This window comes from Xanthomonas sp. CFBP 8445 (genome assembly GCF_025666235.1).
Lineage (GTDB): Bacteria > Pseudomonadota > Gammaproteobacteria > Xanthomonadales > Xanthomonadaceae > Xanthomonas_A > Xanthomonas_A indica.
In genome coordinates this window covers 110,249-167,235 of record NZ_CP102594.1, presented here as the reverse complement: position 1 = coordinate 167,235, position 56,987 = coordinate 110,249, and the positions used below count along the sequence as shown (strand labels likewise).

The window sequence follows — 56,987 nt, the reverse complement described above, 5'->3', positions numbered from 1 at the left end:
GTCGGCGGCGACGTCGCGCAGCAGTTCGCGGTCGTCGGTGAGCAGTTGCGGTGCGGCGAAGGCCTGGCCGCTTTCCAGCGCATGCTCGCGCAGCACGCGCGCGCAGAAGCCGTGGATGGTGAAGATGGCGGCGAGGTCGATGTCCTCGGCGGCCTGCTGCAGGCGGCGGCGCAGGGCGGTGGGGGTTTCGGTGTTGGCGGCCAGGTGCGCGGTCAGGATGGCGCGGGTGAGGGCGACGTCGGGGGCATCGAGTTGTGGCTGCGACGTGGTGTCCGCGTTCTCGGTCGCGGCTGAAGCCGCTCCTACGAGGTCCGGGGCAGAGTCCGGTACCAGGCTGGCCGCCAGCGCCAGGCGCTCGCGGATGCGGCGGCGCAGTTCCTGGGTGGCGGCCTCGGTGAAGGTGACGGCGAGGAGTTGGCCCAGGCGCAGGCCGCGTTCGACCACCAGGCGGGTGAACAGGGTGGCCAGGGTGAAGGTCTTGCCGGTGCCGGCGCTGGCCTCGATCAGGCGCACGCCGTGCAGCGGCAACTGCAGGTAGGGGTCGCGGTCGGGTGCGGCGCTCATTCGGCGTCCTCCTGGGTGCCGCGCCAGCGCTGCCAGCTGTCGCTCAGCCGGTCGGGATCGAGCGCGGGGCCGGCGTCGCCCTGTTCGAGCAGGCCGAACACGCGCTGGCTGGTGGCGGCGAAGTCGGCGAAGCGCTGCGCATCGGCGAACGGGTCGCGGCCGCGGCCGACCAGGCGCAGTTCCGGGCTGTCCGCCTCGCTCCAGCCGAAGCTGGCCTGCCATTGCGCGGCGGCGTCCTTGATCGCCTTGTCGAGATCGCCGGCGCGCGCGGCCTGGTAGTACTTCCAGCTGCTGTACGGCGCGAACGCCAGCGGCGCCTGCCGGCCATGCCGGTACAGCTGCAGCAGCGCGCCCAGCGCCTGCTGCGCCTGGATGGCGGGCAGCGGTTCGCGGTCCATCGGATGCGGGCCGAGGCTGTCGTCGTGGTCGAAGAACCGCACGTAGGGGGCGCGTTCGCCGGAGGCGCGCAGCAGCAGCCACTCCAGGCCGTGGCGGATCGCGCTGCGCCCGCTCAAGGCGCCCACCTGCACACGCGCCACGCCGGGCGCATACCAACCCGGCAGGCGGCCGTGCAGTGCGGTGCCGTCGAGGTCCACCTGCAGCCGCGGCGCCAGCGGCGGGTCGTCGTTGCCGCGCCATTGCCGGAACGCCTCGGCGTACGGGCGCAGTTGGCGCACGCGCTCGTCGAGCTGGCGCCGGCCCAATGGCCCGGACGGCAGCAGCGCGCGGGCGCGCAGGCGTTCGTACAGCGCCTCGGTGTCCTCGCGCAGCACCGCTTCGAACACCTGCTGCTGCAGGCCGTACTGATCGAGTCCGCGGCTGGGCGCCAGCAGCGGCTCCAGGTCGCTGTCGGCCTGCGCCGGATCGGGCAGGCGCAGGCCCAGGCGCTGGCGCAGGAACTGCCCGGCCGGATCGACCAGCAGCCGCCGCAGGTCGTCGATGGACAACTGCGCCGGCAGCGCATCGTCGGCGGCGGCCGGCAGCGCGTCGATCCAGGCCGCCAGCGGCTGGCGCTGGCCGACCAGGCTGTCCACCGCCGGCCGCCACTGCCGGCGGTAGCTGAAACGGCGCGGGTCGGCATCCTCGGCACCGGTGGCGCCGAACGCGGCGGCGGCGAACGGCTGCAACGGATGCCGCACCACCAGGGCCGCGGCCGCGGCCGGGTCGGCATGGTACTGGGCAGCGCAGGCCAGCAGTTCGCCGACCAGCGGCGAGGGCTCGCGCACGCTGCCGTCGCGCGCGTCGGCGCCCAGGTAGCTCAGGTAGAACACTTCCTGCGCCGAGGCGAACAGCTGCAGGAACAGGAAGCGGTCGTCCTCGCGCGTCGAGCGGTCGCCGTGGCGGCGGCGCGTGGTGCCCAGTTCGGCGGTGAGGCGGTTGAGCCCGGCGGCCGGATCGCGGCGCGGGAAATCGCCATCGTTCATGCCCAGCAGGCAGATCACCCGGAACGGCAGCAGCCGCATCGGCACCATGCGGCCGAAGCTGATGCCACCGGTGAGCAGCGGCGCGCGCGTGTCCGATTCGCCCAGCACCGCGGCGAAGTGCGCGCGCACCACCTCGGCCGGTACCGCCTCGGCATAGTCGGCGCGGGCGGCGTCGCGCGCGAACTGGTCGATCAGCGCGCGCAGGCGCTCCAGCGCGCGCTGCTGGCGCGGTGCCGACGGACTCTGCGGCAGCAGCGCCTCGAGCAGGCCCAGCAGCACTTCGCGCCACTGCGCCGGCGGCATCGGCTCGGCCAGCGCGGCCTGGTGGCGATCGAGCACGCGCAGCAGGCGCAGCAACGTGTCCAGCGCCGCCAGCGCGCTGCCTTCCAGCTGCGGCCACGGCGCCACGCCGTCGATGTCGTCCTCGGCGCCGCTGGCGTGGCCGAGCAGCAGCCGGTCCAGGGCGAAGCGCCAAGTGTAGGCGTCGTCGGCCGGCGCCTGGTGGCGTTGCCGGTGCGCCGCGTCCAGGCCCCAGCGCGCGCCGGCGGCATGCAGCCAACTGCGCAGGCGTTCCAGCCCGGCCTCGTCGAGACCGGCGGCCTCGGCGATCGGCGCGCTGGCGAGCAGGTCCAGGATCTCGTGCAGGCCGAAGCGCGCGATCGGCAAGCCGAGCAGCGCCAGGAACACCTCGGCCAGCGGTTCGCTGGCCAGCGGGCTGGCGTCGGCCAGCGCGTACGGCAAGGCGTCGTCGCCGCCGTGGCCGCCGAACACCGCGTCCAGGTACGGCACGTACGGGTCGATGTCCGGCGACAGCACCGCGATCTCGCGCGGCTGCAGCGGCGGCTCGAAGCGCGGGTCGTCCAGCAGCGCGCGCAGTTGGTCGTGCAGCACCTGCAGCTCGCGCAGGCGGGTGTGGCAGGCGTGCACCTGCAGGCTGGGATCGTGCGGATCCACCGCGGCCAGCGGCGCAGGCTGCGCCGGCGCGCGGCGATGGAACAGGTCGCTCTGCATGCGCCGCAGCAGGGTGTCGCCGAGGCCGCCATCGGCCAGCGCGCGCCGGCCCGACTCGAGCGGATCGGCGTAGACCGCGATCTCGGCCAGCGGATGCACCACCTCGTAGTCGCCGATCAGTGCCATGAAGTCGCGCCCGGCCGCGCCCCAGGCCTGCAGCAGCGGGTTCTCCTGCACGTGCTCGGCGAACAGGTCCACCGCCCCGCCCTCGCGGCGGCGTTGCCACAGCGTCTGCAGATCGCCCCAGTAACCCTGCGCCGGAGTCGGCAGGTAGAAGTGCAGCGTGCCGGCGCGCGCCTGCGTGGCCAGCACGCGCAGCACATCCGGAGAGATGTTGAGCACGGCGAAGGCGAACAGGCGCCGCGGCAGGCCTTGCGGCAATGGGCCATCCGGGCGCGCGTAGCGGTCCAGGTACTGGCCGATGCGGCGTGCGCGGTAGGCGCGGCCGCTGGCGATGCGCCGCCAAAGCCGCGCCTGCGGATCGTCCGGGTCGGCGCCGCCTTCCCAGCGCAGCAGCCAGTCGCGGCGCCAGGCCTGGTACTTCTCGAACACGTTGCTCAGTTCGCCGGCCAAGCTCCACGGCTTGAGCGCATCGCCATCGGCCAGATAGCCGGCCAGCGACGCCAGCGCCGCGTCGCTGCCCAGGTCGCCCTGCAGCGCCGCGTACAGGCGCCAGTGCATGGTCGCCATGTCCAGGTCGTCGGCCGCCGCGCCGAGATTGCGCTCCAGCGCGCGCGCGACGAACTCGCCGGGGGTGAGGAATTCCAGGTTCGCCGCCACCCCGTGCACCGCGGCCAAGGTCGACTGCAGCCAGCGCCGCATCGCCACCTGCGGGATCAGCACCACCTCCGGCGCCAGCAAGGGCTGCTCCGGCGGCGGCCGGCGCAGTTCTTCGGCAAGCAGGGCGGCCAGGGTATCCAGCGCGTTGGACGGATACAGCCGGAAATCGGGCGCGGATGGGGCAGGCATGTGCCGGGCATTGTGCCGGATGCGGGCATGCGGCGCTTTCGGGCACAGCCTCGTGTGCCCAACCATCGCGAGTCGCTTCGCGCCGCACCCTCACCCCAACCCCTCTCCCGGGGGGAGAGGGGCTAGCTGCTCCCTTCTCCCGCCGGGAGAAGGTGGCCAGCAGGGCCGGATGAGGGGACGGGCGCAGCCTCGCGTGCCCAACCATCGCGAGACGCTTCGCGCCGGACCCTCACCCCAACCCCTCTCCCGGAGAGGGGCTAGCTGCTCCCTTCTCCCGCCGGGAGAAGGTGGCCCGCAGGGCCGGATGAGGGTACGGGCGCAGCCTGGTGCACCCAACCATCGCGAGACGCCTCGCGCCGTACCCTCACCCCAACCCCTCTCCCGGCGGAAGAGGGGCGACAGCATCAGTACTTCTTCTCGACGTTGAACATCCAGGTCTGGTCGCTGCCGCTGTCGCCGTCGGTCACGCCGCGGTATTCCACGCGCGTGGACAGGCCCTGGTCGGTGCTGAACACCACGCCCACGCCCAGCATCAGCCGGTTGCGGTCGTACACGCTCTGCCCGGTGCGGTACAGGGTGCCGCCGACGATGTCGGCATAGCCCAGCGTGGCGTCGCCACGGCCCTGGAAGTCGTGCTGGTACTCGAGCCGGAACTGCGGGGTCAACCGCCCCCAGGTCATCTGCCGGCGCCATTCCAGGCGCAGGCCGAGGTTGCCGGTGGTGGTGGCCACGTCCATGTCCTCGTAGCGCAGCGCGTACGGCGCCATCGTCGCTTCGCTGTAGGCATCGAGCGTGGCGCGCGCGGCATCCACCCGCGCATACGGGGTGATCTGCCAATCGCCGCGCTGCAGGTCGGCACCGGCCGACAGCGACGCGATCCACTGGTGGCCGCTGCGGTCGCCTTCGGCCAGTGCACCGTTGTCGGTGACGTAGCGACGCAGGTCGTAGGACAGCAGCTGGTAGCCGACCAGGGTGTCGAAGAACAGGGTCTGGCCCGGGTGATAGCTGGCATACAGCGCCAGCGTGTACGCGGTGGACGTGCTGCGGCTGCCGTCATGGCCGACATCGCTGTCGTCGCGGCCCCAGCCCACGCCCGCACCCAGCGCGAAGGACGGGGACACGCGGTAGTCGGCGCCTACGCTCAGGCCATCGGTCTGGAAATCCACGCCGGCACGCTGCGACTGCTGGTCCAGGCTGCCGGAGCGGATCGCGCCGCCCACCCACAGGCCGAGGTCGCCCGCCGCCGTGGCGGTGTCGCGCGGCGCGGCCGACGCGGTGTCGGCGCCGCCGTCCATGGCGTTGTCGCGCAGGTCGCGGTTGGCCGGGTCGCACGCTTGCGCGTCGAGGTTGCGGTCGCTCTGCAGCGTGCGATCGCGCTGGCGGCAGTGCGAGGTGGCCTGGAAGCTCACGCCGTTGTCGAAGCCGCGCGCACCACGGTGGGTCGCCTCCAGGCGGCGCTGGAAGTTGTCGATCTGCGCCTTGGCGAAGCGCCGGGTCGACTCGGCCTGCGCGTCGATCAGGCCACGCACCTGCGCATCCTGGGTCGGATCCGGGCGCGGCGCGATCATGAACACGATGTCCGCCTCGGCCGAGGTCGCGTACGCGTTGGACAGGGTGAAACGCACCGTGGCGTTGCCGGAGAAGGCCGGGTTCGGCACGAAGGTGAGCATGAAGCCCGGGCCCTCGTCCGCTGCCGCGGTCGGCACGCCGGCGGCCTTGGCGGCGGCCCGGGTGATCGTCGCGGTACCGGCATTGGCCGGCAGCACCGCGACCACGGCAGCGGCCACGAACGGGCCGCCGGTGGCGTTGCGGGTGACGTCCAGGGTCTGCGCCTGCCCGGTCACCGCCGGCACCATCGCCGACGCCGCGATGGGGCGGGCGTTGACGGTGATGGTGACGATGGCCGGCGCCGAACTGCCGCCCGCACCGACGGCGATGTAGTGCACGCTGTCCACGCCCACGTAGCCGGGCGCCGGCGTGTACACCAGGCGCATGCCATCCACCGTGGCGGTGCCGTGGCTGGGAGCGGTGGCCACGGCGATGCTGTCGATGCTGCCGGTGTCGTTGCCGGTCACTTCCAGGGTCAGCGCGGTCTCCACCAGGGTGGCGCCGGTGTCGTTCGCCGCCACCGGCGCCGGCATCGCCGAGGCGATGGTGAGGGTGTAGGCCTGCGTGGCCGAGAAGCCGTTGGCGTCGCTCACCTTGATGCTGAAGGCGAAACTGCCGGCGGCGCTCGGCGTGCCGGACAGCACGCCCGCCGTGGTCAGGCTCAAGCCGGTCGGCAACGCGCCAGTGACCACGCTGTAGCTGTACGGCGCGGTGCCGCCGCTGGTGGTGAGGGTCTGGTTGTACGCCGTGCCCGCGGTGCCGGCAGGCAGGGTCGGCTGACCCGGGGCCAGGGTCGGCGCGGCGATGCTCAGCGTGTAGCTGCGGCTGGCCTGGCCGGGGACGCCGGCGGTGCTGTCGGTGACGGTCGCGGTGAAGACGAAGCTGCCCGCCTGGGTCGGGGTGCCGGAGAGCACGCCGGCGGGGCTCAGGCTCAGGCCGGCCGGCAGGGCGCCGGTGGCGATGCTGTAGCTGTACGGCGCGGTGCCGCCCGTGGCGCTGAGCGCCTGGCTGTAGGCCGTGCCCGCGGTGCCGGCCGACAGCGACGGGGGCACCAGGGTCAACGTCGGCGACGCGACCGTCAGCGTGAACGCCTGCGCCGCAGTGAAGGCGTTGGCGTCGGTGACGCGCACGGTGAACGCGAAATTGCCGGCCGTGGTCGGCGTGCCGGACAGCACACCGCCGGCGCTCAGGCTCATCCCGCTCGGCAGGGCACCGGCAGTGAGCGCATAGCTGTACGGCGCCGTGCCGCCGCTGGTGCTCAACGCCTGGCTGTAGCTGGCAGCGATCGCCGCCGCCGGCAAGGTCGGCGGGGTGATGACCAGGGTCGGCGAGGCGATGGCCAGGGTATAGGCATGCGAGCCGCCGAAGCCGCCGGCGTCGGTGACGCCGATGACGAAGGTGAAGCTGCCGGCCACGGTCGGCGTGCCGGAGAGGACGCCGGCGCCGCTCAGGCTCAGGCCCGCAGGCAGGGCGCCGGAGCTGAGCGCATAGCTGTAGGGCGCCGTGCCGCCGCTGGTGCTCAGCGTCTGGCTGTAGGCAGTGCCCGCAGTCCCGGACGGCAGCGTGGACGGCGCGACGGTCAGGGTCGGCGAGACGATGGCCAGCGTGTAGCTGCGCGCGGCCTGTCCCGCGGTGCCGGAGGTGCTGTCGGTCGCGGTCAGGGTGAAGCTGAAGTTGCCGGCCACGGTCGGCGTACCGCTCAGCGCGCCGCTGGCACCGTTGACGGTGACGCCCGCCGGCAACGCGCCGGCGCTCACCGTGTAGGCATACGGCGCGATGCCGCCGCTGGCCGGGGTGACCGCCGCGCTGTAGGCCTGGCCGGCGGTGCCGTTGGGCAGGGTCGTCGCCGGCAGGGTCAGTGTCGGCGCCGCCACGGTCAGCGTGTAGGCACGGCTGCCGCTGGTGGGCGTGCCGCTATCGGTCGCGGACAGGGTGAAATTGAAGCTGCCACTCGCGGTGGGCGTGCCGGACAGTACGCCGGCGCTGCTCAGGGTCAAGCCAGCCGGTAGTGCGCCGGCGGTGAGCGAGAAGGTGTACGGCGCGGTGCCGCCGCTGGCGAGCACGGTCTGGCTGTAGGCACTACCGGCGGTCGCCGCCGGCAGCGAGGCCGGCGCGATGGTCACCGTCGCATCGTCGTTGAGGATCGTGCCGGTCGCGGTGGCACGCGCGATGGAGGCGTTGCTGGCGCCGGACAGGTTCAGGGTGAAGGTTTCGTCCGGCTCGACGGTGGTGTCGCCGTTGATGGTCACCGCCACGTTCTGCACGGTGGTACCGGGCGAGAAGGTCAGCGTGCCGGAGCGGGCGACATAGTCGCTGCCCGCGTTGGCGCTGCCGTCGGCGGTCGCGTAATTGACCGTGACGGTCTGGCCGCTGGCGGCGCTGAGGCTGACGGGGAACGTGGCCGTGGTGGTGCCGCTGTTGCCTTCGGTGACGCTGACGTCGCCGACCGACAACGCCGGCGCCGCGTCGTCGTTGACGATCGTCCCCTGGCCCTGCCCGTCGGCCACCGTGGCGCCGCTGACATTTGTGACGTTGACGAAGAAGGTCTCGTCGGGTTCGTTGAGCGTGTCGCCGACCACCTGCACGGTGAAGGTGGCGCTGCTGCTGCCGGCCGCAATGGTCAGCCCGTTCACGCTGGAGGCGATGTAGTCGGTACCCGCGGTCGCGGTGCCGTTGGCGGTGGCGATGTCGAAGCTGACCCCGCCGCTGCCGGCCGGCTGGCTGAGCGAGACGGTGAAGGTGAACGCGGTATTGCCGGCATTGCCCTCGTTCTGCGACACGTCGTTGATCGATAGCGCCGGCTGGTCGTCGTTGAGGATGGTGCCGGTGGCACTGGACGGCGAGCCCACGGTGTAGCCGCTGCCCGCGTTGAGGCTGATCACCACGGTCTCGTCCGGCTCCACCGTGGTATCGGGAGTGGGATCGATGGTGATGGTGCCGCTGGTCTGGCCGGCCGCAATCACCAGCGGCGAGTTGACCGCGGCGTAGTCGGTGCCCGAGGTCGCGGTGCCGCCCACGTTGAAACCGATCGACAGCGCCGACGGCGACGCCTGGCTCAGGGTGACGGTGTAGACGAGATTGGCGCTGCCATCCTCGGCCACGCTGGCCGGCGACACCGCAATGCTCGCAGAGGGATAGTCGTCGTTGACGATGGTGGCGGTGGCGCTGGACGGGTTGCCGATCGAGTAGCCGCTACCGCTGGCCACCTGGAAGATCACCGTCTCGTCGGCTTCCACCGTGCTATCGGCGACCGGGGTGACGCTGAAACTGGCGGAGCTGGCGTTGGCCGGCACCACCACGCTGGTGACCGCGCCGGTGTAGTCGGTCCCGCTGGTGGCCGTGCCGCTGCGGGTCAGGTTCACCGTGGTCGCCGAACTATTGGTCGAGCTCAGCGTCACCGTGTAGACGAAGGCCGTGCCGCTGTCCTCGTTGGCGCTGGATGGCGAGACCGCGATGCTGGCGGTGCGCGAGGGGTTGACGGTGATGTTGAAGACAACCTGGTTGTTGTCCTCGTCCAGCAGGTAGAACGAGTCCGAGGTCGCGCCGTCGCCGTTGTTGGTGTAGGTCACTCGCTCGGTGCCGGCCGCGTCGAGCTGGCCGGTGAGGACGTAGTTACCGTGCGACGGCTGCGCGCCGTCGCTCATGCCGGTATTGGAGGGCCCGTCGCAACTGCTGACGTCGAAAGTCACCGAGCCACCCGAGTTCACGGTCGCGGTCTGAGGCGTCGTGCAGTAGGGTCCGGCCGCCAGGCAGACCTGCGACATCGCCAGCAACAGCAGCGCCATCAGCCAACGCAACGTCAGCCGCATACCGCTCGACGCGGTGCAATTCGTAGACATATTCGATTCCCCTAAAACGCGCCACCCCAATGGGCGCTGGCAGCCATCCTGGTGCCTCGGACTCCGCAGAACATTGGCCCCCCAAGCATCGGCCATGCGCGTCGCGCGGCCATTGGAACAGCAAGTCGGCGGCGACGTAAAGCAACAAATGCGTCATGTCTGTCTGGTTCAGCGAAATCGTCGCTTGCATGTCGCCGAAGTCGTGATTAAGTAGATGCGCACCAGACACGAGGTCTGTGCCATCAACTCCGGGGGGAGATCCGCATGAGCGAGTTCTTCATCGGTCAGATCATGCTGACCGGTTTCGCGTTTGCGCCGAAGTATTTTGCGCAGTGCAACGGGCAATTGCTGCCGATCAATCAGAACCAGGCGCTGTTCAGCCTGCTCAGCACCCGCTTCGGCGGCGATGGCAAGACCACGTTCGGCTTGCCCGACATGCGCGGGCGCACGCCGATGGGCTATGGGCCGTCGGCCGATCCGGCATGGCAACCGCCTGCCCTGCCGATGGGCCAGGCCGCCGGCGCGGAGACGGTGACCCTGGTGGGCGACAACCTGCCCGCGCATACCCACCTGCTGGATTGCAGCAGCGTCAACGGCGACAACCGCACGCCGACCGGCCGCCTGTTCGCGAACAACAACATGTCCACCGGGACCCCGCATGCGTTGTATGCGGCGCCCGGCGCGACGATACCGCTATCGCAGTCCACCATCGCCAACAGCGGCGGCAGCCAGCCGCATCCGAACGTACAACCGTACACCACGATCAATTTCTGCATCGCGCTGTCCGGCATCTTCCCCTCGCGCAGCTAGGCGCATCCGCATTCGGGCGCGCAGCGCGCATCCGTGCGCGTGGCGCCTCATCGACCAGGAAGCATCTCATGGGCACCCCTTTCATCGGCGAAATCCGCATGTTCGGCTTCGGCCGCACACCCCAGGGCTGGCAGGCGTGCGACGGCTCGCTGCTGCAGATCTCCGAGTACGAACCGTTGTACGTCCTGCTTGGCACCGTCTACGGCGGCAATGGCACCACCACCTTCGCGGTGCCGGATCTGCGCGGTCGCCTGCCCATCCATCAGGGCCAGGGGCCGGGGCTCAGCAACTACGTGCTTGCCCAAAAGGCCGGCACCGAGACGGTGACGTTGACCGACCTACAGATGCCGGCACATACGCACACCGCGCAGGCCACGACCGAGGCGGCGACCGCCACCGCGCCCGCCGGTCTGCTCCCAGCCGCCGTGAGTGGCGCCTTGTTCTATGCCAGCGACACCAGCGGTACCACCACGCTGGCAATGTCCACGCAAAGCACCTCGTTCGCCGGCGGCAACCAGCCGCACGACAACACCATGCCGACACTGACGGTGCAGTACTGCATCGCCACCACCGGCATCTTCCCGCAACAGGCCTGATCCCTGCGCCGCGCCGGCATGGCTGCGGCACGCATCCGCTGCATCGGAGGAATCCGCTCATGACCGAACCCTATCTCGGCGAAATCCAGCTGTTCGGCTTCGACTACAACCCGTATGGCTGGGCGCTGTGCAACGGCGCCGTCCTGCCGATCACGCAGAACAGCGCGCTGTATTCGCTGCTCGGCGTGGCCTACGGTGGCAATGGCAGCAGCACGTTCCAGTTGCCGAACTTCACCGCGCGCGCCGGCTGCCAGCAAGGCCCGGGACCTGGGCTGACTGCGCACACGCTGGGCAGCAACTTCGGATCGGCGGGCGTCAGCCTGCAAAGCACGCAGATCCCGATGCACCAGCACGGCGTCAATGCGTTCTCGCAACCGGATCCGGCCAAGAAGACCGGCACCCCTGCCAGCGGTGCCGCCCTGTCGTCACTGAACAGCACCAGCGAACGTCCGTTCCTGGCCGTCGCGCCGAACACGCAGTTCTCCCCGACCATGGTGATGCCCACCGGCAAGGGGCTGGCGCACGAGAACCGGCAGCCGTATCTGGCGGTGAACTTCTGTATCGCGCTCAGCGGGGACTACCCCGTCTTCAGTTGAGCGGCCACACGGCCAGTGCTGCGCCTGTGCCGGCGTTTCCCGCCAGGCACGAGGCCATCGAGGCGCCAGCCGCGCTGCGGACGCGTGGCGTGGTGCTGCGCGCCGCGCACGCGGGCGACCTGCCCTGGCTGCGCGACCTGTACGCCAGCACGCGCCACGACGAGCTGGCCGCGGTGCCGTGGCCGGAACCGGCCAAGCGCGCTTTTCTCGACCAGCAGTTCGCCTTGCAGCACGCGCACTATCTGCAGCATTTCCCTTCCGCCGACTTCCTGATCGTGGAAGACCCGCGCGGGCGGCTGGGTCGGCTGTACCTGGACCGCAGCGCGGATCCGCACGTGCTGGTCGATATCAGCCTGCTGCCGGACTGCCGCGGACAAGGCATCGGCAGCGCGCTGATCGCACATGCACAAGCACTCGCGAAGGCGGACGGGCGAGCACTCACACTGCACGTGCTGCATGCCAACCCCCAGGCGCAGCGGCTTTACGCGCGCCTCGGCTTCGTCGCCGGCGAAGCCGGCCAGACCCATCTGGCCATGCGCTGGGACGGCTCCGGCGCGGGGCCGGAGACGCGCCTCAGTTGAACACCGCCTGATACAGGAAGCCGTCGCGTTCGCGCGCGACCGGCACCAGGAAGATGCCGATCTCGCCCAGGCGCGGATGACGCATCTGGTAGGTCTGCTGCGGAAACAGGAACGCCGAGCCGTTGCGGAACAGCAGCGAGAACGGGGCGCGCCGCGCCGCGGGGGACGTCGGCAGCGGCCGTGCCTCCACCAGCACGAACGCGACCTCGCCCTCGTTCAACTGCGCCGCGAACGTCTCGTTCACGCTTCCGGCGAAGTGTTCCAAGCTCAACAGCTCCATCCTTGACTCCAGGTGTGGTTCGGCACGGGCGCCTGCCGGCATCGTCGCGTGGCGTCGCCAAGCGCACAAGCACGTGCCGGCATTTGTCCACACGGCATGCGGCGACGACGCGCCCGACGCGATCGCGGGCCGGGCAGAGACGCTGCGGCATGACACGCTGTTGCATGAACAGGGCGAAGCCGGCGCGCACACCGGCCCTTGCGGTGCCACAATACTGCACGGGCCAGTTCGGTTAAGTTCAGCCGAACGGATCGATCCTATGTTGTATTTTCGTTAAAGGTCGCGATGGCGTCTTCCGAACCCAATCTGGTGCAGTTGTCGGGCGTGCGCATCGACCGCGGCGGCCGCGCGATCCTGCGCGACGTCTCGCTGCGCGTGCCGCGCGGCAGCATCACCGCCGTGCTCGGGCCGTCCGGCAGCGGCAAGTCCACGCTGCTGGCGGCGCTGACCGGCGAACTGGTGCCGGCCGCGGGCACGCTCGAGGTGTTCGGCCAGCCGCTGCCGCGCGGCAGCCGCGCGCTGCGCGAGACGCGCAAGAGCATCGGCGTGCTGCTGCAGGGCAATGGCCTGCTCACCGACCTGAGCGTGGCCGAGAACGTGGCGCTGCCGTTGCGCGCCCACACCCGCCTGCCCGAGCCGGTGCTGCAGCGGCTGGTGGCGCTGAAGCTGCACGCGGTGGGCCTGCTGGCCGCCGCCGATGCCTGGCCGCGCGAGCTGTCCGGCGGCATGGCGCGGCGCGTGGCGCTGGCACGCGCGCTGGCCCTGGATCCGCCGCTGATGATCTACGACGAACCCCTGACCGGCCTGGACCCGATCGCCTCCGGCGTGATCATGAGCCTGATCCAGCGCCTCAACCACACCCTGGGCCTGACCAGCATCATCGTCAGCCACCACGTCCACGAGACCCTGCCGATCTGCGACCAGGCCGTGGCCATCGCCAACGGCGGCGTGGTCTTCGCCGGCACCCCGCAGGAATTGCAGGCCAGCAGCGATCCGCTGCTGCAGCAGTTCCTGCACGGCCGCCCCGACGGCCCGATCCCGTTCGATGCGCCGCAGCGCGCGCGGAGCGCCGCCTGATGGCCATCGTTGCCCCGATCCGTTCCCTGGGCCGCGCCGGGCTGTTCTTCCTGACCGTGCTGCGCGGCTCGCTGCCGACCCGCGACCTGCTGGCCGAGCTGATCCGCGAGATCTACAAGGTCGGCGCGCGCTCGCTGCCGATCATCGCCGTGGGCGGCGCCTTCGTCGGGCTGGTGCTGACCCTGCAGGGCTACCGCACGCTGCAGACCTACGGCGCCTCCGATGCGCTGTCGACCCTGCTCGGCCTGTCGCTGTACCGCGAACTGGCGCCGGTGCTGACCGCGCTGCTGTTCATCGGCCGCGCCGGCAGTTCCATCGCCGCCGAACTGGGCCTGATGCGCGCCACCGACCAGATCAAGGCGCTGGAGCTGATGGCGATCGACCCGGTGGCCAAGGCGGTGGCGCCGCGCTTCTGGGCGGCGGTGCTGACCGTGCCGCTGCTGACCGGCATCTTCTGCTCGCTGGCGATCAGCGCCAGCTATTTCGAGGCGGTGGGCGCTCTCGGCCTGGACCGCGGCACGTTCTGGTCGGCGCTGTCGAGCAGCGTGGATTTCTGGGACGACTTCGGCGTGGCGATGCTGAAGTCGGCAGTGTTCGGCGGCACCGCGGCGCTGGTGGCGGCCTATGTCGGCTTCCACGCCGAGCCGACCATCGAGGGCACCTCGGTGGCCACCACCCGCGCCGTGGTCAACGCCTCGCTGCTGGTGTTGATGTTCAATTTCGTCATGTCGGCGCTGCTGTTCCGCTGAGCGGCGCCAACGCGTAGCCAGCCGGCGACGGCAGGCTCCGCGGCAACATCCCGGTCGCGGCACTGGCGCCGCGGCCACGCTGAATCAACAAGGTAGACACGTTATGGCTCTCCGTGGTCCCCGTCTCGAGTTCGCCGTCGGCGCCTTCCTGCTGCTGGGCCTGGCCTCGCTGCTGGTGCTGGCGCTGGCTTCCACCAACCGCCAGTGGGGCTTCGGCGGCCACCGCTACGACCTGATCGCGCGCTTCTCGCAGATCGGCCAGCTGCGTGCGCAGGCGCCAGTGAAGATCGGCGGCGTCATCATCGGCCAGGTCGCCAAGATCGACCTGGACCCGACCAAGTTCGACTCGGTCGTCACCCTGTCCATCGACGACAAGTACAAGGATCTGCCGGCCGACACCTCGGCGGCGATCCTGACCAGCGGCCTGCTGGGCGAGAGCTATGTCGGCCTGCAGCCCGGCGGCGACCCGGACACGCTCAAGCCCGGCCAGGAAATCGCCTTCACCCAGCCGGCGGTGGACCTGATCCAGCTGGTCGGCAAGTACATGTTCGGCGGCGGCAGCGCCGGCGGCGACAAGAACGCAACGCCCGCTGCCGCACCCTCGGCCGACCCCACCACGCCCGCAACGGAACCCAAGCCATGACGATCAAACTGCTTTCCGCCGCTCTCGCCGCCGCGCTGGCCGTGGCCGCGCCCTCCGCCGCCCTGGCCCAGGCCGCGGCGCCGGCGGCCTCCGCCGCCCAGGCCGGTTCGGCCAGCAAGGTGGTGCTGGAGAACAGCACGCGCATCCTGACCACGCTGGAACAGCGCCGCAACGAGTTCAAGAGCAACCCCACCGCGCTGCGCCAGTTCATCGACAGCGAAATGAACAAGTCCTTCGATCGCGACTACGCCGCCCGCCTGGTGCTGGGCGTGCACGGCCGCGGCGCCTCCGACGCCGACGTCAAGCTGTTCGGCGACGCGATGGCCGACAACCTGATGCAGCGCTACGGCACTTCGCTGCTGACCTTCGAAGGCAAGCCGCAGGTGCGGGTGAAGTCGGAAACCCCGCTGCCGGGCGGCCGCGGCGTCAAGGTCTCGACCGAGCTGCTGCGCAGCGGCGGCGACCCGGTGCCGGTGGACTACCTGCTGCGCAACACCGGCGCGGGCTGGAAGATCTTCGACGTGATGGTCGAGGGCGTGTCCTACGTGCAGACCTTCCGCAACCAGTTCGACACCCCGCTGCGCAACAAGTCGATCGCCGAGGTCGCGGCCGAGCTGCGCAACGGCACGCTGCAGGCGGCACCGGCGAGCAACAGTGGCAAGTGATGCGCAACTGCGCCGCGACGGCGACACGCTCGCGCTGAGCGGCGTGCTCGACCGTGCCGCGGCCACCGCGCTGTGGCCGGCGGCGCTGCGCGCGCTGCCGGGCGCACGCGCGCTGGACCTGCAGGCGGTGTCGCGGGTGGACAGCGCCGGGTTGGCGCTGCTCGCCGAACTCGCCGCGCGCCTGCGCGCCCAGGGCCAGGCCGAGGTCGCCATCCATGGCGCCCCGGCCGGCCTGACCGACTTGAGCGCCGCCTACCGGCTGGCCTCGACCCTGGACTTCCACTCTCCCCCTGCGGCGAGCTGACACATGAACGTGCTGCGTATCCTCACCTCCCTGACCCTGGCCGCCGCCCTGGGCGCCTGCGCCGGCGCGCCCAAGCGCACGCCGCCGCCTCCGCCGGCGGCCCCGCCCGCGCCCGCCATGTCCATGCAGGACCAGACCGGCAGCGGCGCCGCCGCACCGGCCCCCGCACCGGCCCCCGTGGACACGGCGGCCGCGACGGCCGATGCCGCCCAGGCGGCCGCGACGGCGCCGGCCCCGACGACCGCGCAGGACCCGACCGCGTCCGCCGATGCGGACTACGCCGCGATCTACGGCAGCGACCCGTACAACCCGGTCGCCGATCCGACCCTGCCGGCAGGCGTGCAGGCACCGCAGAGCTACGACCCGTGGGAGAAGTACAACCGCAAGGTGCATGCCTTCAACAACGTGGTCGACCGCGCGGTGGCGCGGCCGCTGGCCCGCGCCTACGTCAACGTGGTGCCGCGGCCGGTGCGGCTGGGCGTGACCAACTTCTTCGACAACCTCAGTTCGCCGCTGACCATGGTCAACCAGTTGCTGCAGGGCCGTCCGCTGCAGGCGGGGCAGACCCTGAGCCGGTTCCTGATCAACAGCACGCTGGGCATCGGCGGCATCTTCGACCCGGCCACCGACGCCAACCTGCCGCGGCGCAGCGAGGACTTCGGCCAGACCCTGGGCGTGTGGGGCTGGCGCCGCTCGCGCTATCTGGAACTGCCGTTGTTCGGTCCGCGCACGGTGCGCGATGCGTTCGGCCTGGTCGGCGACGCGCCGCTGTCGCCGCTGCAGCAGATCGAGGAAGACCGGGTGCGCATCGGCCTGCAGGGTCTGCAGTTGGTGGACACGCGGGCGCAGTTGCTGTCGCTGGACAGCCTGCGCGACCAGGCGCCGGACGAGTATCAGTTGACCCGCGATGCCTGGCTGCAGCGCCGCAACTATCAGATCGAGAGCGACATGCGCGGGCACAAGCGCCAGGACGACGATCTGCCGGCCTATCTGCGCGAGGAAGAGACCAATCCGACGGTACCGGTGGACGCGATGCCGGTCCCGGAGTGGCGCGGCGGTCGCTGAGTTAGGCGCACGATCCACCTACGAAAAGCCCGGCCTCGGCCGGGTTTTTTGTGTCTGAAGCTTTGCTGCCATCGTTTGTTGACGCAGCGCGATGTGCTGGAATGAGCGCGCGGTTTGCAGTGGATGAGCGAGTGTCGCGGCGGACTACAGAGTGCAGCCGGCTTTGCTGTCGCTGTTGCTCCTGCTGTTGCTCCTGCTGTTGCTCCTGCTGTTGCTCCTGCTGTTGCTGTTGCTGTTGCTGTTGATTTATCGGGGTCCCCTCGGCGCGGCAGCCACGGCGGGCGAATACCCGAAGGGCGACGCGCAGGATGCGCGTCGTTTTTTGCCGGCACATGGATGTGCCGTCGAAAAATGCCCGTCGTGGCTGCGAACCCGGAGCGCGTAGCGCGGAGGGCGCGCTGCGGGGTGTGCTTGACCAGCCTTCGGCTGTGGTAAAGCGCTTCTTTTGGTTACTTTTCTTTGCACAAGCAAAGAAAAGTGACTCGCCGCAAGGCGAAAGCTTTGCTGTTGCATTTGCTGCTACTGCGGCGGCGGCCGCTGGATTGTAGGAGCGGCTTTAGCCGCGACAGACAGAACGGACTCTCGCTGTCGCGGCTGAAGCCGCTCCTACAGCTCTTCTCGTCCGACAGACAAACTTCAATCAACAGCAGTAGCGACAGCAAAAGCTTTAAAGGCTTTCGCCCTAACGGGCGAGTTACTTTTCTTTGCTCGCGCAAAGAAAAGGTAACCAAAAGAAAGCGCGCCCTGCCTACGCGCCCTCCGCGCTGCGCGCTCCGGGTCCGCGTCCAGCCCGGGGATCCGCGGAAGGGGCATCCTGCCCCTGCCGCGGACGGCGCACATCCCTGTGCGCCGCCCCTTCGGGGTTTTTCCCCGCGCTGGCCGCCGCTTCGGAAGGGAACCCGGTAAATCAAAAGCAAGGGCAATAGCCAAAGCCAAGCAACAGCAACAGCCAAGGCAACGGCAACGGCAACGGCAACGGCAACGGCAACCACGTCGATGCTGCACGCCTTGCGTAGGAGCGGCTTCAGCCGCGACAAACGACGCCGGACAACCGAGCAAATGACATCGATAACCTCTCCGGCTCGGCACCAGCTACCTAGACGCCACAACATCACCTTCAACGCGCCCAAGCACCGACTGATGGCCTAGAGCGCAGCGCGCCGTTACCCCAGCGCCGCGTCGATCGACGCGCGCAGGCGCGGATCTTCGGCGGTGACGTCCGGGGCGAAACGCCCGTGGACCTTGCCGTCGCGGCCAACCAGGAACTTCTCGAAATTCCACAGCACCCCCGGCGCCGGATTCGGCTCGATGCCGTAGCCGGCCAGCTTCTCGCGCATCGGGCCCTCGCCCTCGGTGTGCGGCTGCGCGGCGATCAGCGCGCGGTACAGCGGATGCGTGGCCTCGCCGGTGACCGCGATCTTGGAGAACATCGGGAAGGTCACGTCGTAGGTGAGCTGGCAGAACTGCTGGATCTCCGCCTCGCTGCCCGGCTCCTGGCCCTTGAAATCGTTGGCCGGGAAACCGAGCACTTCCAGGCCGGCCGCCTGCTTCTCGCGGTACAGCGCTTCCAGGCCCGCGTACTGCGCGGTGAGGCCGCACTTGGAGGCGACGTTGACGATCAGCAACACCTTGCCCTCGAACGCGGCGAGGGTGGTCGGCTCGCCGTCGATGCGGGTCAGCGGAATGGCGGTCAGCGACTCGGACATGGGGCATTACCTCGGTCGAAAGGAAGCGCCAGCATAGTCGCTGCCGGCACAGCATGCGCAGTGCCGTGACCGCGTGACTCAGCGCACCGACAGCTCGCCCGTGTCGGCACGTGACACCCGCTTTTGCTGCGGATCATGCGCTCCCGTAGGAGCGGCTTCAGCCGCGACAGCCGCGCCCACAAAACCTGCTCGCGACTGCCACAGGAGGAACAAGAGCCGCCGCTACACATGTGCCGCTCGTCGCGATCAGAAGCGCGCGTAGCGGCCAGCTGGCGAGCAGGCGAGCGGCCTGGAGACGACAACCTATCCGCGATGTCGAATTGCATCGACACTGCAGGCAAGACAACGACACCTGCGTGCTGCGCGATCGGCACAGCGCGCGCATACGAAGCGGCCGCGCCAGCCCATCCAGGTCGCAACGTTGCATCCGACATGGCGCCTGTCCGTCGCACGCCATTCCGCGCCGACGCAACCGCCACACCGTCTCCAATCCCGGCTCCCGCCGCTCAGCGCGCGGCTCTCACTGCCCGTCGTCGCCCGCGGGCTCGTCCGCCTCCGCCTCGTCCAGCGGCAGCGACAGTTCCAGCAGCGGCGCGGCCTGCGCATCGGCCAGGGTCTCGACCCCGCGCAGGCGGCGTTCGATGGTGCGGGTCTTGCGGCTGGCCTCGCCCAAGCTCTTGCCGACGGTGCTGATCTGCTTCTCGGCCTTTTCCAGGATGCCGGCGAACTTGCCGAACTCGCTCTTCACCGCCGCCAGCACGCCCCACACCTCGCTGGAGCGCTTCTCGATGGCGAGGGTGCGGAAGCCCATCTGCAGGCTGTTGAGCAGGGCGGTGATCGTGGTCGGCCCGGCGACGACGATGCGGTGCTCGCGCTGCAGCAGGTCGGCCAGGCCGGGGCGACGCAGGGTCTCGGCGTACAGGCCCTCGGTGGGCAGGAACATCACCGCGAAGTCGGTGGTGTGCGGCGGGGCGATGTACTTGTCGCAGATCGACTTGGCCTGGACCCGGATCGCGCGCTCCAGCTGCGCCCCCGTCGCCTGCACCAGCTCCGGGTCGCCCTGCTCCTGCGCATCGAGCAGGCGCTCGTAGTCCTCGCGCGGGAACTTGGCGTCGATCGGCAGCCACACCGGCGTGTCCTCGTGGCCGCGGCCGGGCAGGCGCACGGCGAAATCGACCATCTCGTTGCGCTCCGGGCGCACCCGCACGCCGCGCGCGTACTGCTCCTGGGTCAGGGTCTGCTCAAGGATGTTCTCCAGCTGCACCTCGCCCCAGCCGCCGCGGTTCTTGACGTTGCTCAGCACGCGCTTGAGGTCGCCGACGCCGGTGGCCAGCTGCTGCATCTCGCCCAGGCCGCGCTGGACCTGCTCGAGCCGTTCGGAGACCAGCTTGAAGGAGGCATCCAGGCGCGTGTTGAGGGTGGTCTGCAGCTTTTCGTCGACGGTGCCGCGCATCTGCTCGAGCTTGGCCGCGTTGTCGGCCTGCAGTTCCTTCAGCCGCTCCTCCAGGGTGCTGCGCATCTCGCCCATCCGCTGCTCGTTGCGCTGGACCAGGTCACCCAGGCGCTGGCCGAGCGTGTCGGCGAAGCGCTGCTGTGCGTCCGCGCCTTCCTGGCGGCCCTTGCGCGCGTCCTCGAGCAGCGCCTCGCGCAGCGCACCCAGTTGCGCGTCGATGCGCGCGACCAGCTCGGCCTGCTGCTGGCCGAACTGCGCCATGCGCGCGTCCTGCTGCTGGCCGAAGGCATCGAGCTGGCCGCGGATCTCGACCAGGCGCTGGCTCAGCAACTCGGCCATGCGCTGCTGTGCGGCGCCGGCCTCGACCCGGCCACGCCGCGCGTCCTCGGTCAGCGCTTCGCGCAGCAGGTCCAGGCGCTGGTCGGTACGGGTGGACAGGTCGGCCAGGTGGCGGGCGAAGCCTTCGCTGCGCGCGTCCTGCTGGCGGGCCAGGCTGTCGAGCTGCTCGCGCAGTTCGCCACGGCCGCTGCGCTGCTCCTCGCGCAGGGCCGCCTCCAGCGCGGTGTGGTTGCCCCGCCGCAGCAACACGGCCAGCAACAGGGCGATGACGGCGCACAACAGGCCGGCGAGGATCAGGAAATGGACATCGTTCTGCATGCGGTCAGTGTAGCCGGCCGCGTCTCAATCGCTGCGCCACGCGCCGGCAGGCGGAGGAGAGCGGATATACCTTGGTATCGCCGCCATGGCCTCATGCAGGCTGGTACGGGCATGGGCCGCGTGCCAAGCTTTGCGCCATCCGCTGCTGGCCCGGCCAGCGGGCGGCGCCGCGGCAGCACGCCGCGCCCGGCCATCGCGCATCGCGCGATCCGTTCCCCTGACCCCGGAGGCGCGCATGGACCCCGATCCGCATCGACGCGGCGTCAGCGCCGCATTCTCTCCCCATTCTCCCCGCCTGGTCGCTGCCCGGCGCTGAGCCGGAAGACGCCCGCCGCCCACGCCGCGACGTCCTTGCCGGCCACGCGCCGCAAGGAGGTCGTCATGTTCGTGTTCTCGCTGTTTTCCCGCCATCTCCGTCTGCAGCGCTGCCTGCAGCGTGCGCTGCGTGCCGCGGTCGCCATGCGCCGCACCGAAGCGCTGCGCCATCTGCTCGCCGCCCATGGCGCCCGCGCCTTCGCCCTGGCGCTGTCCGCGCAATCGCCGCGGGTGATGGCCGATGCGCTGTCGCTGCTGCCCGTCGCCGACCGCATCCGGGTCCGCGCGCGGCTGCCGCATGCGGCGCAGCGGCGCCTGCACGCCGCCGGGGTGAGTGCCCCGGCGGCGCACTGGCTGCATGCCGCCCTGGCCTGGTGGCCCGGGGTACGCTGACACCCGCGCGCCTGCCGCCACGGTGCCGACTGCCATCTCGCCCCGGCATCATGCGCCCCTGCATCCGCTCATTCCCTTTCCCGGAGCCGCCATGATCGCTCCCCTCGCCCACCGGAACGCGCCCTGATGGAAGCCCTGCGCCTGTTCAATCTCGGCTCGCTGCTCGACACCCTGGTGAGCCTTACGGCCGCCTTCGTGCTCGGCGCGATCATCGGCTTCGAGCGCCAGGTGCGCCAGCGCACCGCCGGGCTGCGCACCAACACCCTGGTCGCGGTCGGCGCGGCGATCTTCGTCTCGCTCGGCGACCGCCTGTTCGAGATCCACGGCGGCACCCAGGGCGCGGTGCAGGTGGTGGCCTACGTGGTCTCCGGGATCGGCTTCCTCGGCGCCGGCGCGATCATGAAGGAAGGCGCCAACGTCACTGGGCTCAACACCGCGGCCACGCTGTGGGGATCGGGTGCGGTCGGCGCCTGCGCCGGTGCCGGACTGGTCGCCGAGGCGGTGCTGGCGGCCATGTTCGTGCTGCTCAGCAATACCCTGCTGCGGCCGATGGTGAACCGCATCAACCGGCATCCGCTGAAGGAATCCTCACTGGAAGCCACCTACATGTTCTATGCGATCTGCGCGCGCGAGGTGCATGGCGAAGTGCGCGAGCGGCTGATCGAGCTGCTGGAGGAGGCGCACTACCCGGCGCGCGAAGTCGAGCAGCATCCGTTCGGGCAGCAGGACGTGGAGATCGCCGCCACCCTGTACGCCACCGCGGTGCGCGCCGAGGAACTGGATGCGGTGGTGCAGCGCCTGGAGGGCGAACCGGGTGTACAACAGGCGTTCTGGAACGCCGGCGCCGAAGCCTGAGCCACCATGCCCAACCTCGTTCCTCCCATGTCACGTCGATGATCGCCTGGTTCAAGCCGCTGCCGCCGCACCGCCGCCTGCTCGGCCTGGCCGCGCTGGGCCTGGCGCTGGGCGCGATCTTCGTCGCCGACACGGTCACCGACTACGCGGTGGCGGCAGCGCTGTTCTACACCGTGGCGATCCTCGGCGCGGTGCGGCTGCTGGCGCCGGCCGGGCTGGGCGTGCTGGCCGGGCTGTGCGTGGTGCTGATCGTGCTCAGCTTCCATCTCACCCATACCGGTGCCTACCGGGTCGGCGTGATCAACTCGGCGATCAGCATCGTGGTGGTGGCGGTGACCGCCTCCATTGCGGTGCGCATGGAGCGCGCCAAGGCCGCCGCGCACGCCGCGCAGGCGCAGTTGCTGCGGCTGGCGCGGGTGCGCAGCCTCGGCAGCCTGACCGCCTCGATCGCGCACGAGGTCAACCAGCCGCTGGCGGCCATCGTCACCAGCGGCAACGCCTGCCAGCGCTGGCTCGACCAGCAGCCGCCGAACCTGGACAAGGCGCGCGCGGCGCTGGCGCGCATCCTCGCCGACGCCGAGCGTGCCGGCGAGGTGATCGCGCGGGTGCGCAGCCTGACCCGCGGCGAGGCGCCGCAGCAGCGCGCTTTCGATCTCAATGCCGCGGTGGCCGAGGTGCTGGCGCTGTCGCAGGGCGAACTGGAGCGCAGCGCGGTCAGCGTGCACACCGAACTGTCGGCGCTGCTGCCGCCGGTATCGGCCGACCCGGTGCAGATCCAGCAGGTGATCGGCAATCTGCTGCTCAACGCGATCGAGGCGATGGCGGCCACGCCGCCGGCGCAACGCGCACTGCGCATCGCCACCGTGCGCGAGGACGCGCGCTCGGTGCGGCTGAGCGTGGCCGACAGCGGCGAAGGCCTGTCCGCGCAGGCGCAGGCGCACCTGTTCGATGCGTTCTGGACCACCAAACAGGGCGGCATCGGCATCGGCCTGAGCATCAGCCGCAGCATCGTCGAGGCAGGCGGCGGCCGCATCTGGGCCGAACCCGGGCGGCCGCGCGGCGCGGTGTTCTGCGTCTGCCTGCCCATCGCCAGCGGAGCCCGCCCATGACCGCCGACGCGAGCGCACGCCCGGTGGTGTACCTGATCGACGACGACGCCTCGATCCGCGCCGCGCTGGAAGACCTGTTCGCCTCGGTGGACCTGCAGGTACATGCCTTCGCCTCCACCCGCGACTTCCTGGCGCATCCGCGCACCGACGCGCCGAGCTGCCTGGTGCTGGACATCCGCATGCCCGGGCAGAGCGGCATGGACTTCCACCGCAACATGCACGAGGCCGGGCTGGCGCTGCCGACCATCTTCATCACCGGCCACGGCGACATCCCGATGAGCGTGGAGGCGATGAAGAACGGCGCCATCGAGTTCCTGACCAAGCCGTTCCGCGACCAGGACCTGCTCGACGCGATCGGCCAGGGCATCGCCCGCGACCGCGCGCGCCGTGCCGCCGATGCGGCCCAGGCCGAATTGCAGGCGCGCTGGGCGCGGCTCAGCGCCGGCGAACGCGAGGTGGTGGAGTTGGTGGTGCAGGGCCTGCTGAACAAGCAGGTGGCGGCACGACTGCAGCTCAGCGAGATCACGGTGAAGGTGCGCCGCGGCAACGCGATGCGCAAACTGGAGGTCGGCTCGCTGGCCGAACTGGTGCGACTGGCGGAGCGGCTGGGGCGGTAGCCGGTCGCGAGAACGCAAGTTGCCGCGTGCGGCGGAACACGTTCTGGCACACCGCTATTCGGTAGGAGCGGCTTCGGCCACGACAAGCGTCATCGGGAACGCCCGTCGCGGCTGAAGCCGCTCCTACGAGAGAGCGATCTCGGCGCGATACCGCCGAACGCGCATTCGCATCGACCCGCGCAGGCGCCGCGGGCATAGCTTTGCTGCACTGCGTTCGGCGACACTGCCGGGCTTGTCACTCCCGCACCCGAGGCCCGCATGTCGTTCCTGTTCCGGCGCAAGTCGCTCGACCTGGTCACCGTCCACGAGGCCGGCCGCCGGCTGGTGCCCTCGCTGAGCTGGCCGCATCTGGTGGCGCTGGGCATCGGCGCGATCGTCGGCACCGGCATCTACACCTTGATCGGGGTCGGCGCGCAGCTGGCCGGGCCGGCGGTGCTGGTGTCGTTCGCGGTGGCCGGGGCGATCTGCGCCTGCGCCGCGCTGGCCTACGCGGAGATGGCGACGATGATGCCGGCCGCCGGCAGCGCCTATACCTACAGCTATGTCGCGCTCGGCGAGGCGATCGCCTGGGTGGTGGGCTGGAGCCTGATCCTGGAGTACTCGCTGGTGGTCAGCACGGTGGCGGTGGGCTGGTCCGGCTACTTCGTCGGCTTCCTGCACTGGGCCAGTGCGCAGACCGGGTTCGACATGAGCCTGCCGGCGGCGCTGACCGCCGGGCCGCACGCCGGCGGCATCGTCAACCTGCCGGCGGTGCTGATCACCTTCGCCGTGGCCGGCCTGCTGATGGCCGGCACCAAGGAGAGCGCCACGCTCAACGCGGTGCTGGTGGTGCTGAAGCTGATCGCCCTGGGCATCTTCGTGGCGGTGGCGCTGCCGGCGTTCCAGAGCGCCAACCTGCACCCGTTCATGCCCTACGGCTTCCCCAAGACGGTCGGCGCCGACGGCGTGGCGCACGGGGTGATGGCCGCGGCGGCGATCATCTTCTTCGCCTTCTACGGCTTCGATGCGATTTCCACCGCCGCCGAGGAGACCAAGAACCCCAAGCGCGACCTGGCGATCGGCATCGTCGGCTCGATGATCGGCTGCACCCTGATCTACATCCTGGTGGCGCTGGCTGCGGTCGGCGCGATGCGCTACGACGTGTTCGGCGCCAGCGCCGAGCCGCTGGCGCTGATCCTGCGCGAACTCGGCCACGGCAAGGCGGCGGCGGCGATCGGCGTGGTCGCGGTGATCGCGCTGCCGACCGTGCTGCTGGCGTTCCTGTACGGGCAGAGCCGGATCTTCTTCGTGATGTCGCGCGATGGCCTGCTGCCGCGCGGGCTGTCCAAGGTCAACGCACGCACCGGCACGCCGGTGGCCACCACCCTGTTCACCGCGGTGCTGGTGGCGGCGCTGGCCGGCGTGGCGCGGCTGGACGAGATCGCTGCGCTGGCCAATGCCGGCACCCTGGCCGCCTTCATCGCGGTGGCCGCGTGCATGCTGGTCCTGCGCCGCCGCGAACCCGGCCGCACCCGCACCTTCCGCACGCCGCTGGCCTGGCTGGTCGGGCCGCTGGCGATCGGCGGCTGCCTGTACCTGTTCTGGAGCCTGCCGCATACCACGCAACTCTGGTTCGCGCTGTGGAACGCGCTGGGCGTGGTCGCCTACCTGCTGTACGGCCGCCGCAACAGCCTGCTGCAGCGCGCGCCGCAGACGCCGCGATGAGCCCGGAGTTCCAGGCGGCGCTGGCACGGCACATCGGCAGCGCCTATGCGCGCCAGCTGGCCCTGGCCGATGTGCTGGCCGAGCGTGGCTGGCAGGTGGACCTGGGCGAAGGCCGGGTGCGTTTCGGCGAGGATCTGTCGTTTCCGATGCAGCTGCTGGGCACTGCCGCCGAGGCCAGCGCCAGCTGGCTGTGGGCCTGGGCCAACACCGCCAGCAACCTGCCGTCGGCCTTGCTGACCGAAGCGCAAGCGCTGCGCCTGCACGGCGAGCGCGAAGGCATTGAAGAACTCGCCGCGCCGTCCTCGGCGCTGGGCGAGGACGGCGGCCACCACATCGCCCTGCTCGCCGGCGCGCTGCGTGGGCGCTGCTACTACCGCGCGCCGTACGACGGCGGCGCGCTGTTCTTCCTGCTCGACGACGTGCCGGCCGCGGTGTTCGCGCCGTGCGACGACGCCCGCGTGCTGCGCCTGCTCGGGGAACTGCCGATGCAGTTCGCGCTCGACCACCGTGCCATGAGCGAAGGCTTCCTGGCGGACCAGGGCTATGCGCTGCAGCGCGACGCCGCGCAGACCGTGGCGACGCGGGGCAACGCCCGCATCGTCCTGGAGTTCGATGCACAGGACCGGCTGGTCCGCGCGCAAGGCCAACTGGCCTCGGCACCGGCCGCCACGGCGGTCACGCCAACGCCGGCACCGGCCTGGCAGTTCTGGAAACGCAAGCGCTGAACACGGCGGCGGCGCGTCGCATCCGCGCCGCCGTACCGCGCCATTACCACCAACGCACGCCTTCGAACGGGTTCCAGCTGACGCTGCCCTTGCGCAGGTGCAGGTAGTAGGCGTAGTTGGCGGCCATGCCGACCAGCAGCGAGTAGGCGATGCCCAGGCAGCGGCCGACCACCTCGGGCAGGAACGCCGCGACGATGCCCACCGCCAGCGAGATGCCGATCAGGCCCAGCGCCTTGCGCCACATGCCGAGGATGAAGAAGTAGATGAAGCCGAAGAACAGGGCGAAGAAGTTCATGTTGATCTTCAACCGTTCCATGAACGGCAGCGCCTTGAATGCCGCCTTGTACTCGGGCGTGGAGGGCGCGCCGTGACGGTCGAAGAAGTCGAAGCGGAACTGCCACTTGGGGCTGAGCGGGGCGCGTTGCGGAAGATTGGGGGTTTCCATGCGGGAGCATCCGTGTTGTAAACGTTTTCAGTTTAACTGAATGGGGCGGTGCGCGCCAAATGGGGCGGCTGAAGCACCAGACTGGTGCGGGTGCGCTAGCGCCGGGATTGGGGATTGGGGATTGGGGATTGGGGATTGGGGATTGGGGATTGGGGATTGGGGATTGGGGATTGGGGATTGGGGATTGGGGATTGGGGATTGGGGATTGGGGATTGGCAACGGCAGGGGCTGGCGCTGACGCCGCGCCTGGCCCCGGGACGAGGTCTCTCCCCACCGCATTGCGGTAGTCAGCGGTTATCGGGTCGGGACTGAAGTCCCTCCCACAAAGCATGCCGGCGCGTAGCGCATCCGCTGCCGAGTGCCCATCTGTGGGAGCGTCTTCAGCCGCGACGCGCGGGGCGGCGGCCTCGCGGGGCCTGCGGCAACCACGCGTCATCGCGTCGGGACTGAAGTCCCTCCCACAAGGCTGGCCTGCGCGCGGCGCGTCCGCTGACGGATGCCAGCTGTAGGAGCGGCTTCAGCCGCGACGCGAGGGGCGATGCCCTCGCAGGGCTCTGCGGCAACCACAGGTCATCGGGTCGGGACTGAAGTCCCTCCCACAAGGCTTTGCCTGGCCCGTGGCGCGTCCGCTGGCGGGTGCCCATCTGTGGGAGCGGCTTCAGCCGCGACGCGCGGGGCAGCGGCCTCGCGGGGCCTGCGGCAACCACACGTCATCGCGTCGGGACTGAAGGCCCTCCCACAAGGCTGGCCTGCGCGCGGCGCATCCGCTGACGGATGCCAGCTGTAGGAGCGGCTTCAGCCGCGACGCGAGGGGCGATGCCCTCGCAGGGCTCTGCGGCAACCACAGGTCATCGGGTCGGGACTGAAGTCCCTCCCACAAGGCTTTGCCTAGCCCGTGGCGCGTCCGCTGGCGGGCGCCCACGTGTGGGAGCGGCTTCAGCCGCGACGCGCGGAGTGACGGCCTCGCAGGGTCCTGCGGTAACCACCGGTCATCGCGTCGGGACTGAAGTCCCTCCCACAAGGCTTGCCTGTGGCGCATCCGCTGACGGGTGCCAGCTGTAGGAGCGGCTTCAGCCGCGACGCGGGGCAACGGCCTCGCGGAGCGCTGCGGTCACCACCGATGATCGGGTCGGGACTGAAGTCCTCCCCACAGGGGCTTACCAACGCCGCGGATGGCAGCGTGCCGCCACGCCGAGCCAACGGCACGGGCCGCTATTGCGCCCGGGAGCCGCCCAGGCGCTGGCCCAGCGCGATCGCCGCGGCCACGTTGCGGGCCGCCTGGCGCAGGGCGTCCGCGGCGCCGGCCAGCGCGGCCTCGCGGGAGGACACCCGCTGCACCGCGCCGAACAGCGCGTCGATTCCCTGTGCCTGCAGGTCTGCCGCGCCCTCGCCCAGGCCACCGGCGATGGCCAGCACCGGCACGCCATGGCGCCGGGCGATGCGGGCGATCCCGACCGGCACCTTGCCCTGCGCACTCTGCCCGTCCAGGCGGCCCTCGCCGGTGACCAGCAGATCGGCGCCGGCCAGGTGCGCTTCCAGCCCCAACGCCTGCGCGACGATCTCCACGCCCGGCCGCAGGCGCGCGCCGAGGAAGGCCACCAGGGCCGCGCCGATGCCGCCGCCGGCGCCGGCGCCGGGCAGCTGCGCCACCGCCACGCCCAGGGTGCGTTCGATCGCCTCGGCATAACGCTGCAACCCGGTATCGAGCTGGGCGACCATCGCCGGCGTGGCGCCCTTCTGCGGCCCGAACACCGCCGAGGCGCCGGTCGGCCCGGTCAGCGGGTTGTCGACATCGCAGGCGACCTCGATCGTGCAGTCGCGCAGCCGTGGGTCCAGTCCGTCCAGTGCGATGCGCGCCAGCGCGCCCAGCGCGGCGCCGCCGGCCGCCAGGTCGCGGCCGTCCGCGTCCAGCAGGCGCACGCCCAGCGCCTGCGCCATGCCGGCGCCGCCATCGTTGCTGGCGCTGCCGCCGATGCCGATCAGCAGCCGGCGCGCGCCGGCGTCCAGGGCGGCCAGGATCAGTTCGCCGACGCCGCGGGTGCCGGTCAGGCGTGGATCGCGCCGCGGCGGCGGCACCAACATCAGCCCGCTGGCCGCGGCCATCTCGATCAGGGCGGTGCCGCCGTCCTCGCTCAGGCCGAATTCTGCTGTCACAGGCGCGCCCAGCGGGCCGGTCACGGTGCAGGCGACCCGGCGCCCACCACCGCCGGCGCCCAGCGCGTCCACCGTGCCCTCGCCGCCGTCGGCGAACGGCAGCAACACGTACTCCGCCTCCGGAAACACGCTGCGGAAGCCCGCCGCGATCTGCGCGGCCGCCTGCGCCGCGGACAGGCTTTCCTTGAACGCGTCCGGCGCGATGACGATCTTCATGCGGGGGACGCGGCGGGCGACCGCGTCTCGGCGTGGGGCGAGGCGGGCCGCTTCATGCGCGCGTTCGAAAGCAACATGGGGGTGATCATAGTCGCGGCCGGCGTGACGACGTACTTCGCCGTCTCAGGCTGGCGCCAGGTGCCGCATCACCTGCAGCTCGGCGATGGCCGCGGCATAGGGCGCGAAGCGGGCATCGCCGCTGGCGAAGGCATCGGCCGCCGCCTGTGCGCTGGCCAGGTCGCGCCAGTGCGCGATGTCGACGAACTGGTCGTCGCCGTCCAGCGGCGCATACGCGCGGTAATCGAGCAGGCCGGGAAAATCGGCAAGCGCAGCGCGCAGTTGTTGGCGCAGCGCCGGCATGCGCTCGCGGGCGTCGGGCTTGACGGTGAACACGGCGAGTTCGAGGACGCAATTGGAGTGGGACATGCAGGCATTCCGCAGTGAAGGAGGCGGCAGTCTGCGGACACCCTGCTGACACCGGGGTGTCAGTGCCCGCGCTGCGCCCAGGCCACGCGTTGATGCTGCAGGTACGCGTCCAGCGCCACGTGTGCCGGCACCGGCAACGGCGTCGCGCAGGGCTGTACCGCCTCGATCCGATCCAGGCGGAAATCGCGATACGCGGCGCGCAGCCCGCACCAGCTGCCCAGCGTCCAGTGCTGCCCCCAGTGGAACAGCCCCAGCGGCAGCACCGCGCGCTCGCTGGTCTCGCCCTGCAGGCTGCGATAACGCAGCCGCACGCTCCGGCGCTGCGCGGTAGCGGCGTGCAGCGCCTGCCAGCACGGCAACGCCACCGGCGCGGCGCGCAGTGCGCGTGCCACCCGCGGCACCGCCGCCGGCATCGGCAAGGCCGCCTGCAGCTTGTGCAGCAGGCTCCGCGCCGCCGGCTGCAGCTGGCCGCCACCGCTGCAGGCGAGCATCTCCACCGCCAGTTGCAAGGCCTCGACTTCCTCGCCCGACAGCGCCAGCGGCGGCAGGGCGAACGCCGGGTCCAGCCGATAGCCGATGCCGGCCTCGCCGTAGACCGGAATGCCGCCGAGCGAGAGATCGTCGAGGTAGCGGTAGATGCTGCGGACCGACAGGCCCAACTCGGTGGCAAGCACGGCGGCCGTCACCGGCTGGCGCACCCGGATCAGGTTGACCAGCTGGAACAGCCGCTCAGCCTTGCGCATGCGCGGCGCGCTAGTCCACCACGCGGCAGAACACCGCCTTGAGGTAGCGCGATTCCTGCACGTGGGCCATGAACGGGTGGTCGGCGCCGGCGCCGGCCACCTTCAGGATCTGGATGGTGCGGCCGGAGAAGTAGGCGGCGCGGCGCAGCATGTCCAGGAACTCGTGCTCGGCGACCAGGCCGGTGCAGGAGAAGGTAGCGAACAGGCCGCCCGGGGCGACCACGCCCAGCGCCAGCTTGTTCATGTCCAGGTACTTCTTCAGCGCCGGGATCACCTGGTCGCGGTCGCGGGTCATCTTGGCCGGGTCCAGGATCACCACGTCGTACTGGTCGCCGCGGGCAGCGGCATCGCGCAGGTACGGGAAGATGTCGGCCTGCACGAACCTGGGCCGCACATCGTTGAGGCGGGCGTTGCCCTTGGCGATCTCGATCACGTCCTCGTCGATGTCCACGCCGACCACCTCGGTGGCGCCGCGCACCTTGGCGTAGACCGCGAAGCCGCCGGTGTTGCAGCACAGGTCGAGCACGCGCTTGCCTTCTACCTGCTGGCTCAACCATTGGCGGTTCTCGCGCTGGTCGGCAAAGAAGCCGGTCTTGTGCGCGCCGGCCGGGTCGGCGCGGAAGCGCACGCCGTATTCGCTGATGATCGCCGGCTCCGGGCGCTCGCCGCTGCTGGACACCGGCCGGTAGTCGAAGCTCTCCTGCTTCTGCACGTGCTCCTCGGCGAAGCTGTAGAAGCGCGCGCCGGGGAACTGCGCGCGCAGCGCGACGTAGATCCACTCGCGGTGGCGGAACATGCCGGCGCTGAAGAACTCCACCACCAGCAGGTCGCCGTAGCGGTCCACCACCAGCCCGGACAGGCCGTCGCCCTCGGCATGCACCACGCGCCAGGCGTCGCTGACCGCATCCAGCTTGAGCACGTCACGGCGCAGCGACACTGCCTCGGCGATCTTGCGCGCGAACCAGTGCTCGTCGACGGCGATGTCGGGGTTGGTCTCGAGGATGCGCACGGCGATGCGCGAGTGGCCGTTGTAGAAGCCGCGGCCGACCCACGCGCCGTCCACCCCGACCACGTCCACCAGCGCACCCGGCTTGGGCTTGGCGGCGGGTTTTTCGACCAGTTTCTGGAAGATCCAAGGATGGCTGGAGCGCCAGGCGTTCTTGAGGCGGACAACGGGCAGGGGACTATTCATGAACGCCATTGTAGCCGCCCCGATTGACGGCACCGCCGGCAGCCGCAAGAATGCGCGCAGAAGGGGAGTAGCTCCCGACGTTGTCGCCGTCAATTCGAGCCCGCGGGCTCCGGTGCAACGGCAGCCGGTCCATCGGCTGCGAGCGAGACCTTCGCCGCAGTGGCGAAGGCACCCTCTGGACGACATCCGTCGTCTCCGTCCTGAACGCCTCCGTCGCCGCGGCCCCGAGGTTCCCTGTTCACTGACGGAAAATTCCCAATGGAAACGATAGGCAACGTGTGGTTGTGGAGCGGTTTCGCGATCGTGGTGGTCGTGGCGCTGCTGGCGGACCTGGTGCTGATGCGCCACGGCGGTCCGCACAAGGTCACCTTCAAGGAAGCGCTGTGGTGGAGCATCGGCTGGATCGCGCTGGCGCTGGCGTTCAACGCCGGCCTGTGGTGGTACCTGCGCGAGACCATCGACGTGGCCACCGGCAACCGCCTGGGCCTGGAGTTCTTGACCGGCTACCTGGTCGAGAAGTCGCTGGCGGTCGACAACATCTTCGTGTTCCTGATGATCATGAGCTACTTCGCGGTGCCGGAGGAGCAGCGCCAGCGCGTGCTGGTGATCGGCGTGCTCGGCGCGATCGTGCTGCGCGCGGTGATGATCTTCGCCGGCTCGGTGCTGCTGACCAAGTTCCACTGGCTGCTGTACGTGTTCGGCGCGTTCCTGCTGTTGACCGGCATCAAGATGTGGCTCTCGGCGGGCAAGGAGCCCGACCTGGAAGCCAACCCGGTGCTGCGCTTCATGCGCAAGCATCTGCGCCTGACCCCGCAGTACCACGGCAACGCGCTGAGCGTGACCCAGGAGGGCAAGCGCTGGTTCACCCCGCTGTTCGCGGTGCTGATGCTGATCGCGATCACCGACGTGATCTTCGCGGTGGACAGCATCCCGGCGATCTTCGCGATCACCACCGACCCGTTCATCGTGCTGACCTCCAACGTGTTCGCGGTGCTGGGCCTGCGCGCGATGTTCTTCCTGCTGGCGGGCATGGCCGACCGTTTCCACCTGCTGCCCTACGGCCTGGCGATCGTGCTGGTGTTCATCGGCACCAAGATGCTGATCATCGACCTGTACAAGATCCCGGTGCTGGTGTCGCTGCTGGCGGTGGCGGTGGTGATCGGCGCCACCGTGGTGCTGAGCCTGCTGCGCCCGGCCAAGCAGGCGCACTGACCCGGCGCCTGCGCCGCGGCCGCGGATTGTCCCGCGGCCGCGGCCAGTCCCTCCCATCGGCGGCGCCTTGCCTTGGTGGCGGGGCGCCGCCATCCAGGGAGCATGGACACCTCCTCGCTCCCCTCGCCCACGCCCGAGCCCGATGCGCAGGGCCGCTTCGACCGCGCGCGGATCCTGCGTGCCTTCAATGCCAGCCTGGCCTTCGTGGCGCTGCTGGTGGCGGTGTTCGCCAGCCAGGGCCTGTTCGACTGGCGGCCCTGGGCAGTGGCGCCGCACACGGCTGCCGGCCTGCTCGGCGTGCTCACCGCGCCGCTGCTGCACGGCTCGCCGGAGCACCTGGGGGCCAACGCCGGCGCCCTGCTGATTCTGGGCACCCTGGCCGGCAGCGTGTATCCGCGCGCCACCCTGGCCGGGCTGCCGTTGCTGTGGCTGGGCTCGGGCCTGGGCGCTTGGTGGCTGGGCGATCCCGGCAGCCATCACCTGGGTGCCAGCGGCGTCGCCCACGGCCTGCTGTTCCTTGTATTCGTGCTGGCCTTGCTGCGCCGCGACCGCGCCGCGATCGCCGCCAGCATGATCGCCTTCCTGTTCTACGGCGGCATGCTGGTGACGGTGCTGCCGCACCAGGACGGGGTGTCCTGGCAGTCGCACCTGGGCGGCGCCGTGGGCGGCGTGGTCGCGGCGCTGCTGCTGCGCCATCGCGATCCGCTGCCGCCGCGCAAGCGCTACAGCTGGGAGGACGAGGAGGACACCGACGATCTGCTCGCCGCCGACGACGAACTGGAACCGCCACCGCCGAGTCAGGTGCCGGTGCTGTGGCAGCCGCCGCAGGCGCCGCGCGGGGTGGTGCTGCGCTTCCCGCCGCGCGAGGAGCGTGACGGCGGCTGAGGTGGGCAAGGCCATGCCGGCCATCCGCCCGTCGGCATCCGTAGGAGCGGCTTCAGGCGCGACGCCTTTTCCCAGGAACGCCCGTCGCGGCCGAAGCCGCTCCTACAGCAGCCGGGCTGCCCGCGGCAGGTCGCCACGGGCGACCTGTCCCTGCGCCGCGCCGTACACTGACCGATCCGCCGTCGCTGTCCGAGTTCGCATGTCCGTGTCGCCCACCTGCCGTTTCCGCACCGCCGCCGCCGTGCTGGCGCTTGCCCTGGCCGCCTGCAGCGGCCCGGCGGTGCGCGCACCAGCGCCGGCCAAGGCCGTGGGCTATCTGCCGGCCACAGCGGTGCCGGACAGTCTGCAGTTGCTGCCGGCGCCCCCGGCGGCCGGCTCGCCGGGCGAGGCCTTGGACCTGGCGGTCAACCGCGAGGCGCTGGCCCTGCGCGGCAGCGCGCGCTGGCAGCAGGCCGCGCGCGATGCCGATCTGAGCTTCCCCAACGGCGCCGGCCAGTTCGCCTGCGCGCTGGGCGTGGCGATCGACGCGCAGCACACCCCGCACCTGTACGCCCTGCTGGAGCGCAGCCGCATCGACGCCAGCGCCGCCACCAAGGCGGCCAAGCGCCAGTACCAGCGCGCGCGGCCGTTCCTGCGCAACCAGCAGGCGGTGTGCACCCCGGGCGATCTCGACGACCTGCGCCAGAGCGGCTCGTATCCGTCGGGGCATAGCGCCATCGGCTGGGCCTGGGCGCTGACCCTGAGCGAGATCGCGCCCGAGCGCGCCGATGCGCTGATCGCGCGCGGCCGCAACTACGCCGAGAGCCGGCTGGTGTGCAACGTGCACTGGCAGAGCGACGTGCTCGCCGGCCGCTTCCTGGGCGCGGCCACGGTGGCGCGGCTGCACGACGACCCGGCCTTCCGCGCCGACCTGGCCGCGGCCCGCGGCGAGATCGCCGCCGCGCGCGCGGCCGGGCGCATGCCCGCCGGCGACTGCGCCGCCGAAGCCGGCGTCCTGCAGGTCCGCCCGGCCAGCGCGCTGTAGGGACGGCGTGCGGAACGCTGCACGGGTCACCCTGCCTTTGGGCAGATGCGAACGGTCCCCGACGGCAGGCTAGACTCGCCGCGACTTCCCGCCAAGGACCTGCACCCATGACCCAGTGGTACTTCCTGACCGGCAGCGAACAGACCCGCTCCGGCCCGTTCGACGATGCCGACGCGTTCGTCTTCGCCCGCAACAATCCCACGGCGCTGGCCTGGAGCCAGGGCCAGAACGGCTGGCTGCCGGTAGCGCAGATTCCCGCCCTGCAGACCGGCGCGTCCTTCCTGCCCCCCGGCCCGCCGCCGCTGCCCACTACCGCCAGCCGCGCCGACCAGATCGACTACCGCATCGTCGGCCACGAGATGCAGTTCGTGGAGATCGAGCTGGACCCGGGCGAGAGCGCGGTGGCCGAGGCCGGCGCGCTGATGTTCAAGGACGCGGCGGTGCGGATGGACACCGTGTTCGGCGACGGCTCCGGCGGCAACCAGAGCGGACTGATGGGCAAGCTGCTGTCGGCCGGCAAGCGCCTGGTCACCGGCGAGAGCCTGTTCACCACGGTGTTCACCCACCAGGGCCATGGCAAGGCCAAGGTCGCCTTCGCCGCGCCCTACCCCGGCACGGTGCTGGCGATGAAACTGGACCAGCACGGCGGCCGCCTGATCTGCCAGAAGGACAGCTTCCTGGCCGGCGCGCGCGGGGTCTCGCTGGGCATCCACTTCCAGCGCAAGGTCATGACCGGCCTGTTCGGCGGCGAAGGCTTCATCATGCAGAAGCTCGAGGGCGACGGCTGGGTGTTCGTGCACGCCGGCGGCTGCGTGGTCGAGCGCGAACTGGCCGCCGGCGAGCGCCTGGACGTAGACACCGGCTGCGTGGTCGCCTTCCATTCCTCGGTGGACATGGACGTGCGCCCGGTCAGCGGCATCAAGAGCATGTTCTTCGGCGGCGAAGGCATGTTCCTGGCGACCCTCACCGGCCCCGGCAAGGTCTGGCTGCAGTCGCTGCCGTTCTCGCGCCTGGCCGGACGCATGCTCGCCGCCGCGCCGCAGGGCGGCGGGCAGAACCGCGGCGAAGGCTCGGTGCTGGGCGACTTCGGCCGGATCCTGGACGGCGACAACAGGTTCTAAGACGGCATGCCTAGCCCCTCTCCCCCGGGAGAGGGGTTGGGGTGAGGGTACGGACGCGCAGCGCCTCGCAGAATTGGTAGTTCAGCCCCCACACCCCCACTCAAGCACCCGCGCAGCCCACAGCATGACCTCCGGTCGTGGGCGGTGCAGGAGGATGCGGCTATGCTCGCGCCGGCTCCTTCCTCCTTCCCGCGACGCTTCCATGACCGTGTTCCGCTCCCCGCGCCTGCTGCTGTCCCTGTCCCTGTTCGGCCTGCTTGCCGCCTGCGGCGGCGAACCCAAGCCGGCGCCGCCGGCGCCGGTGGTGAACGGACCGGCCCCGACGCCGGCGGCCAAGCCGCTGCGCATCGGCATCGCCCTGGGCGGCGGCGCGGCCAAGGGCTTCGCCCACATCGGCGTGATCAAGATGCTGCAGGCCAACGGCCTGGAGCCGACGGTGGTGTCCGGCACCAGCGCCGGCAGCGTGGTCGGCGCGCTGTACGCCAGCGGCATGGACGCGTTCCAGATGCAGCAGGCGGCGGTGGCGCTGGACGAGAGCAGCATCCGCGACATGCGTCTGTTCTCCGGCGGCCTGGTGCAGGGCCAAGCGCTGCAGGACTATGTCAACGCCCAACTCAAGGGCAAGCCGATCGAGAAGCTGGCCAGGCCGTTCGCCGCGGTCGCCACCCGGTTGGAAGACGGCGAGCGCACCGTGTTCGTGCGCGGCAACGCCGGCCAGGCGGTGCGCGCGTCCAGCAGCATCCCCGGCGTGTTCGAGCCGGTCGCCATCGGCAAGTTCCATTACGTGGACGGCGGCGTGGTCAGCCCGGTGCCGGTGGACGCCGCACGCCAGCTCGGCGCCGATTTCGTCATCGCCGTGGACATCTCCAGCAAGGCCAGCGGCAAGAACCCGGGCAGCATGCTCGGCACCGTCAACCAGTCGATCGCGATCATGGGCCAGCGCCTGGGCCAGCAGGAACTGGGCCGCGCCGACATCGTGATCCGGCCCAAGGTCAACGACATCGGCGCAGCCGACTTCGCCCAGCGCAACGCCGCGATCCTGGAAGGCGAGAAGGCCGCGCTGGCGGCGATGCCGCAGATCAAGGCCAAGCTGGCGCAACTGCAGCAGCAGCGTGCGGCGGCCGCAGCCGCGGCGGCAAAGGCCGCGCAACCGGCGCCGCCGCCGTGCGAACCGCCGTCGCGGCTCGGCCGCCTGCTGCGCCGCGACGATCCCTGCAAGCCGAAGGACTGAGGCGTGCCTCCCCTCTCCCCCGGGAGAGGGGCCGGGGGTGAGGGTCCGACCGCCAGGGCCGCTTCCTACTAAGCGCAGTCCCACCCGCACCACACCGCAGGTCAGTACCGCCAGCCCGGGCTGAAACCGACAGCGCAACGCCTCCGCCTGCCGCTCCCCTCTCCCGCCGGGAGAGGGGCCGGGGGTGAGGGTCCGACCGCCAGCGCCAGTTCCTACCCGGCGCAGTCCCACCGGTACCCCACCGCGCCTCAGTACCGCCAGCGCAGCGTGAAACTCACGAAGCGCGGTTCGCCGTAGTTCTGGTAGTCCAGGTTGGCCCAGTACTTCTTGTTCAGCGCATTGGTCACCGCCAGGGTCGCGGTCCACTGCGTGCTGAGCTGGTAGTTGGCGTTGAAATGCACCAGCGCGTACGGGTCCTGCACCACGGTGACCGGGCGCGTGGCGGCACTGCCGTCGCCGACCGGGCGCTGGATGTTGTAGCCGCGCACCGCGCTCTGCCAGCTCACGCCGCCGCCCAGGCTCAGGCGCTGCCAGGCGCCGGGCAGGCGCACCTGGGTGGACAGCTGCAGATAGTCCTCCGGCAGGTTGGCGTAGATCGCGTCGGTGGGCGCGCGGGTGACCTTGGCGTGGGTGTAGCCGGCATTGAGCGTCCAGCCCGGACGCAGTTCGCCGTTGTATTCCACTTCCCAGCCGCGGCTCTTGGTGCCGTCGACGCCGATGTAGGCCGAGCTGCCGTCGGGCAGCGAGGCTTCCGGCTGGGTCATGTCGCGCACCGCGTAGTTGTCCTGCTTGGCCTCGAACACCGCCGCGCTGAGCAGCCCGCGGCCGTCGGCCAGCTGCGCCTTGACGCCCGCCTCCAGGTTGGAACCCTGCACCGGCGCCAGCAGGTTGTTGTCCTTGTCCTTGTAGTTCTGCGGATTGAAGATCTCGGTGTAGCTGGCGTAGGTGGAGACGGCCGGGGTGATGTCGTAGACCAGGCCGACATAGGGGGTGACCTCGTCGCTGACCCGGTAGCGGCCGCTGGTGCCGGTGTAGCTGCCGTCGGCGGCGAAGGCCTGGGTGCGGGTCTGCCAGGAACTCAGGCGCGCGCCGGCGATCAGCGACAGCGGTTCGGCCAAGCGCAGCCGGGTGGAGGCGTACACGCCGCGCTGGGTGGTGCGCGCCTCGCGCCGCGCGCCGGTACGGGCGGCGGTGATCTGGCCCACGTCGCCATGCCAGTCGTAGACGTTGGGGATGTAGTAGCAACGCTCGCGGCCGCAGGTGGTCCAGTCGCCCGGATAGCGCAGCGCCAGGGTCGGCGTGGTCGACTGCAGGTCCTGCCAGCTGCCGCCGAGGACCAGGTCGTGGTCGCGGCCGAACAGCGGGAAGCTGCCGGACAGGTACACGTCCAGGCCGTCGCGGGTATCGGTGGTCTGCCCGGCGGCCGCGCGCAGGTAGATGCCGCTGCCGTCGCGCTTGGGATAGCCGCTGCCGTAGACGCGCAGGTTGTCGACCTCGCCCTCGGTGCGCGCCAGGTTGACCTTCAGCAGCCAGTTCTCGCCGAAGCGCTGTTCCAGGTTGGCGAAGGTGGTGTGGGTGTTGCGCTGCCAGCGCGCCCACTTCGGCGCCAGGTTGGTGGAGCTGGGCAGGTCGGCGAAGCCGCCGTCGGCGAAGAAGTACGGCACCGTGCCCCAGGTCGAGCCGACCGGATCGTTGTCCTGGCGCTGGTAGCCGACGGTGACCGTGGTGGAGTCGGTCAGGTCGCCTTCCAGCACCGCCATGCCCGACATCTTCTGCTCGGTGTAGTGGTCGTAGTAGTAGCCGCGATCCTGCCAGGCGGCGACGAAGCGGCTGCGGAAGCGGCCGTCGGCGGTCAGCGGCGCGGTGACGTCGGCCTGGGTGCGGCGGAAATCCCACGTGCCGAGCGAGGCCGCGAAGGACGCATCGAAGGTCTTGCCGGGGCGCTTGCGCAGCAGGTTGACCGTGGCCGAGGGAATGCCGGCGCCGCTGAGCAGGCCGTTGGCGCCGCGGATCACCTCGACGCGGTCGTAGAAGACCATGTCGTATTCCTGATTGGTGGAGCCGCTGTAGGTGGGCAGGCCGTCGACCTGGAAGTCGGTGATCTGGAAGCCGCGCGCGAAGTACAGCGGACGCTGGGTGTCGAAGAAGGACACGTTGACGCCGGTGACGTTGCGCATGACGTCGTTGATGCTGAACAGCGATTCCTCTTCCAGCCGCTGCTGGCCCAGCACGCTCACCGATTGCGGCGTCTCCTGCAGCGTCAGCGGCAGACGGGTGGTGGTGGACGGCTGCGCGCGGCTCGGGCTGCCACTGACTTCCACCTTGTCCAGCGTGGTCGGCTGCACGTCGGCCGCGGCTTCGGCGGCGAGCAACGGCGCCGGCGCGCCGGAGAGCGCGGACAGCAGGGCGAGGTAGAGCAGACGGTGGGAAACGGAAGAACGCATGGAATGATCTCGCGGGGGTGGTGCGCGGCAGCGACGCGGTGGAGGAAAGCGACAGGCGCAGCCAGCCTCCACGGCCGGGATCCGGCGCGGCTCGCCCATCGGGCTGGCGGAGAGGCTGTGGCCGTGGATGGCCGTCGCAGAACGCAAATGTAAATCGTTAGCAACAACTTAACAAGGGTTGCCATGCGCCGACACGCGGCGGCACGCCTGTAAGCGGACACATGGTTTGCGAAGCCGGGACACATGGTCTGCAAAGTCCTACGGGCCAGTTTGAAGCCCCCCTAAAGGCCCCTCAATGAGAAGCCTCCGGTTAGTAAAACGGGCCGTGCAGCCCTAGCAGGCCGGGAGCCTATCCCCTTAGCTGGCGTTGCACCCGCTTCTCGTCCCGACTGGCCGGCCTCTCAGGCGGCCGGCGGCGGCTGCCCGTCAGGATCTCATGGCGTACTCGGACCGCGCATGCGCACGCCCATCGCTCGGCCATACGCAGCGCTACCTCCCGCTTCCCGAAGTAGGCGTAGGCGTAGTTTGCTGAGCGCTCCTCGTGCCGATTGACGCTGCCAATCCATATGCCAGCAAATGCGGTCATGCTTACCCCAGCGACTATCACCCGGCCACACCTCAGCCAGTGCTGGCGCCACTGATTTTCGGGGTCCCACTGGAAGTCGTCTGGAAGCATGGGCTAATGCTATCGCCATCGATCTCCAGGGCTGAGACCTCGCTCTGGTCTAGCTGAACGGCTTATATGGTAGACAAATGTCGCCAGGTCTTGTGGCTGGTTAGGGATGGGAATAGCGTCTTGGTGTAAGCGCCTATCCGCCATGGAAGATCACCATGAATCTCGCAAAGAACCTGCTGAAATTTGTATTCGCGGCTCAGCTTCTCGTTGCCCCGCTTTTCGCCGGCGCTGCGCCCTCGTCGCCATTCATCATCACCACCACGGCAACCTATGCCGACAAGTCTCCTGAGCAGCAGGCGGTTGTGGCTTGGCTTCGGCAGCATGCTCAGTATGTAAACGGGCATCTGATCGGGGAGTTCGATAAGCTGCAGGACGTTACCGTCACATATACCCGTACAACGGACGGTCGTGTACGCCCGCAGTCGCCTGGGGATGGCCCGCCGGGCCCGCTACCGCCCGGACAGCCCGGAGACACATATTCAGTCTCAAACTGCAGTGGTGGCGTCTCCCAGTCGTGGAGCTACAAGTTCGTTTCTGGCTCGAACGGAGGCACTTGGGTGTTGGTCGACTACAAGTACGCTAGGAAAGCCTGCGGTTCCGAAGGGGCTTGAGCTAAGCGTATCTTCGACATCTGCGGCAAGGAATCTGCGACCAAGAAAAACGGGCCTAAAAGGCCCGTTTTTCTTTGCTGAAATTTTACCCTGACAGGCACCCTGTCAGTTCAGACATTCACTACGGCACCGCCTCCCAGGCTGCCTGCCTACCAACGAAGCGGCCAGTCGCATCCAGGCCCCGATCTGCCAAAGTGCGCAGTGCTTCCAGTTTGGCGTCCGCCAGGTCCTGCACCAGCGCCAGCAGCACGTTGCTATCGGCGCCCCGAAGGGCCTCATGGACTGCATGGGCGGCTTCGGCGCACAGGGCGCGGGTACGTTCGTCGGCGGTGCGGGGCAGGCTCATGGAGGTTTCCGTAGCTAGTTAGGGTGCGGACATTGACGCTCGATCCCCGACGTAGATCCAGTCGCCGCACCGCTCCCAGACAGCCGTTGGACAGGGTGGAATTACCGCCGCCGCGACGCCCGCCATGTGGTGTAAATCCGCTCCTTCCTGGCTGCTGACTGGCGGCCGATGGTGTAGTCGATTCTCACCGTTTTGCCGTGGAATTTGTCGAAGCGAGCGCGCATGTCGGGATGGTCGTTGATTGTCAGGATCGCGCGCCCCTGTAGGCCGGACATCGCCTCGGCCAGGCGGTCGTACTCATCGAGCGCGAAGGCGCCACCGTAGCCCTCCGTTTGCCAGTACGGCGGGTCCAAAAAGAACAGAGTCTCGGGCGTGTCGTACTTGGACAGGCAAGCCTCCCACCCGAGTTGCTCCACCACGACCCGGTGCAGCCGCAAATGCGCTGCGCTTAGATCTTCCTCCAGGCGCAGCAGGTTGATGGTTTTGGGCGATCGCGCGGCCGTACCGAACGTCTGTGAGGTCACCTTCCCGCCAAAGGACAAGCGCTGCAGGTAGAAAAACCGAGCCGCACGCTGGATGTCCGTGAGCGTGTCAGGGTGCTGGAGCTGCGCCCACTTGAACATTTCGCGGCTCGTCAGCGCCCAACGGAACTGGCGCATGAACTCGTCCAGGTGGTTGGCCACAACGCGATAGAGGCGCACCAGCTCGCCGTGCACGTCGTTGATCACTTCGACGTTCGCCGGCTCGCGGGCGAACAGCAGGGCGGCGCCGCCGGCGAACGCTTCAACGTAGGTTTGATGCGGGTTTTCAGAGAGCAGCGGCAGCAGGTGCTGCAGCAACCGGGTCTTACCACCCGGCCAGGGGAACAACGTCTTCGTTTTCAAATCTCAGCCTTTGCGATGATGAATCGCCAAGATCCTCACGCTCTCGCGGGAGCGGCAGGGCCTTGGCTTTGGTCGCGTGGCTGATCACGCGGTTACGGCGGCGGGTCGGTGCTTGCCGGCATCGGCCCGTCGCCCTGTCTCTTAGATCGGAGGGATCTCCTCGAATGTCCACTGCTCGGTGTTGAACATTGGGCCTGCTCGGTGGGTGATCGCCGCGGCGGCCGCAGTGCCATAAACGGCCGTGCGATGAAGCTCCGCCGCGTCGTCCCAACGCAGGAGCGCGGCGACGCGTGCGCTTGCGGAAAGCGCGTACACCAGTTTGTCCCAATCCATGCCGTTCGCGAGTCCGCCGCCACGCACCGCGTCTAGATAGTCGGCGGTCGGGCGCACGCGCAGGCGGCGGTAAGTGCGACGCGGGATGACGTTCAGAGCGCCACCGATCGTGCGGGCGACGATGCTCGGGTCGATGCGATCCCAGCTCGAACCAGGTTCGTGGGGCAGTTCGACGCCCTGCAGCACGATCAACTCGCCGATATCGAACGCTCCGGCAGCGACCTCCAGTTGCAGCCCGACCAGGCGTGCATTGCCCTCCGGCAGCACCCACCACGCCGCGCGGCTGCCGTCGACCAACTCCACCACCGGCTGGGTCGTGGCGGTGCCGCCGAGTGCATAGCCGTACTCGCTATCGCCGGCGCGCTTGCCGGTCAGTTCAAGCGCAGTGCCGGCGGTGCAAGTCAGACCCAGCGCCGCAACGATGCGAACAGAGGTGGCAGTGGCCCAGTCAGCACGCAACCGCACGCCGCCGCTTCCGCCGCCACTAACCCGCGCTACGCTTGAGGGGCGGCCGTCGACCAGGGCGGAAAGGTTCGTCGCGGTCGCGCCATCGATGCTCGGCGCCAGGGCCGGTTGTCCGTAGCCGATCAGCATCATGCACCCCAGAATTTGAGTGTGTGGTCGCCAGTGACCCGGTTGCTCGTCACGCCGGTGACCAAGACCTTGCGGCCGGCATGCAGGCCATATCGGTGATACGTGATGCGCCCAACCTGACCGGGCATCAGTTGCAGGTCGGCCCGGCCAGTGACGCGGCCGGCATAGAAGTTCCGCGCCACGGCATAGAGCGCTACGATCCGATCGATCTCTGTCTGCGCATCTTCGCGGCGATCGAAGCGCGAGGGCTGCGGCTGAGCGGTCTCGGCATGTGCATAGCGCCCCGCCAGTGGGCCTGCGGCATACACCTGGCCGCGGTAGGACGAGATGAGCTGCTGGCGCATCGACGGGGGCAGTTGCACCAGGTCGGTGATCAAGTCGCCCATGTCGAGCACGGCCGCATTCGGCTGGTAAGCCAGGCGACGGGAGAGATTGGGCGCCAGGTCGGGCATAACGACGAGATCCGCAGCCAGTTCGGTCCAGTCCAGCGAGAACGCCAGATCCGAGTCAGGGACGGTTTCCGGGTCGATGAGCCTGGCCAGTCGCAACACGCCGTCGCCGTCCTGCCACCAATCCGCGCTATAGCTGCCAAGGATCTCGGACAGCGCTGTTCGAGGCGTCGCGGCCGCACCGGCGCCAGCGTAGAAGCCGACGCCGGCGTAACCCGTAACCGTGTCGATCGCGCTGGCATCATCGCCCGACCAGGCCGACTTGCCGATACGGCCGAACACGTCCCCCAGCGCCTGGCGCAGCGTCGCCGGCGCCATGGCTGCTAGGGTTGAAACGTCGGCGACCAGCGGCCCCACCGGCGGAGAGGTGAGGACGATCTGCTGGCCATCCCCGGCGAGCGAGTAAGCCGTACCTGCGGCGAGAGACGCACCACGGTCCAGCACGGCGCCGACGCTGCCCAGTGGCGCCTCGCATAGCCATTGCTGGCTGCCATCGCTGTTGACTGAGATACCTGGCGCGCTGCGCACCGCGCCGATGATCACCGGCTGGGACTGCCATGCGTTGCTTGCGCCCTGCGGCGGCAGAAACACGGCGCGGCTCAGCGGGTCGTCCAGGTCATCGTGCGCGTCACGCAGCACCAGTGCTTTGGTGCCGTCGTCCTCGATGTCGATTCGGTCGAGCACGTAGCGCGCGACCGCGGTGGCGGTTGAGAGGGGGGCACCTTGGTCGACCTGACGTACACGCACGGGCTGGTTCCGCAGCGCGCCGAGCGCGGCTGCATCCAGGGCGCCGCCCGCATCGAGCACGCGCATCTGCGCGGCCCCGCTGCGCGATGTGGTGTCCCAGGGCCAGAAGCTGACGCTGGCGACCGTCGATATGCCGTCGCTGGCCAGCAGGCCCAGATAAGGCGTGCTGGCCGGTACGTCGGCCGAACCGGTCATGTAGTCCTCGCTGGACAGGTGCAGCGCGTCCGCCGCCGCATCGGTGCCATACCAGCCCGCGCCGACAGCGGCGCTCAGACCCTGCCACTGCCCGGCGTTGATCGCGCAGCGCAAGCCGGCGGCATCGTCAGTCGCGAGAGACGCGGCGAAGTGCACGCCACCAGCGAGCGTGATTTCCTGCGAGGCCACCTTGATGCCGCCACGGTAGAACTCCACGACCGATGGCGCACCGAGGACGACGCGGACGCCCAGGGCTTCGCCTCGGGATGGCATCGCCAGGCCACTCGCCACGACCGTGCCATTGCGCACGATGACGCCGTCATACAGGCGCCAGCCTATGCCGTTCGCGTAGCCGACCTCGGCTGAAAGCGGTGCTGCGGGCGACACGACGCCAATCGTCGCCTGCACGGTTCCATCGCCCCACAGGAAGAACTCGACGCCGTGGGTACCTTCAGCGTGCGCGATCGTGCTGCGCGCGAGGTGGTTCAACGTCGTGCTGCCGGCGGTGGCCAGCGTCAAGCCACCATCCTCGACCAGCAGGCCCAGGCCGATCGGACTCGTGGCCCAGCGTGCGTACTGGCGCGCCATCAGAAGATGCTCCCGCTTGCCAGGATGCGGCTGTGGAACAGCGTGCTGCCGCCCGCGAGCTTGCCATTAAGCGCGTGGCCGAACACGTTCATCGGCGCGTCGGTGTAGTACAGCGTACCGTTGAGTTTTGCGGCCATCGCCGCTGCTGGCCGTGCGTCGATGTTGTAGAGACAGATCGAATCCATCATTCCCCTGCGCTGCAGGGACTCCATGTGCCGCAGCGTCTCGCGTAAGGCGTAGACCTGTTCGAAGGGCGCGTAATTGAAGTTGCTGCCGTAGGAAGAGTAGACCTCCACCGGCTTCCAACCAGCCTCGAAGAACGATTCGTAGATCGAGCGCGTGGTCGCATTGAGGATCGACGGCAACGTCAGCGGCTGCGCGCCGAGATCCGCGTAAGTGAACTGGCTCGGCTCCACGCATGTCCCGCCGATCGATGCGAACCCCAGCTCGGTCGCCGATATCCGCTTCATCTTCGGCGTCCACGCGGTTCGGACGCCGGCATAGGTCTCGTCAAAGTAGTAGGTGCCTCCCCAGCGCTGGCTATCCCGTGTGAAGAAGAGCGCGCACTTGAAGATCTTGCACGCTGTCAAGGCGTAGTTTTCGTTGTAGCCGCCGAGGTAGAGCGATGTGCCAGACGGAATGGCGATCGCCGAGCCGCTGTCGACGCCGTAGTCGGCGCTTGCGCCGTCCCACACGACCGTGAGGGTGTTCGTTGTTCTGTTGAGCGACGCGCGCAGGGTGTGCGGCATCGTATCGAGCGCGCCCAGCGTGATGTAGTAGCTACTGCCCAAACCGAGCTTGAAGCCGCCACCTTGGTCAAGCATCAACTCGATGTAGCCGGCCAGCTCCAGCACGCGCGCGTAGTTGTCCGCCGGCAAGGCCGTCACCTGGAAGTCGAGCGTGATCGACCACTCGCTCTGACTGCCGCCGCTGTAGGTCGGCGTCGTGACCTTGCCATAGCCGCCGGTACTGGTGCCGTCGCATCGCAGGAACGTCGCGGTGTCCGGCGGCGGCATGTGCGAACCGGAAGTGCCGGGATAGACGAAGCCGGATTCGACGGCAGTGGTGGCGTTGCCTTCCATGCCCGCAAGCCCGAACGGGTCGTATCCCCGCCCGTAGCCGGGTTGCGATGTCGCCTCGGCGATGTAGCCGCTACGCTTCGGCACATAGTGGCACCCCTGCCAGAACCCGATCGTGTTCTTGATGCCGGCGCTCGCGTTGATCGGTGTGCGAGTTTCGTTGGCCTTGCCTTTACCACTGGAGCCGGTCAGCTTTCGCTGCGCATCGTCGGAAGTGCTGCAGGTGTAGTCCATGTCCTCACCAGCGACCAGGCCCGCCGAGATCTCCTCCGCGGAACCGTCCGTGCTGGTGGTCAGACGGAAGTACCACTCGATCCCGACGCTGTCGATGTCCGGGTTGCTCCAGATCGCGTCAAGCCGATACCCGGAACCCACGCCGTACTCGGTGTAGTTCGCCGCGTAGGTGACCGCGCAGTTGGGGAACGCCGCCTTGACGCTGGCGGCGATGTCGGCACATGCGGCGATCCAGATGGCCCACTGCGCGTCCGGGGCCGCGCGCTCGATCGCGCTGAACTCGGATGCGACGTACCAGCACGCCGGCACGATGCCATGCGTTTTGAACAGCGTGATGTAGTGAGCGTGGAACGCCTTATAGCTATCGATCCAGCTTGAGAGCGCCTGTGTCGATCTGAAGTTGAAGAAGCCGCGCCAGACAAGCGCATGGGATTCGGCCAAGCTGCCGTCGTTGACGCGACCGAGCACGATCGGGACGAACCCGACCTGGTAGCCCCGCTCGATCAGGTGCTTCATGCCGCGGATCTGCGACGCTTCGTTCTGCGTTCCGCCAGCACGGCCGGCAAGCTGTAGGGCGTTGGACGGGGTCTTGCCAGCGACCTCCCACTGCGAGGGCTGGGACAGCTTCTCCGCGATCTCCGCGTTGATAGCCGGCTGCACGGCGCCCGGATCGGTCCCCGCGATACTGCTGCAAACGGAGAACCACTGTGTCCACACCATCACCGTGCGTACGCCGGTCAGGCGCGCCAGGTCGTCGCGGCACATGTAGATGAAGTTGGTCCTGGCTTCGGCGAAGGTGATGTTGTTGACCAGTTCATCCAGCACGGTGTTGAAGCCCGCCCCGGAGGAGTCAACCTGCGCAATGGTGTCCAGGTCAAACTCGTTGAACGGCGTCAGCATGACTGCATCGGCGCGACCGATCGCTGACGTGATGTCCTCCATGAACGAGGTTCCGGCGACAGCGTCCCTGCTGGGATACTTCGCCACGGCGATCGCGACGCCACCGCTGTTACGGTACAGCGCCAGGTACTCTCCCGCGTTCTCCAGCACCTGGAAGAATTGGCCACTCGCAGTGGCTGCCAGCCCAGCCGCCGTGGTGGCGTAGATCGACAGCGTGCCCCTGGCCAGCAACGCCTTGAGCGAGGGCACCGTGATCGCGGTATTGTCCAGCGTGATCGGCGCAGTCTCGTTCGACGTGGTGAAGAATCCGATTTGCTGGTCGGTAAACACGTTGTATCGCTCGACCAGCGCAGCAACCATGTTCGCCAGTTCGGCATTGCTGAGATACCCGTTTGCCATTACCTGACCCCGAAGACGATGCCGTTGACGTTGGTGAACATGAAGCTGCCGCTGCGCAGCCCGCCATCGGCGACGCGCAAGCGGTAGGTGCGGGCATCGCTCGCATCGTCATCCACGATCGTGATTGAGGCGTTCCCGCTTGCGCCGGTGCCAAGATATACGGCCCGCTCACGCAACTTGATCCAGCCGCCGTTGTATAGCCGCTCGACTACGTAGTTGCCCCGTGCTGGGTCGCCCGCCGTGTTGTTGAACTCCAGCGTGAGCTGGATCATCGGCGTGTGGCTGCCGTTTTCGAGAATGGGCGATGCCAGCTCGAACGTGACCAGCGACGCGCCGGAAGATGCGGCGGTGTTGCCTTCCCAGTTGACGACCGTCTTTTTTTGCACCTCGCCGATCAGCTTGTCGGCGTAGACCGTCCCGCGCACCTCAACGTCGCCACCAAACTGCGCCTGCCCGTTCTTCGCGAGCCGCCAGCCTTTGTAGATGCCTTGCGACCCATCCCATTGGTAATTCGAGGTTTTCAGCTCTTCGCTGATCTTCGCGAAGTTGATCGTTGCATCGCGGATCATCGCCGCGTTGATGTAGACCTTGCCGCCAACGATCTCCAGTGGGTAGTAGTAGGTGTCGTCGTCCACCGAGGTCATGAAGACGAAGTGGTCGGCCAGCATCGCAATCTCGCTCTGCGTCAGGCCACCGCTGGCCTTGACTCCAATGCCGATGCCGGCCAGGTACGACTTGCCGGACTTGGTGGTCTGCACCTTGATGTTGCGACTGGCCTCCAGGTCGCCGTTCAGATCGGCCACAGCCTTGGAGACGTCCTGCACGGTGGCGGTCATGCCGGCAGTCGCGGCGCCGACCTGCTCCTTGACGATCGCCGCCGCGCCATCGGCGCTGACCTTGGTGGTCTGCAGGTCGGCGATGTAAGCGCGGTTGGCCACCGCTGCGTCGTTGACCTTGCTGATATCGATGGCCTGCTTGATCACGGCCTCCGAGTATTGGTCGACCTGCTCGATCACCTCGGTCAGGTCGCCCTGCAGGAGCGGCTGCACCGGCACCGTGGCCATCGGGCCGGAGTCCAGCGATGCAACGCCGTTCACCATGACCGTGACCTTCCACCAGCTCGTCGCGCCCGTCGGATCGGTGTAGGTGTAACGCGTGTCGCTGGTGCGCGTAACCATCGACCAGGAGCCTGGACCACCGTTGACGTCGGGCGCGCGCCAGACCACATAGATAGCGCCGATCAGCGGGGAACGCTCCCAGGTGATCGTAATGGTGTCCACAGCGGGGACCACCTGCACGCCGCTGGGCGGCGCGACGACGACGGCTGGCACCTTGGGCGGGACCCAGTTCAGCGCAGGTCGATTAACCGGCGTTACAACCGGCAGGCTCTCGCCGCCAATGTCCACGAGGATGAGCGGCCTCATAGCGCCATGATCCGGGCATTGTCGGAGTGGTTGACGAGCTTCTGTATGCCATCTCGGATCACGATCAGGATCTCGTCGGTGCTCGAGCTGCCGGCGCTGGGCGCGGTCGTAGCGCTACCGCCTTGGGATGGCTTTGCCGTCGCGGCGGGGGTCGTCGTGGGGACCTCGCGATCAGCCAGCACCGTCACCATCGCCCGCGCGATGCGCTCGGGTAGGTCTTCGAGGATCTCCGCGAGGTCGCTCAGGTCCGTCTTCTGGGCTGCCAGGTAGTCCTGCAGACCGGAGAGCGAGAGGCCCAGATCGCTGGCCAGCGCCTCGGGGGACATGCCGGTCACTTTGCGCAGGATCTTGAGCGGATCCTCTCCGTTGACGCCGGCGAGATCGCTGACTCCCTGCGCGATGCGTTGCGCCCGCTCCAGGCGTGCCGCCGCCTCCTGCTGGGCCTGCAGTGCCGCACGCTGGACGTACAACTGCTGCAGCGACGTGCTGCCGCCATCCGCGCCGAACTGCTTCGCGAGCTGGTTGACCTCCGAATAGTCCGCCTGATAGGCGGCACCGCTGGCGTTGAGCTTGCGGCTGATCTCTAGAAACTGCTGCGCGTACTGGGTGAAGCTGTCGACGTTATTGCTTGCGGCGGCGCTTCGCATCAGCTCGCTGGCGGTGTAGCGCTTCGTGGCGTCCGTATCCGGCGACAGCGTGTCGCTCAGCGCCAGCGACTTGATGAAGCTCTCGATCTTGCTGCCAGCCCCATCGGCCGCGCCGCCGAGCTGCTGGATCTGATCATTGATCCGGTTCAGCGCCAGGTCGACCAGCTCCGACTCCAGCGACCGCACCAGCGCATCGGTCTTGACCTGCGCGGCCCGACGCACCGCTGCAAGGTCTTCCTCGCGCGCCGACAGGCCGTGCAGCGCTCGCGCCTGGTCCTGCAGCGCCTTGATACGCTGCTTTTCCTCCTGCGCGATTGCCAGGCGCTGCTTGGCAAACTCGCTGAACCCTTGGGTGGCCACTTCCTGGTACGCGGCCGCTGCGGTCGCGGCATACGTCCTGGCCCCGGCCATCACGCGCTGGTAGGTCTGGCTCAGGGTCTCGCCAGCGCGGCCCAGATGCTCGACCAGGTCGGTCAGGCGCGACAGGCCGCCGGTGGTCAGCAGGCCGGCGCCATTGTTGATGTCCACGGCCGCCGCCAGGAGGAACTGCGCACCCTCATCCAGCGTCGCCGCGGAACTGCGCCAGCGCTGCGCGATCAGCCCCGCAGTGTGATCGAGCTGGGAAATCTGGCCGATGATCTGCTCGGCGTTGAGTCGCTGCGCGAACTCCTCGCCCGTTTCTTTGTAGACCGCCCCAAGCACGGTGCTGAACTCCGACTTCAGCTTGCCCTTCGCATTGGTCACGCGGGTGAAGCTACCTTCGATGATGTCGATGCTGGCCAGGCCCAGCGCGTCAGCCGCTTGCTGCGCGGTGTCCCGGATCGAGGCGTACAGATCGTCGGCTGCCTTGCGGGACTCGTCGCCGGGGTCGATTGAGCGGCGGCGCTGCTTGCGTCCGCCGAACAGCGCCTTCTGCCGCTCCTCCAGCAACTCGGCCTCGGCGTAACCGCCGGCATCGTTGACGCCGAGCGTCGAGGTGATCTCCTTGGCTTTGTACTTGGTGCCGAAGAGCTTGCCGCCGCTGGCCAGGTCGATCAGCGCCAGCGCAGCCACGATCCAGCCGACGACCGGAATGGCCGCGGCAGCGCCGGTAGCGCCGGCGGCCGCGCCGCCCACTGCTGCCGAGCCGGTGGCGTACAGACCAGCGCCCGCGGTCGCGGCCGTCGCCGCAGTGGCGCCGCTGAGCGCGCCGACGGCTAGGGTGCCGCCCACGTAGCCGAGCGTGCCGTAACTGACGCCCGCGGCGGCAGAGGACAGGCCGCCGCTGCCGGCGTTCTTGTACCCGTAGAGTGCACCGCCGACGGCGCTGAGCCACGGCATCGCCGCTGCGCTCACGCCACTGCCACCGCCACCATAGAGCGCCTGCAGCGCGCCGAGGTTGTAGCCGCCTGCGCCGCCAGCGGCGATGTTGTTGTTGCCGAACCCAGTGAGCGAGCCGGCGCCCGCCATGATCGCGTTACCCCAGCCGCTCTGTGCTGCCATCGAGTTCGTGCCGGTCAGGCCGCGCCCGCCACCGAACATGCCCGCCAACTGCGACATCCAACCGCCACTGCTGCCGCTGGAGAACGCACCGCCAATGGCACTGGTGATCATCTGCTGGAACGGACGCACGAAGTGCTGCTCGAGCAGCGTGCGGATCACGTCGCGCCAGCCACGTTTAAACACGTCTCGAAGCTCGGCGAAAAAGTCCTTTGAGGACTTGATGCCGCCGCTGAAGGTGTCCGAGAGCAAATCAGCGAAGCCGGCGACGCCGCGCGTGGCCACGTCCGCCCATTCCTGCAGCTCGGCGGCGTGCTGCTCGGCGGCTATCGACACGTCCGCATAGGCTCGGGCCTGCGCGACCAGGCTTGCCGTCATGTCGGCGTTGATGACCGCACCTGCCTTCTTTGCCTCGGCGATCGCCTCCAGCATGTCGTGCTCGTTGCGCGCTTGGCGCGTGGCGCGCTCGCGCGCCAGGCCGAGCTTGCCCAGCAGCCCGATCTCGGCGGACATGCTGCTGAGCAGCGCCTGCGGCGCGGCTTGCTGCTTTTGCAGCGCCTTGCTGGCCTCGGACAACTCATAGGCAGACGCGCGCACCAGGGTGTTGTAGTCCGCCTGGGTGAGCTTGTGCTTACGCAGTTCGATGTCCAGTTCCATCACGCGGCGCTTGTGTTTGCCCTCGGCCTCGGCAAGCGGACCATCGAGCGTCGCCGCTGCTTCCGCGGCCTGGGCGGCGTACTTCGCCTGGGCGTCGGCCTGCGCTTGCCGCTCGGTCTTAAGCTTCTCGGCCGCTTGCTTTGCCGCGCTGTCGGCCTTGGTCGCTGCCTGGGTGGCCTTGGTGTAGCGATCGTTCTGCTCGGTGACGGCGATCAGTTGCTCGTTGAGCGCGCGGAGCTGCTGGGCCTGGCTGCTGGTCGGGTCGATCCCCTTGTCCGCAAGCGTCTTGATCAGGCCAGCACGCAATGCCGCGGCTTTGCCCTGGCTTTGCTCGATCGCCTTGAGCTGCATCTGCTGGATCTGCTGGTTCAGCGTCTGCGAGATGTCGGCCATTGCTGCCTTCACTGCCGCGCCGCTGGCGGCCGCGGCGGGGCCGAGCCGCTCCATGCTCGCCGCCGCGAGGCGGTTGGCGGCGTCCACGTCGAGCATCTGCTTGGCCCAGTCGACCAGCAGCGGCTTGGTCTGTTCGAGCGTGAGACTCTGATTCGCCTGGCGCTTGATGAGCGCTTCCAGGCTGTCGCGCTGCGCCGCGGTGGCGTTGGTCACCCCGGCATACTCCAGCACCAGGTCAGCAGCGACGCCGGTCGCCCGCTCGTAGCCTTGGGAAAGCTGTTCCTGACGCAGGCGGGCCGCGGACAGATTCTGGGCGGCCTCCTGCAGTTGCTCGTTGAATCCAGGCGGCACGACGCCGGCGCGCGCGAGCCATACGTCGCGTGCGCGCACCAGCTCGTCGTAGCGGCCTTTCACAACCTCCAATTCCTCGGTTGCTTTGCCGAGCGTTTCGACCGAGCTGGAGAGGTTGGCAAAGGAGGTGTTGGCGGTCTCGCGGGTGAAGCCCTTCAGCGTCTCGATGGCCGGCTGAAACCCGGCGGTCACTGCCTTGGACAGCTCCTCGGCCTTCGCGCGGCTGTTGGCGACCCACATGACGAACAGCGTCAGGGCGGTGATGGCGATGCCTACGGGACCGCCGAAGGCCGCCATCGCGGCATTCACGCCGCGCATCGCCGCCGCTTTCGCGGACAGCGCCACAGAGGCGGCCTGAGTAGCAGCCGCGGTGCGCACCTGCGCCGCAGCCAGGCCCGCCTCAGCGGCGGACAGCCCACCTGCAGCGCCGATGCCCGCGCGTGCCAGCGCAACACGACCTTCTGCCTGCACCTCGGCTGCCCGCGCCGCGGCCAGCTCGACCTGCGCAAGTTGCCTGGTAGCGGCCGCAGCTGTGATCTTCTCCGCGGTGGCCTTGATCAGGTTCGCGGTCAGCCTGCTGCCGAAGGCAACGGCGACGATGCTGACGACCTGGTCGAGCGACTCCAGGTTCCTGGCCAGGAACGCGACGCCCTGGGCGAGCGCGCTGCCGGCGCCCAGCTCGCGCGAGCCTTCGCCGACGAACTGCAGGATGCTGTTGCGCAGCTGCACCATCGCGCGCTCGACTGTCAGCGGCATCGACTCGAACTCGGTCTTGATGACCGCCGACTGGCTCTCCAGCGCCTTGACGAGCTTGTCGACGCTGACTTGACCGTCGTTGACCATTTTGCGCAACTGGCCCATGCCGACGCCCAGGCCATCGGCGAGCGCCTTGGCCAGGCGGGGCGAGTTTTCGACAACTGAATTGAACTCTTCCGCGCGCAGCACGCCGCCGGCGAGCGCCTGGCTGAACTGGGTGATCGTGTTGCTGGCTGCCACGGCGCTAGCGCCGCTGATCGTGAAGCTACGGTTGATCGTTTCCGTCAGCGAAAGTTGCCGCTGTTGGCTGACGCCATACTCGGCGGTCGATTGGGCAAGCCGGGCGTAGAGCGTGGCTGTGCTTTCCAGTGTGCTCGAGGTGCGCTGGGAAATCGCGAACACCTGGGCCTGTGCGGTGGCAAATGCCTGCTGGCCAGAAGTGGCCAGCTTGAGGCGCCCGGAGATATTGGCGTACTCGTCGGACAGCGCGACCAGGGCGCGCGCTCCCTGGATGCCAACGTAACTTGCCACCGCCGTTTTGCCGGCGTTGAGCACGGCATTCAGGGCCGCGACCTTGCGCCCGGCCTGGTCAGATGCCGCCCCGAACGCCGCAACGCCCTGGCCGCCGCGCTCCGCGTCCCTGCCAGCCTGCACGGCTGCTTTACCGAAGCCCTCGATCTCGGTCCTCGATACCCGTACTGGGGGCAGCAGCTTGCTGTTGTCGGCCGTCAGCCGGAGGGTGACAGTGGGGTTGCTCACGCTGGGCGCCTATGCAGTTGGTTCGTTTCGCGCCTGTCTGGTTGCGCGGACCAGCACCTCGATGCTGGCGATCAGGTCGGGGTAGTCGTCCTCGGCGACCCGATGTAGCCGCGCGGCGGCCTCGATCTCCAAGGCGCTGATCCCGTCGTAGAGCGGCGCGTGCATGCCCGTGATCCACTGCGGCCGGCACTGCCGAAACACCATCAGCGCCTGCCAGTTCTCCTCGAGCACGTCCACCTGCTCGGTGGCATCTTCAGTAGCGCCGCCATCGCGCAGGAAATCCATCGCACTGACGGCCGGTTCCGGATCTTCGTCTTCCCGGTCGCGACCGCCAGTGCGTGGACCCTTCCCAATCAGCGCCCGCGCGACGGCTTCGAGTTTTTTACGCGGGCGTCGCCGTACTGCTCGAAATACGCGCCGAGGATGCCGGCCTGCAGGAACGTGGACCAGGCGCCGTCGTAGACCTCCGCGAGTGCGGGTTCGCCGTTGATCGGGCTGCCGTCCTCGTTACCCAGGCCGTCGACGCTGACCAGGATCAGTCGGAGGTAGTCGCCATCGGAGGTGTCCTGCTGGGTCAGCTCGCTGATTCGATCCTTCGAGAGGATCTTGACCTTGCAGGTGATCGTGCCTTCGTTGAAGGCGTTGGGGTTGTCGGTCGGCAGCCGCAGCTTCACCGGGAGGGCGACCGTGTCGGTCTTCGTGAGTCGGAGCATCGTGCGAATCCTTTGGGAAGGTGGTTTGAAGCCCGCATTGCTGCGGGACATCGCCACTTTGCCCGCGCGCGCGAAGCTGTCGGGAATAGCGCGCGCTAATGCAAAAGCCCCGCATGTGCGGGGCTTTTGAGCTGGGTCAAACTGCTGTTGTTTACGGCGTGCTGTCGCCGAACTCGATGTAGAACTCGTCGCCGCCAGCGTTGCTCGCCACGCACGGGCCGGTCAGCTCCCACCCGTAGTCGCCGTCGATCTCGGTCTCGTTGATCGTGTCGATCTGGCCACGAATGCCCAGCTCGCTGTACAGGTTGTTGGAGGGCGTCAGGCGCATCGAGACCCGCAGCAGCGCGGCGGCGTCGCGCAGCGCCCACGGGTTGAAGTCGCTGAGCGCGGTCTTGGCGATGCGCAGCGTCCACGTCGGAGCGCGGTCGGTGATGCCTGTTTCCTTGTGGCTGGTGTACTCCTTAGGCGTGATGGTGTTCGCGAAGTCGATGGCCAGGGACTTCGCCCAGCACACCAGCGGCGCGCCGTTGGGCAGGACGATGATGCGGGTGACAGTGTTGTCGGCCCGACAGACAGTCGGAATCGTGGCGGGCAACGCGATCGTCGGCAGCGCGTCCTCGCTGATCGTGTCGTAATCGCCCTGGACACGGATGTTGCCCTTGAAGCGGTCGCCGACAGCGAGGGTCAGGCTGCTCACGTTGTGCCGTGCGGCCGCGACCTGCTTGAGCGTGCCGGCATGCCACCACTTCGCGTCCGAGAGCGGAATGTTGGTCGTGATCGGGTTGTACCGCGTAGTCTTGGCCGTCGCGTCCTTGACGACGGTCATCCCCGCCGGCAGTAGCAGCACGCTACAGTCGGCGTCGCTGGTTGCGGCGCCGCCCGGGGATGCCGGCGGATACAGCTCGAACTCGCCCTCAATGAAGGCGCGCTTCGCGCCGACAGCGAAGGGCTGCCCAGTGAAGTACGGTCGGTCGATCGGGCGCTCGACCTTGTCGAACTCCGTTCCGGAGGTGCCATTGAACAGCAGCACGCCGTTGGCTGCTGCAGTCGGTACGACTGGCGTGTTGGCGGCGGTGCGCAGAGCGAGCGCCAGGCCGCGCCGCTTGAAGGGTTCCAGACTCGGCTGAGCCATGAGGCTTACTCCTTGGACTTGGTCTTGCGGCCGGCAGACGCCGGCGGGTTGGGTTCTTCGATGGGTGGCACCGCTTCGTCAGGACCAGCCGTGCGCAGGTCGGTGTGCGCGTACACGGGGGCGGCGCGCTGCTCGATCAATTCCGGCGCCTGCGCGGATTCATCGATCAGCTCGCCGTTGACGACGCGCCAGGCGCCGCCGTGGGTGGGGGTGTGCTTCATGGCTGCACTTGCTTGCTCAGACGGTAATTGGTGCCGAACACCTGCTGGCTGACCAGCCAGCCTGCGGCGTAGCTCTCATCGCGCCCGGCCTGGAACCAGAGCGCGTCGTATTGGTCGCCAGGCGCCCAGCCAAACAGCGCCTGGCGCACCTGCGGGATCACCTCCAGATCCATCTGATCGCGCGCGCTTTCGCCAGTGCCTGCCATGCCGAAGTTGCGGACGAACAGCACGACACGCAACGTCACGTCGCACTGCTGGATCGCGACAGGGCCGGTGTACTTGATCGCGCGCCCCAGCTCTGCAGCCGTGATGTATGCCGCGGTCGGCCTGGTCGGCGTCTGTGCGAGCGCGGTTGCGAGGTCCGCAGCACCACCAACGATCTGCAACAAGGGAGCGGCCGCACGCAGGTGCGCGATTGCCTGGCTGACCGGGAAAGGACCCACCGTCATGGCAGAAAGTCCCGGCCGAATACCTTGTGACCTGGATTGATCAGCACGTCACCAAGCGCGCCGCTGCCGGTCGTCGGATCGTCCAGGCCGAGACTGAACTTGCCGGCCGCGATCTGCTCGAGGAAGCGCAGGGCGTCGCGGTAGTCCCGCGCGATCGGGTCGGTGCGCTCGTCGGAGATCCGGTCGCCGTGCAGCGTGTACCGGGTGATCGCGCGCGACCAGGTCGCCAGCATCGGGTGCACCTTGGCCAGCGGCAGCGTGTAGCGCCTGCCGAGATAGCCATTGATCAGACTGTCGGCCTGTGCGATCGCAGACACGATCCGAGCGGCCGCTGCATCCGCCTGCGCGATCGCATCGGCGGAATAGCTCGAGCGATCGCCCGCACGCAGCGTCAGCGCCATCAGATCCGCCGTCACCGGCGCCCGCTGGTCGTCGCTGGCGACCTGTGCCAGTTCCACGGCGCCGGGGATCTCGGCTAGCTGCGCGAGGGTGACGTAGCTCATGGCTTACTTGCCGACCTTCTTCTCGGCGGCGGCCTTCTCGGCGGCGGCCTTCTCGGCGGC

At 69.1% G+C, this 56,987-nt stretch carries 49 protein-coding genes (2 of these 49 running past the window's edge); 23 read left to right on the top strand and 26 right to left on the bottom strand.

Going from position 1 to position 56,987, the window contains the following annotated elements; translation table 11 throughout:
• From recB to NUG21_RS00805, 3 genes are all read right to left on the bottom strand, one after another.
• On the bottom strand, nt 1-564 hold the start of the coding sequence (gene recB, locus NUG21_RS00815) for an exodeoxyribonuclease V subunit beta (protein ID WP_263392017.1). Its footprint begins 3,261 nt before the window's first position; only the first 564 of its 3,825 coding nucleotides appear in the window; it begins with the start codon at nt 562-564; the stop codon falls past the left edge of the window.
• A complete protein-coding gene (gene recC / locus NUG21_RS00810) occupies nt 561-3,968 on the bottom strand; it encodes an exodeoxyribonuclease V subunit gamma (RefSeq protein WP_263392016.1) in 3,408 nt (1,135 codons plus the stop codon). The genes recB and recC overlap by 4 nt, the downstream gene beginning before the upstream one ends.
• A gap of 404 nt (nt 3,969-4,372) precedes the next feature.
• Nucleotides 4,373-9,415 carry a putative Ig domain-containing protein gene (locus tag NUG21_RS00805; RefSeq protein ID WP_263392015.1) on the bottom strand — a complete coding sequence of 1,681 codons (5,043 nt, stop codon included), beginning with the start codon at nt 9,413-9,415 and terminating at the stop codon, nt 4,373-4,375.
• Between the two features lie 264 nt (nt 9,416-9,679).
• Here NUG21_RS00805 and NUG21_RS00800 point away from each other — a divergent pair, with 264 nt between their 5' ends.
• The 4 genes from NUG21_RS00800 to NUG21_RS00785 all read left to right on the top strand — a co-directional run bounded on the left by NUG21_RS00800 (nt 9,680) and on the right by NUG21_RS00785 (nt 11,998).
• Nucleotides 9,680-10,225, top strand: coding sequence for a phage tail protein (locus tag NUG21_RS00800; RefSeq protein ID WP_019797430.1), 546 nt, complete (start codon nt 9,680-9,682; stop codon nt 10,223-10,225).
• A gap of 68 nt (nt 10,226-10,293) precedes the next feature.
• Nucleotides 10,294-10,821 carry a phage tail protein gene (locus NUG21_RS00795; protein ID WP_184502804.1) on the top strand — a complete coding sequence of 176 codons (528 nt, stop codon included), beginning with the start codon at nt 10,294-10,296 and terminating at the stop codon, nt 10,819-10,821.
• A gap of 59 nt (nt 10,822-10,880) precedes the next feature.
• Nucleotides 10,881-11,417 carry a phage tail protein gene (locus NUG21_RS00790; protein ID WP_019797428.1) on the top strand — a complete coding sequence of 179 codons (537 nt, stop codon included), beginning with the start codon at nt 10,881-10,883 and terminating at the stop codon, nt 11,415-11,417.
• 56 nt (nt 11,418-11,473) lie between these two features.
• Nucleotides 11,474-11,998 (top strand): GNAT family N-acetyltransferase, encoded by a 525-nt coding sequence (locus NUG21_RS00785; protein ID WP_263393140.1) that lies wholly within the window; start codon nt 11,474-11,476, stop codon nt 11,996-11,998.
• Here the strand turns inward: NUG21_RS00785 and NUG21_RS00780 are convergent.
• A complete protein-coding gene (locus NUG21_RS00780; protein ID WP_019797426.1) occupies nt 11,991-12,278 on the bottom strand; it encodes a DUF6916 family protein in 288 nt (95 codons plus the stop codon). The two genes, NUG21_RS00785 and NUG21_RS00780, sit on opposite strands and share 8 nt — an antisense overlap.
• A 285-nt stretch (nt 12,279-12,563) precedes the next feature.
• Here NUG21_RS00780 and NUG21_RS00775 point away from each other — a divergent pair, with 285 nt between their 5' ends.
• The 7 genes from NUG21_RS00775 to NUG21_RS00745 all read left to right on the top strand — a co-directional run bounded on the left by NUG21_RS00775 (nt 12,564) and on the right by NUG21_RS00745 (nt 17,166).
• Nucleotides 12,564-13,355, top strand: a complete 792-nt coding sequence (locus NUG21_RS00775; protein ID WP_184502802.1) for an ABC transporter ATP-binding protein — start codon at nt 12,564-12,566, stop codon at nt 13,353-13,355.
• On the top strand, nt 13,355-14,104 hold the full coding sequence (locus tag NUG21_RS00770; protein WP_010341089.1) for an MlaE family lipid ABC transporter permease subunit: 750 nt from the start codon (nt 13,355-13,357) through the stop codon (nt 14,102-14,104). Before NUG21_RS00775 ends, NUG21_RS00770 begins: the two co-directional genes overlap by 1 nt.
• Nucleotides 14,105-14,207: 103 nt before the next feature.
• Nucleotides 14,208-14,747 carry an outer membrane lipid asymmetry maintenance protein MlaD gene (gene mlaD / locus NUG21_RS00765; protein WP_019796169.1) on the top strand — a complete coding sequence of 180 codons (540 nt, stop codon included), beginning with the start codon at nt 14,208-14,210 and terminating at the stop codon, nt 14,745-14,747.
• A complete protein-coding gene (locus NUG21_RS00760; RefSeq protein ID WP_242081599.1) occupies nt 14,744-15,412 on the top strand; it encodes an MlaC/ttg2D family ABC transporter substrate-binding protein in 669 nt (222 codons plus the stop codon). Before mlaD ends, NUG21_RS00760 begins: the two co-directional genes overlap by 4 nt.
• Nucleotides 15,402-15,716, top strand: coding sequence for an STAS domain-containing protein (locus NUG21_RS00755; RefSeq protein WP_184502800.1), 315 nt, complete (start codon nt 15,402-15,404; stop codon nt 15,714-15,716). The genes NUG21_RS00760 and NUG21_RS00755 overlap by 11 nt, the downstream gene beginning before the upstream one ends.
• A 3-nt stretch (nt 15,717-15,719) precedes the next feature.
• Nucleotides 15,720-16,781: an MlaA family lipoprotein gene (locus NUG21_RS00750; protein ID WP_184502799.1), complete on the top strand. Its 1,062-nt coding sequence runs from the start codon at nt 15,720-15,722 to the stop codon at nt 16,779-16,781.
• Nucleotides 16,782-16,944: 163 nt separating this feature from the next.
• Complete coding sequence (locus NUG21_RS00745; RefSeq protein ID WP_263392014.1) at nt 16,945-17,166, top strand: hypothetical protein; 222 nt, start codon at nt 16,945-16,947, stop codon at nt 17,164-17,166.
• A 778-nt stretch (nt 17,167-17,944) separates the two neighbouring features.
• On the opposite strand, the gene NUG21_RS00740 is transcribed toward NUG21_RS00745, so the two are convergent.
• Entirely contained in the window at nt 17,945-18,487 is a 543-nt protein-coding gene (locus NUG21_RS00740) for a glutathione peroxidase (protein ID WP_263392013.1), read from the bottom strand.
• A 520-nt stretch (nt 18,488-19,007) separates the two neighbouring features.
• Complete coding sequence (rmuC, locus tag NUG21_RS00735; protein ID WP_184502796.1) at nt 19,008-20,597, bottom strand: DNA recombination protein RmuC; 1,590 nt, start codon at nt 20,595-20,597, stop codon at nt 19,008-19,010.
• 381 nt (nt 20,598-20,978) lie between these two features.
• Here rmuC and NUG21_RS00730 point away from each other — a divergent pair, with 381 nt between their 5' ends.
• The 6 genes from NUG21_RS00730 to NUG21_RS00705 all read left to right on the top strand — a co-directional run bounded on the left by NUG21_RS00730 (nt 20,979) and on the right by NUG21_RS00705 (nt 26,315).
• Nucleotides 20,979-21,305 (top strand): hypothetical protein, encoded by a 327-nt coding sequence (locus tag NUG21_RS00730; protein WP_184502795.1) that lies wholly within the window; start codon nt 20,979-20,981, stop codon nt 21,303-21,305.
• 126 nt (nt 21,306-21,431) lie between these two features.
• Nucleotides 21,432-22,160, top strand: coding sequence for an MgtC/SapB family protein (locus NUG21_RS00725; protein WP_184502794.1), 729 nt, complete (start codon nt 21,432-21,434; stop codon nt 22,158-22,160).
• 38 nt (nt 22,161-22,198) lie between these two features.
• The gene (locus tag NUG21_RS00720) at nt 22,199-23,269 is read left to right on the top strand and encodes a sensor histidine kinase (RefSeq protein WP_263392012.1); all 1,071 of its coding nucleotides are present in this window, start codon (nt 22,199-22,201) and stop codon (nt 23,267-23,269) included.
• Nucleotides 23,266-23,886: a response regulator transcription factor gene (locus NUG21_RS00715; protein ID WP_184502792.1), complete on the top strand. Its 621-nt coding sequence runs from the start codon at nt 23,266-23,268 to the stop codon at nt 23,884-23,886. Before NUG21_RS00720 ends, NUG21_RS00715 begins: the two co-directional genes overlap by 4 nt.
• Nucleotides 23,887-24,144: 258 nt before the next feature.
• A complete protein-coding gene (locus tag NUG21_RS00710; protein WP_242085064.1) occupies nt 24,145-25,590 on the top strand; it encodes an amino acid permease in 1,446 nt (481 codons plus the stop codon).
• Complete coding sequence (locus tag NUG21_RS00705; RefSeq protein WP_263392011.1) at nt 25,587-26,315, top strand: DUF6882 domain-containing protein; 729 nt, start codon at nt 25,587-25,589, stop codon at nt 26,313-26,315. Before NUG21_RS00710 ends, NUG21_RS00705 begins: the two co-directional genes overlap by 4 nt.
• Before the next feature lie 43 nt (nt 26,316-26,358).
• Here NUG21_RS00705 and NUG21_RS00700 read toward each other — a convergent pair whose 3' ends face one another.
• From NUG21_RS00700 to NUG21_RS00680, 5 genes are all read right to left on the bottom strand, one after another.
• Nucleotides 26,359-26,760 (bottom strand): DUF2628 domain-containing protein, encoded by a 402-nt coding sequence (locus NUG21_RS00700; protein ID WP_184502789.1) that lies wholly within the window; start codon nt 26,758-26,760, stop codon nt 26,359-26,361.
• 1,212 nt (nt 26,761-27,972) lie between these two features.
• Nucleotides 27,973-29,130 (bottom strand): glycerate kinase, encoded by a 1,158-nt coding sequence (locus NUG21_RS00695; protein WP_263392010.1) that lies wholly within the window; start codon nt 29,128-29,130, stop codon nt 27,973-27,975.
• 123 nt (nt 29,131-29,253) lie between these two features.
• The gene (locus NUG21_RS00690; RefSeq protein ID WP_263392009.1) at nt 29,254-29,556 is read right to left on the bottom strand and encodes an antibiotic biosynthesis monooxygenase family protein; all 303 of its coding nucleotides are present in this window, start codon (nt 29,554-29,556) and stop codon (nt 29,254-29,256) included.
• Nucleotides 29,557-29,615: 59 nt separating this feature from the next.
• Entirely contained in the window at nt 29,616-30,299 is a 684-nt protein-coding gene (locus tag NUG21_RS00685) for a helix-turn-helix transcriptional regulator (RefSeq protein ID WP_263392008.1), read from the bottom strand.
• Between the two features lie 10 nt (nt 30,300-30,309).
• Nucleotides 30,310-31,491: a class I SAM-dependent rRNA methyltransferase gene (locus tag NUG21_RS00680; protein WP_263392007.1), complete on the bottom strand. Its 1,182-nt coding sequence runs from the start codon at nt 31,489-31,491 to the stop codon at nt 30,310-30,312.
• A 258-nt stretch (nt 31,492-31,749) separates the two neighbouring features.
• On the opposite strand from NUG21_RS00680, the gene NUG21_RS00675 reads away from it, so the two are divergent.
• The 5 genes from NUG21_RS00675 (at nt 31,750) to NUG21_RS00655 (ending at nt 36,964) form a co-directional block, all read left to right on the top strand.
• A complete protein-coding gene (locus NUG21_RS00675; RefSeq protein ID WP_019796369.1) occupies nt 31,750-32,703 on the top strand; it encodes a TerC family protein in 954 nt (317 codons plus the stop codon).
• 102 nt (nt 32,704-32,805) lie between these two features.
• Entirely contained in the window at nt 32,806-33,588 is a 783-nt protein-coding gene (locus tag NUG21_RS00670; RefSeq protein ID WP_184502783.1) for a rhomboid family intramembrane serine protease, read from the top strand.
• Between the two features lie 199 nt (nt 33,589-33,787).
• Nucleotides 33,788-34,612 (top strand): acid phosphatase, encoded by an 825-nt coding sequence (locus NUG21_RS00665; protein WP_263392006.1) that lies wholly within the window; start codon nt 33,788-33,790, stop codon nt 34,610-34,612.
• Nucleotides 34,613-34,719: 107 nt separating this feature from the next.
• Nucleotides 34,720-35,733 (top strand): TIGR00266 family protein, encoded by a 1,014-nt coding sequence (locus tag NUG21_RS00660; RefSeq protein ID WP_263392005.1) that lies wholly within the window; start codon nt 34,720-34,722, stop codon nt 35,731-35,733.
• Between the two features lie 202 nt (nt 35,734-35,935).
• The gene (locus NUG21_RS00655) at nt 35,936-36,964 is read left to right on the top strand and encodes a patatin-like phospholipase family protein (protein ID WP_184502780.1); all 1,029 of its coding nucleotides are present in this window, start codon (nt 35,936-35,938) and stop codon (nt 36,962-36,964) included.
• A gap of 248 nt (nt 36,965-37,212) precedes the next feature.
• Here NUG21_RS00655 and NUG21_RS00650 read toward each other — a convergent pair whose 3' ends face one another.
• Nucleotides 37,213-39,408 (bottom strand): TonB-dependent siderophore receptor, encoded by a 2,196-nt coding sequence (locus tag NUG21_RS00650; protein WP_263392004.1) that lies wholly within the window; start codon nt 39,406-39,408, stop codon nt 37,213-37,215.
• Between the two features lie 831 nt (nt 39,409-40,239).
• Here NUG21_RS00650 and NUG21_RS00645 point away from each other — a divergent pair.
• Nucleotides 40,240-40,695, top strand: coding sequence for a hypothetical protein (locus tag NUG21_RS00645; RefSeq protein ID WP_263392003.1), 456 nt, complete (start codon nt 40,240-40,242; stop codon nt 40,693-40,695).
• Between the two features lie 121 nt (nt 40,696-40,816).
• Here the strand turns inward: NUG21_RS00645 and NUG21_RS00640 are convergent, their stop codons facing one another.
• The 14 genes from NUG21_RS00640 to NUG21_RS00575 form a co-directional block, all read right to left on the bottom strand.
• Nucleotides 40,817-41,041, bottom strand: a complete 225-nt coding sequence (locus NUG21_RS00640; protein WP_019798774.1) for a hypothetical protein — start codon at nt 41,039-41,041, stop codon at nt 40,817-40,819.
• A 101-nt stretch (nt 41,042-41,142) separates the two neighbouring features.
• Nucleotides 41,143-41,925 carry a DNA adenine methylase gene (locus tag NUG21_RS00635; protein ID WP_263392002.1) on the bottom strand — a complete coding sequence of 261 codons (783 nt, stop codon included), beginning with the start codon at nt 41,923-41,925 and terminating at the stop codon, nt 41,143-41,145.
• Between the two features lie 141 nt (nt 41,926-42,066).
• A complete protein-coding gene (locus NUG21_RS00630) occupies nt 42,067-42,852 on the bottom strand; it encodes a hypothetical protein (RefSeq protein ID WP_263392001.1) in 786 nt (261 codons plus the stop codon).
• On the bottom strand, nt 42,852-44,831 hold the full coding sequence (locus tag NUG21_RS00625) for a hypothetical protein (protein WP_263392000.1): 1,980 nt from the start codon (nt 44,829-44,831) through the stop codon (nt 42,852-42,854). The genes NUG21_RS00630 and NUG21_RS00625 overlap by 1 nt, the downstream gene beginning before the upstream one ends.
• The gene (locus NUG21_RS00620; RefSeq protein WP_263391999.1) at nt 44,831-47,443 is read right to left on the bottom strand and encodes a baseplate megatron protein TIM-barrel domain-containing protein; all 2,613 of its coding nucleotides are present in this window, start codon (nt 47,441-47,443) and stop codon (nt 44,831-44,833) included. The genes NUG21_RS00625 and NUG21_RS00620 overlap by 1 nt, the downstream gene beginning before the upstream one ends.
• Complete coding sequence (locus NUG21_RS00615) at nt 47,443-48,867, bottom strand: phage tail tip fiber protein (RefSeq protein ID WP_263391998.1); 1,425 nt, start codon at nt 48,865-48,867, stop codon at nt 47,443-47,445. The genes NUG21_RS00620 and NUG21_RS00615 overlap by 1 nt, the downstream gene beginning before the upstream one ends.
• Nucleotides 48,864-53,909 (bottom strand): tape measure protein, encoded by a 5,046-nt coding sequence (locus NUG21_RS00610; RefSeq protein WP_263391997.1) that lies wholly within the window; start codon nt 53,907-53,909, stop codon nt 48,864-48,866. The genes NUG21_RS00615 and NUG21_RS00610 overlap by 4 nt, the downstream gene beginning before the upstream one ends.
• 9 nt (nt 53,910-53,918) lie before the next feature.
• Complete coding sequence (locus NUG21_RS00605) at nt 53,919-54,194, bottom strand: DUF1799 domain-containing protein (protein ID WP_019796788.1); 276 nt, start codon at nt 54,192-54,194, stop codon at nt 53,919-53,921.
• Between the two features lie 68 nt (nt 54,195-54,262).
• The gene (locus NUG21_RS00600; protein WP_263391996.1) at nt 54,263-54,622 is read right to left on the bottom strand and encodes a hypothetical protein; all 360 of its coding nucleotides are present in this window, start codon (nt 54,620-54,622) and stop codon (nt 54,263-54,265) included.
• 151 nt (nt 54,623-54,773) lie between these two features.
• Complete coding sequence (locus tag NUG21_RS00595; protein WP_263391995.1) at nt 54,774-55,754, bottom strand: phage tail tube protein; 981 nt, start codon at nt 55,752-55,754, stop codon at nt 54,774-54,776.
• A gap of 5 nt (nt 55,755-55,759) precedes the next feature.
• Entirely contained in the window at nt 55,760-55,975 is a 216-nt protein-coding gene (locus NUG21_RS00590) for a hypothetical protein (protein ID WP_263391994.1), read from the bottom strand.
• Entirely contained in the window at nt 55,972-56,424 is a 453-nt protein-coding gene (locus tag NUG21_RS00585; protein ID WP_263391993.1) for a phage tail terminator protein, read from the bottom strand. Before NUG21_RS00585 ends, NUG21_RS00590 begins: the two co-directional genes overlap by 4 nt.
• Entirely contained in the window at nt 56,421-56,927 is a 507-nt protein-coding gene (locus tag NUG21_RS00580; protein ID WP_019797793.1) for a gp436 family protein, read from the bottom strand. The genes NUG21_RS00585 and NUG21_RS00580 overlap by 4 nt, the downstream gene beginning before the upstream one ends.
• Nucleotides 56,928-56,930: 3 nt before the next feature.
• Nucleotides 56,931-56,987: the end of an HI1506-related protein gene (locus tag NUG21_RS00575; RefSeq protein ID WP_263391992.1), read on the bottom strand. 267 nt of this gene lie beyond the right edge of the window; the window shows 57 of its 324 coding nt (coding positions 268-324); its start codon lies beyond the right edge, outside the window — the gene reads right to left on this strand; it ends in the stop codon at nt 56,931-56,933.

Bases quoted from the DNA above. Each gene is read 5' to 3' on its own strand.
- NUG21_RS00650 (WP_263392004.1), bottom strand. From the start codon at position 39,408: ATGCGTTCTTCCGTTTCCCACCGTCTGCTCTACCTCGCCCTGCTGTCC.
- NUG21_RS00795 (WP_184502804.1), top strand. From the start codon at position 10,294: ATGGGCACCCCTTTCATCGGCGAAATCCGCATGTTCGGCTTCGGCCGC.
- NUG21_RS00655 (WP_184502780.1), top strand. From the start codon at position 35,936: ATGACCGTGTTCCGCTCCCCGCGCCTGCTGCTGTCCCTGTCCCTGTTC.
- NUG21_RS00645 (WP_263392003.1), top strand. From the start codon at position 40,240: ATGAATCTCGCAAAGAACCTGCTGAAATTTGTATTCGCGGCTCAGCTT.
- NUG21_RS00590 (WP_263391994.1), bottom strand. From the start codon at position 55,975: ATGAAGCACACCCCCACCCACGGCGGCGCCTGGCGCGTCGTCAACGGC.
- NUG21_RS00630 (WP_263392001.1), bottom strand. From the start codon at position 42,852: ATGCTGATCGGCTACGGACAACCGGCCCTGGCGCCGAGCATCGATGGC.
- NUG21_RS00605 (WP_019796788.1), bottom strand. From the start codon at position 54,194: ATGGATTTCCTGCGCGATGGCGGCGCTACTGAAGATGCCACCGAGCAG.
- NUG21_RS00715 (WP_184502792.1), top strand. From the start codon at position 23,266: ATGACCGCCGACGCGAGCGCACGCCCGGTGGTGTACCTGATCGACGAC.
- NUG21_RS00725 (WP_184502794.1), top strand. From the start codon at position 21,432: ATGGAAGCCCTGCGCCTGTTCAATCTCGGCTCGCTGCTCGACACCCTG.
- NUG21_RS00760 (WP_242081599.1), top strand. From the start codon at position 14,744: ATGACGATCAAACTGCTTTCCGCCGCTCTCGCCGCCGCGCTGGCCGTG.
- NUG21_RS00585 (WP_263391993.1), bottom strand. From the start codon at position 56,424: ATGACGGTGGGTCCTTTCCCGGTCAGCCAGGCAATCGCGCACCTGCGT.
- NUG21_RS00705 (WP_263392011.1), top strand. From the start codon at position 25,587: ATGAGCCCGGAGTTCCAGGCGGCGCTGGCACGGCACATCGGCAGCGCC.
- NUG21_RS00790 (WP_019797428.1), top strand. From the start codon at position 10,881: ATGACCGAACCCTATCTCGGCGAAATCCAGCTGTTCGGCTTCGACTAC.
- NUG21_RS00660 (WP_263392005.1), top strand. From the start codon at position 34,720: ATGACCCAGTGGTACTTCCTGACCGGCAGCGAACAGACCCGCTCCGGC.
- rmuC (WP_184502796.1), bottom strand. From the start codon at position 20,597: ATGCAGAACGATGTCCATTTCCTGATCCTCGCCGGCCTGTTGTGCGCC.
- NUG21_RS00620 (WP_263391999.1), bottom strand. From the start codon at position 47,443: ATGGCAAACGGGTATCTCAGCAATGCCGAACTGGCGAACATGGTTGCT.
- NUG21_RS00750 (WP_184502799.1), top strand. From the start codon at position 15,720: ATGAACGTGCTGCGTATCCTCACCTCCCTGACCCTGGCCGCCGCCCTG.
- NUG21_RS00710 (WP_242085064.1), top strand. From the start codon at position 24,145: ATGTCGTTCCTGTTCCGGCGCAAGTCGCTCGACCTGGTCACCGTCCAC.
- mlaD (WP_019796169.1), top strand. From the start codon at position 14,208: ATGGCTCTCCGTGGTCCCCGTCTCGAGTTCGCCGTCGGCGCCTTCCTG.
- NUG21_RS00695 (WP_263392010.1), bottom strand. From the start codon at position 29,130: ATGAAGATCGTCATCGCGCCGGACGCGTTCAAGGAAAGCCTGTCCGCG.
- NUG21_RS00670 (WP_184502783.1), top strand. From the start codon at position 32,806: ATGGACACCTCCTCGCTCCCCTCGCCCACGCCCGAGCCCGATGCGCAG.
- NUG21_RS00685 (WP_263392008.1), bottom strand. From the start codon at position 30,299: ATGCGCAAGGCTGAGCGGCTGTTCCAGCTGGTCAACCTGATCCGGGTG.
- NUG21_RS00625 (WP_263392000.1), bottom strand. From the start codon at position 44,831: ATGGCGCGCCAGTACGCACGCTGGGCCACGAGTCCGATCGGCCTGGGC.
- NUG21_RS00615 (WP_263391998.1), bottom strand. From the start codon at position 48,867: ATGAGGCCGCTCATCCTCGTGGACATTGGCGGCGAGAGCCTGCCGGTT.
- NUG21_RS00700 (WP_184502789.1), bottom strand. From the start codon at position 26,760: ATGGAAACCCCCAATCTTCCGCAACGCGCCCCGCTCAGCCCCAAGTGG.
- NUG21_RS00740 (WP_263392013.1), bottom strand. From the start codon at position 18,487: ATGTCCGAGTCGCTGACCGCCATTCCGCTGACCCGCATCGACGGCGAG.
- NUG21_RS00665 (WP_263392006.1), top strand. From the start codon at position 33,788: ATGTCCGTGTCGCCCACCTGCCGTTTCCGCACCGCCGCCGCCGTGCTG.
- NUG21_RS00600 (WP_263391996.1), bottom strand. From the start codon at position 54,622: ATGCTCCGACTCACGAAGACCGACACGGTCGCCCTCCCGGTGAAGCTG.
- NUG21_RS00675 (WP_019796369.1), top strand. From the start codon at position 31,750: ATGGAAACGATAGGCAACGTGTGGTTGTGGAGCGGTTTCGCGATCGTG.
- NUG21_RS00805 (WP_263392015.1), bottom strand. From the start codon at position 9,415: ATGTCTACGAATTGCACCGCGTCGAGCGGTATGCGGCTGACGTTGCGT.
- NUG21_RS00770 (WP_010341089.1), top strand. From the start codon at position 13,355: ATGGCCATCGTTGCCCCGATCCGTTCCCTGGGCCGCGCCGGGCTGTTC.
- NUG21_RS00780 (WP_019797426.1), bottom strand. From the start codon at position 12,278: ATGGAGCTGTTGAGCTTGGAACACTTCGCCGGAAGCGTGAACGAGACG.
- recC (WP_263392016.1), bottom strand. From the start codon at position 3,968: ATGCCTGCCCCATCCGCGCCCGATTTCCGGCTGTATCCGTCCAACGCG.
- NUG21_RS00730 (WP_184502795.1), top strand. From the start codon at position 20,979: ATGTTCGTGTTCTCGCTGTTTTCCCGCCATCTCCGTCTGCAGCGCTGC.
- NUG21_RS00580 (WP_019797793.1), bottom strand. From the start codon at position 56,927: ATGAGCTACGTCACCCTCGCGCAGCTAGCCGAGATCCCCGGCGCCGTG.
- NUG21_RS00690 (WP_263392009.1), bottom strand. From the start codon at position 29,556: ATGTCCCACTCCAATTGCGTCCTCGAACTCGCCGTGTTCACCGTCAAG.
- NUG21_RS00720 (WP_263392012.1), top strand. From the start codon at position 22,199: ATGATCGCCTGGTTCAAGCCGCTGCCGCCGCACCGCCGCCTGCTCGGC.
- NUG21_RS00640 (WP_019798774.1), bottom strand. From the start codon at position 41,041: ATGAGCCTGCCCCGCACCGCCGACGAACGTACCCGCGCCCTGTGCGCC.
- NUG21_RS00680 (WP_263392007.1), bottom strand. From the start codon at position 31,491: ATGAATAGTCCCCTGCCCGTTGTCCGCCTCAAGAACGCCTGGCGCTCC.
- NUG21_RS00800 (WP_019797430.1), top strand. From the start codon at position 9,680: ATGAGCGAGTTCTTCATCGGTCAGATCATGCTGACCGGTTTCGCGTTT.
- NUG21_RS00775 (WP_184502802.1), top strand. From the start codon at position 12,564: ATGGCGTCTTCCGAACCCAATCTGGTGCAGTTGTCGGGCGTGCGCATC.
- NUG21_RS00595 (WP_263391995.1), bottom strand. From the start codon at position 55,754: ATGGCTCAGCCGAGTCTGGAACCCTTCAAGCGGCGCGGCCTGGCGCTC.